We start from the raw sequence: 55,210 nt of genomic DNA on the forward strand, positions 1-55,210 counted from the left end.
ACACAAATTTGAGCTTTTCATCCATCTTCGTACTTTCATTCCACGGCATAGAGTGGTCCCTCCTATGCCAAAAACTGTAAAGTATGTGTCCGGTATAAAGTGTTAACTATGTGTCGAGTCGTACAACCAAAACCACCTTCGGGTGGTTTTTTCATTGGACCTCAGTTACATTGTTGCTATGAAAGCGCTCAAGAAAAGAATCCTGGGGTCTTGTTGTGGTGCCCATATTCTTCATGATGGATACACCGACCTTCTGTATGTCATGTTTCCTATTTGGCAAATGGCATTTGGTTTATCGCTTGCTGAGGTTGGCTCTTTAAAGACTTTATATTCAGGGGCAATGGCTTCGTTACAAGTTCCATCAAGTATGTTGTCAGAAAAGGTCGGTGAAAAACGCCTATTGCTATTCGGCACTCTGATTGCGGCAATTGGGTTTTTATTGTCTGGTTGGACTACCAGTTTTTTAGGTTTGGCGGCCTGTTTAATTCTTAGTGGTATTGGCGCAAGTGTTCAACACCCCCTCTCCTCCTCATTAACTTCCCATGCTTTTGAAGGCTCGGAATTAAGGGGTGCTCTGAGCACATATAACTTTTCTGGCGATATAGGGAAGGTGTTGTTGCCATCACTCTGTGCGGCTTTATTGGCAGTCTGGGATTGGCATACCGTAACCAGCGTGATGGGGCTCTTGGGATTGTTGGCTGTAATGTTCTTAGCAGTTGTTCTGCCTAAAACAACGGTTACTAATCACTCTAAGACCCAGCTAGATGAGGCATCAGGTGATACAAGCCGAAAAGGCGCGAGTAGTAACTTTCTTAATCTAGGCTTTATTTCTTTATCGTCAATTGCTGCGATCGATAGCGCTACTCGTATGGGCTTTCTAACGCTACTACCTTTTTTATTAATGTCTAAAGGTGCCACAGTCACGCAGGTAGGCTTTGCGCTGAGCTTAACTTTTGCAGGTGGCGCCGCAGGTAAATTTGTTTGCGGGTTTATCGCAGCTCGATTTGGCGTAATCAAAACCACTTTGATAACAGAGATTGCCACGACTATTCTGATGGCTTTAACCCTGCCAATAAATCTTGATGTTGTTATGTTGATGTTGCCATTAGTTGGTGTTGCCTTAAATGGAACATCCTCTGGGCTTTATGGAACTGTCCCCGAGTTAGTTCCGCCGCATATGCGATCAAGAGCATTTGGAGTGTTTTATACGGTAACAATTGGTGCCGGTGCTATTTCACCCCTTGTTTATGGTTTTATCGGTGATAGGCTAGGGGTCCCTAATACTATTGCCCTAATTGCTGGCTCAGTATTAATGGTGCTGCCGCTGACTTTGGGTTTGAAAAAAGTCTTTAGAAGATTACAAGTCTAGAGCTAGGATTGGATATCTTTAGGCTTGGTCAATTCCGCCTCAGGCCACCAAGAAACACCAAAACCACCTTCGGGTGGTTTTTCACTTATGGGTTTGGTATTGATTTTTAATCAATAGATGTTTTAATTAGCAGATGTATATCCCTTCACATTTTCTTGAGACTGATCCAGAGAAGATCTCTCAATTTATTAAAACTCACCCACTTGGACTAATGGTTGCCAATGTTGATGGGGATCTGGTTGGAAACCACCTGCCTTTTATGGCCCTCAATGGAAACATAGCCGTTGGGAGCAAGTTAATTTCACACACAGCCAAGGCAAATCCAATATGGAAAATTGGCGAGAAAAAGCAAAAAGTATTACTGGTCTTTTCAGGGCATGAAACGTATATCAGCCCATCTTCGTACCCTACAAAGAAAGAAACTCATAAAGTTGTTCCTACCTATAACTATTTAAGCGTTCACATCAATGGAACGTTATCGGCTATCCAAGATGAGGAGGGCAAGCATTACATTGTGAAGATCCTGACGGAGAAAATGGAGTCAAGCAGAAAAGATCCGTGGGCCGTTACAGATGCTCCAAAAGATTACATTGAAACGATGCTGGCAAACATTGTAGGAGTCGAATTGCTGGTTGAAAAAATCGAAGCCAAATGGAAGGTTAGTCAAAATCGTCCTGCCAGGGACCGTCAAGGCGTTATTGACGATCTCAGGGGAAATGCAGGGGATTCAAATAGCCTAGAGATGGCAAAAGAGATTGAAGCGCTAGGTGGTTTGAGGCCGGATGATCAATCCTAGGCCTTGGTCGATTTCGCCCCGGGCCAACAAGAAACACCAAAACCACCTTCGGGTGGTTTTTTCATTTAGTCCTCAGACTATATGGGGCTAATGCAAGAAGTTCCAAAATTACCTAAGATGTTGATATGAGTAATTTCTTAGACCCAGCAATTCTCTTCTTTGTCTTTGGTGCTTTTGCTGGTGCCGTGAAATCCAATCTAGAAATTCCTCAGCCCATTGCTAGATTTTTATCTTTATATCTCTTGATGGCCTTAGGCTTAAAGGGCGGCTTTGCGCTTCATAAATCAGGCTTTACTCTTGAGATTGGTTTAGCGCTTGGCTTGGCAATATTTCTAGCAATCATCATTCCGTTGATGGGCTATCTAGTTCTTAGAACCAAACTCAATAACTATGATGCCGCGGCTATAGCCGCCACTTATGGTTCAGTGAGCGCGGTTACTTTTATCACCGCAACCCAAGCACTGGATCAATATGGCATTGCGTTTGGTGGACATATGGCAGCTGCGATGGCCTTGATGGAATCCCCAGCAATTATTCTGGCAATCTTATTGGCAAATAAGGCGAGAGCATCAGCTACAAACTCAAAGCAGTCTGTGGGCATATCAAAGATTCTTCACGAATCATTTACTGATGGCGCACAACTTCTTCTACTGGGTTCAATGATCGTTGGTTTAGTGAGTGGTGATGCTGGCCAAAAAATAATGGCCCCATTTTCAATCGATTTATTCAAAGGAATGCTCGCCTTCTTCCTGCTGGATATGGGCTTGATGGCCGCTAAGAACTTTGATGGATTAAAAGGTAAGCCGCCCATTACTTTGTTCTACGCAATTGGAGCGCCTTTGGTTCACGCCTCTATCGCACTGGGGCTATCTAAATTACTAGGTTTGCCATTGGGCGATACCGTTTTGTTAATGGTGCTTGCCGCCAGCGCTTCTTACATTGCTGTGCCAGCAGTATTAAGGCATGCACTTCCTGAAGTAAACCCCGCTTTATATATGGGGATGTCATTGGGCATTACTTTCCCCTTTAATATCATCTTGGGAATTCCGCTTTATGCCTATATTGCTGGACTAACTTACTAGATCGGATTGAGCATCCTCGGCCCTGGCGATTCCGCCCCGGGCCACCAAGAAACACAAAGACCACCTTCGGGTGGTTTTTCATTTGTGGGTATTATTAAAAGAGACTGACTTCTAGGAATAAAAAATGCTTAAGCTCTACTATCACCCATCACCCAATCCAGCGAAAGTAGCTCTGTATTTAGAAGAGACCAATACGCCTTACGAAATTATTGTGACTGATACCCGCAAGGGCGATCAACATAAACCAGAATTTAGAGCAATCAATCCTAATGGGAAGACCCCCGCCTTAGTCGATGGTGATATTAAGGTGTTTGATAGCAATGCCATCATGCTGTACTTAGGCGAAAAGATCGGCAAGTTCATGCCAGCAAATACCCCGCAAGCACATGCTGAACTGTATTCATGGCTTATGTTTGTTGCTACCGGCATTGGGCCGTATTGTGGGCAAGCTGTTCATTTCAAACACTTTGCTCCAGAGCCAAAAGAATATGCGGTCAATCGCTATGATTTTGAGGCATGGCGTCACTGGTTATTAATTGAAGAGCATCTAGCTAAACAGCCTTATATGCTCAGTGACTACAGCATTGTGGACATGTCTGTTTGGGGTTGGGCCAGAGTGATTCCGTTTGTATTGGGTGAAGGTGTCTGGGAAAAGTTGCCTAGTGTGAAGCGATTGTTAGATGAAATTAACGCTAAGCCAAGCGCTCAGGCTGTTGAAGCTATTAAGACCAAATTTACTTTCAAGACAGAAGTTGATGAAGAATCCAGAAAGAATCTTTTTCCAAGTAATGAGCGGCTCAAGAAATAAAAATCAAGGAGATATTTAGATGCCATTTGTCAGAATCGATTTGAGTAAAAAACATCCAGAAGGTTTTGCCCAACAAGTAGGCGAGATTGTTTATCAAGTGATGACGACGCATATTAATGTGCCTAAAGATGATAAGTTTCAAGTTATTACTAAGCACGAAAGTCAAGAGCTAATCGTACCTAAAAGTTATCTAGGCATTGAGTATTCTGAAGACATTATTTTTATTCAGGTGACTTTAAATGAGGGTAGAACTACTGAGCTGAAAAAAAAGTTCTACAAAGCCATATGTGAAGGCTTGGTTGAAAGACTTAAAGTTAGACCTCAAGACATTGTCATCAATTTGATTGAGGTGAATAAAGAAAACTGGTCATTTGGTAATGGTGAGATGCAATACGCCCCCAAAGATTAGCGATTCTAGGGCCTAGTAGTCTCATATATCCTCACATAGAATCGGTTTACGATACGATATTTACATCAATTTAATAGGGACCGAAAATGAAACTAGCAAAATGGCTTGGGCTGGGTTTGTCGATCAGTTTTTTTATGGCCCACTTTGCGTTCGCGCAGACGCAGACTGACGAGTTGCGACCAAAACGTACGGTACTTCAAAAATCGGATGTGGGTAGCACCGGAAGAGAGGCCACTTTGCAGATTGTTGAGTTTCCAGCTGGCGCCGCTGAAGTTCCTCATACCCATCCTGGCGAATTGGTAGGATATATATTAGAGGGTTCTGTAGATTTAATGGTTGAAGGAAAACCGATGGCCTCTTTGAAAGAAGGCGATGGTTTTATTATTGAAGGCGGTAAAGTACATGCTGCAAAGAATACGGCCAAAGGGATCACCAAATTATTGGCAACCGTGATCTTGGAAAAAGGTAAGCCAACTTCGGCCCCTGCCAAATAAGACTTAGTCAGAAATCTTAGGATATCTCCAGCATGAAGCGTTCTTAAAAAGGGCGCTACTCAATCAAGTTATCTCTGCCTAGCCTTCCTTTAACTAAGTCAATTCCATATTTAATAACGGCCACAAACAATATTGAGCCTACAGTATCTCCGCAGAACATGGCAATGAAATGATTCCAACTGCCAGAATCTAGACCCATTATCACAAACCAAAGTTGATGTAGGCCTGAACTCAGGAATGAATATGCAACGATTATCACCAAGAGCTGTCTTAATGAAATGTTACTAAGATCGGGCTGAACTTTGAGGTTGTGAATGACAAAGTGCCTACCTAGTAGTGGCGCTATCCCACAGATAAACGCAATGCCTAAGGTGGAGCTCAGATCATATTCGTAAAAGCCAATGTAGTTAATTAAGAGTGAAGCAATGGCTAGGCCAATTGCGCCAGAGTAATCTAATATTAGAGTGATAAAAATACGAATGCCTGCAGGGAGAAAAATCCAATTAACCCCCCTGGCATCTTCAAGTGGTGCCGTGATGGCTTGATTGAAATAAAAGAATGCCATATACAGAGCAGCGCTAAGGATGATTTCGAAGAGAAATTGGCTAGAAGCCTTGAAAATAGGCATTAAATGATTATGAATTTAATTGGTGCATAGCATAGTGGTGTTTACCCTTCGGGGGGGGTAGAATTGAGATTATGAAAGCTATTAACCCTTCAGCCTATATTCGTTTTTTAAATTGCTTAGATGGCCTTGATCATATGAATCCAGGCAAGAAGCTAGACGCAACCGAAGAGCAACTTCTGAACAAGATTACCTTGGCTGCCACTCAAGGCAAGGAGCTTTTGGTGGGCGATTTAATTTCCTTAAGTGAGCTAGGCTCACAAGCGACGCTCCACGGACGTATTAAGAATTTAGTCGCCATGGGTTATGTAAAGCTCAATGAAGATAAGACTGATGGGCGTAAAAAATTTGTGATTCCTACGACAAAAGCGATTAAGCATTATGAGCATTTATCTGCCTGTCTAGAAAAAGCTCTAAAGAGTGGTTAAGCTGGATTAGAGATCCTTGGCTCTTGCTGATTCCGATCCGGGTTACCAAGAACTCAATAATGCCCCGCTTTATGCGGGGCATTATCTTTTGGTCTGGCAGGATTGATGGTCCTCGATTAGGATGGTGTGGCTGACTTGCAAAATGACAAAATTTTTATGAATCGTATTAATCGAACCATTACTACATGTATTTTTTTACTGAGCAGTCTTTGTATTACTCAGCAAGTAATGGCTACTCTGGCAAATGATTTGCAGGATGGTCAGCATGTGCTGTTAATGAGGCACGCTGATGCTCCTGGCTATGGAGATCCTGCTGGGTATGTCATTAGCCAGTGTTCCACTCAGCGTAACTTAGATGATTACGGCAAAAGACAAGCTAAGGCAATAGGGGTGTGGTTAGCTAGCCAAGGTATTCAAAAGGCAGACGTGTTTAGTAGTCCATGGTGTAGATGTTTGGATACAGCAACTCTTCTTAATAAGGGCCCAATAAAAATTGAGCCATCACTCGGCTCATTTTTTGACAATATGAGCCTAGAAAAGAAGCAAACCAAAGAATTGGAGGGGCTAATTAAAAGTGAGCTGTCTAGGCAATCTAAGGCGCCACTCATTCTGGTAACACACCATGTCAATATTCAGGCCTTCACTGGCAAAGTAGTTGGGGTGGGCGATATGGTTTTGGTGAAGGTGAATAAAAACGGAGAACATCTTTCCCATGCACTTTATCCTAGTCCCAAGCCCTGAGGGCAGAGTTTGATACCGTCCGCCCTTAAATAAATTAATAAGACTACTTTGAAAGAGGTCTTTTTTGATTTAATGGTATTTTTGTGAGAATCAGGCAAGATCTAACTTGCAGCAATATAAACAAAAGGAGACAGGTAATGATTAAAGGGATTTCTTTAACAATGGGCGCGCTTGCAGTTATGTCTTTGGTGGCTTGCCAATCAATGGAGCATGGAACCGGCCAAAAAGCATCGGCCACCCTGGATTCACGTTCTGGATCAAATACAAAAGGTACGGTTAACTTTGTCTGGCAAGGACATGATGTTTTGGTAACCGGGAACTTTTCCGGATTAAAGCCAAATGCTGAGCAAGGATTTCATGTTCATGAAAAAGGAGATTGCTCTGCTCCAGATGCAACCAGTGCAGGCGGACACTTTAATCCAGACACAAAGTCACATGGTATGCCTGGAAGCGGCTCAAATCATGCTGGAGATATGCCAAATATTAAATCGGACGCCAATGGCAATGCAGTGTATTCGGCAAAGTTAAGTGGGTTTGCAGTTAATAGTGGCCCTACTGGAATATTGGGAAGATCAGTTGTTGTTCATCGCGACCCTGATGATTACAAATCACAGCCAGCTGGTAACTCAGGCCCCAGAATTGCCTGCGGTCTAATTAAGTAAGGTGGAGCATTCAAGGCTTCGATCGATTCTGCTTGGAGCCGCTAAGAAATACTAAAGCCACCTTTGGGTGGTTTTAGTGTTTTCATACGCATGCTATTCAAGTAGTAATTAAATAATCAGCAAAAAAGATTCTCTAACTTATAGGCTTTCAAATGAAAAAAATATTTCTAGCGGCACTATGGTTTATTTCCATGGTTGGACTATCTCAAGCTGCAGATACTGTACCTATTAAGTCAGACCCGGCTTGGCTAACAGAGTCAAGGGCAAGCATTAAAGCTGAAAAATATGATCAGGCAATAAAACAATTACAGGCTGCCAATGAAACAAGTTCTGCTGATTGGAATAATTTGTTGGGTTACAGTCTTCGCAAGAAACAGCCGCCGGACTTGGTTGGGGCTGAAAAGTATTATCAAGCCGCCTTGAAAATAGACCCAAATCATCGCGGTGCTCTTGAGTATTACGGCAAGCTAAAGTTAATTAACAATGACTTACCAGGCGCTGAGGCATTATTGGCAAGATTAGATAAAGTTTGTACATTTGGATGCGAGGAATATTCAGATTTAAAAGAGGCTACACAAAAATATAAGTCTAGAAAGTAGAGTGAGATATACCCTGCACATATTGGAGCGTATTTAAAATTGAATTCCAAATTAAAAAGGTCAGCATATGAACGTTAAAAATATCATTGGCTTTGTTGAAAAATTATTTTTAATTACTATTGCGATTTTTACTATTGCAGCAATGGGCCAAGAGGTTTTTTCCCTTATTAGTAGCCGTCGTGTTGAGCTACAAGATCTATTGCTGATGTTTATTTATGCCGAGGTACTTGGGATGCTGGCAGCCTTTTATTCTAGCCATCGTATTCCTATAACAATCCCTTTATTTATTGCAATGACTGCATTGAGTAGATTAATTATCCTTCAGGGCAAAGATGGAAACCCTTCAATCCTGCTCTATGAGAGCGGGGCTATTATCTTGATTGCTGGAGCTTGCTGGATTATTAGTCGTGTCAATATGCTTAAAGAAAATGATTAGTGCCTGATGCAACAGTTTGAATAACAGCGTTGCTGAAAATATTGCATTGACTATCCTAGATCTATGACAAACTTCAATGAGCTTCCTGCAGGTCTGCCAATTCCTCAAGACGATGGCTCGACCAATCATTTGAAGGGAATGAAATTACCCAAGATTTCCTTAAATGCCACCAATGGTAAGGCTATTCATTTTGGTGATATCAAAGGCAAATTAGTTATCTATTGTTATCCGATGACAGGGCGACCGAATGTTGCTTTACCTGATGGCTGGGATCAAATTCCTGGGGCAAGAGGCTGTACGCCGCAAAGTTGCTCGTTTAGAGATCACTATCAAGAGCTTCAAGCATTAGGTGCTGAGCTTGTAGGTTTGAGTGTTCAATCCACTGAATATCAAAAAGAAATGGCTGATAGACTGCATCTGCCATTTCCAGTTGTCAGTGATGCGAGCTATCAATTTCAAAAAGCATTGAATATGCCAACCTTTGTAACATCAGGGATGACTTTATTGAAGCGGGTTACATTAATTGCTAATCATGGCGTGATTGAAGCTGTTCACTATCCAATCTTCCCAAGCGATAGTGATCCGGCTTGGGTAATTGATTATTTGAAGAGCCACTAGGCTTAGATATCCTAGGCCCCCAAGCATCCTTCCTAGCAACTTCTAAATTTTATGAATATGGGTATTGGGTGAAAAATTATGTAACCTCTTTGTCATATATTTCCATTATTATAGAAACATGAAAAATATAGAAGCTGTTGAGGCATTTGTTGCGCTAGGACAAGAAAGCCGTCTTAATGTATTTCGCTTGATTGTTCAAAAAGGGGATGTTGGCTTAACGCCCAGTCAAATTATTGAGAAGTTAGGCATCCCCAATGCAACTTTGAGTTTTCACTTAAAAGAATTGGTGAATGCCAATCTTTTGGTAGTTGAGCGCCAAAGTAGAAATTTAATCTACCGACCTAATACGAACTTAGTAAATACCTTAAGCGACTTTTTGTTGGAAAACTGTTGTGGTGGCAAGTCTTGTGAGGTCCCCAAGAAAAAGAAGGTGAGCTGCAAATGAAAAGACTACGGTTTTATATCAAGGCTGCCGATATTCAGGCCCCCATGCCACTGGCTATAGTTTAAATTTTATCGATCACTAAAAAATCTTATTACTAATTAACTAAAGACAAGCAATGAAGCAATACAACATTCTCTTTCTCTGTACGCATAATTCTGCACGCTCAATTTTAGGCGAGGCGCTTGCCTCGACTCATCCCAGTGGCAAGCTTATTGGTTTTTCTGCTGGCTCGACCCCAGGCACATCTGTTAATCCTATTGCTAGGGAGTTGGCATTGGAGATGGGCATGGATCCAGCAAAATTAAAGTCTAAGAGCTGGGACGTCTTCGGAGAGCCTAATGCGCCGAAGATGGATTTCATTATTACTGTTTGTGACAATGCGGCTGGTGAGCAATGTCCATTCTGGCCTGGTAATCCTGCAACAGCGCATTGGGGCTTTCCTGACCCATCACAAGTGCAAGGTACTGACTTGGAGAAAAAGGCAGCTTTTGTTAATGTGATGAACGGACTTCAGAAGCGCATTGATATTCTTGCTGCGATGCCATTAGATAAATTGGATTCAATGAGCCTAAAAGAGATTCATACAAAAGCATGAGAAGCTATCTCAGTGAGTTTGTTGGCACAGCACTATTGTTGGCAATAGTGGCAGGGTCTGGCCTGATGGGCGAGTCTTTGGCCGCTGGCAATGCCGCAGTTGCTTTGCTTGGAAATAGTATTGCTACTGGAGCAGGACTTTACGCTTTGATTGTGTTACTGGGCCCCATCTCAGGTGCTCATTTCAATCCAGTCGTGAGCCTGATGTTTTGGAAGCTAGGACATCTCGATTTCAAAAAGATGTTGGCTTATTGGGGCTGTCAGTTCACTGGCGCTATTGCTGGAATATGGCTAACGCATTTGATGTTTAGTCTTCCTATCATTCAAGAATCAACCAAAGTCAGAACTGGCTTAGGTATTTGGATTAGTGAGTTTGTATCAACTCTCGTATTGCTTTCAGTAATTCATATTGGCGATCAAAAAGTAAAAGATCGAGTGCCCATGCTTGTTGCCTTAACTGTCACTGCAGGGTATTGGTTTACTTCCTCAACCTTCTTTGCGAATCCTGCAGTTGCTGTGGCAAGAAGTCTCACAAATACTTTTGTAGGCATTGCTCCAAATGATGTCTTCGGATTTGTACTTGCTGAAATATTGGCGGCATTGGTGATGGTTGGATTATTTTGTCGTTCAAAACGATAAACTTCTATAAACTTGGAAAATAGAGTTACTCAATAGGTGATCGATTGAACCTGTATAAGCTTTTCCTTATCTATTTTATATTTTTGTTAAGTGCATGCGTCAGTCACCCTCCTGCACAACTCTCAGAATCTACGAATACGGGCATTAAGGGCGATCAGTATTGGACTTTAGATTTTTTCTACTTTTATAAAGGCAAGCAAACGCATACAAAAGCTTTTGAGTTCGTGAATCGAAGAGATTGTTTTGAGGCGATGTATCAAATGCAGGTAGACGCAAGAAAAGAAGCTAGTCATAGTGGGTCGGGGATATGTAGTAAACGATTCGTAGAGGGCCAAAAAAGAACTCATGACGACGTGCTGGGCTACAGATAGCCGACATAGTCAAAGAATTCATATCTTTGGCTTTAGTCGATGCCATTCCTTAGTACCGAGCGATAATAAAAAATAATCAATTCAAGGGGTGACATGTATAAGCTAATTGCATTCGATGCCTACGGAACGTTGTTTGACGTTTACTCCATGGGAGAATTGGCAGAAGCATTGTTTCCTGGACATGGTCAAACGCTGTCATTGATGTGGCGCGATCGGCAAATTGATTACACCCGTCTTGTCACTATGAGCGACCCTAGTGCCGTTGGTAGTAAACACTATTTGCCATTTTGGGATCTAACCATTCGCTCACTGCGCTATGTCTGTAAGCGATTAGGATTAGGGCTGACTGCATTAATAGAAAAGCAGTTAATGGATCAATATGCCAAGCTCAGTAGTTTTGAAGATAGCTTGATGGTTCTTCAAGAAATAAAAAAACGTGGCGCCTCTACTGCAATTCTGTCTAATGGCAGTAGAGAGATGCTCGCTACAGTAGTAGAAAGCAATGGCCTTAAGCCGTATTTAGATAAAGTGGTCACGATTGAAGAGGTGCGTTTATTTAAGACCGCCCCCCAGGCATATGAGTTGCTACTCAAATCATTTCCTGTAAAAAAAGAGGAAGTCTTATTTGTATCAAGCAATGCTTGGGATGCACTAGCAGCTAAATGGTATGGGTATGACGTATTTTGGGTAAATCGTCTTGGGCATCCATTCGAGGAAATTGGCGAGCGACCAAATTTTGAGGGTAACTCTTTAAGCAAGGTTTTGGAAGTCATTTGAAGAAACTAAGCTGTTACTATATTTCTTATCTTGCTCTGATCTAACATTCACTAAAAATGAAAATTATTCACTCACTTAGAGTCACGACCTTCATTTTTCTTGCAGCTGTATTTTTTGTAAGTCCCTCATTTGCTGCAGAGATAAAGGTCATTACTTCGGGTGCCTTTGCAGAAGCCCTCAAAGATCTAGTGCCCGAGTATGAAAAACAATCTTCTAATAAAGTTATCATCTCTTATGGCTCTTCGATGGGAAGTGCGCCTGACTCTATTCCTTCAAGACTCTCCCGAGATGAAAAATTTGATGTTTTGATTTTGGCGGCGCCTGCATTAGAGCGCTTCATTCAGAGTGGCGCAGTACAGTCAGGAAGTAGGGTCGATTTGGTTGCGTCCGTGATTGGCGCTGCAGTTCGGGCGGGTTCGCCAAGGCCCGATATCAGTACTGTCCCCGGACTGAAGCAAGCCTTACTGAATGCAAAGTCTGTGGCATATTCTGCTAGCGCTAGCGGAACCTATTTATCTGCAGAATTATTTCCAAAGCTAGGCATTGCAGAGCAGATGAGTAAAACGGCAAAGAAGATTTACAGCGAGCGTGTAGGGACAGTGATTGCTAGAGGAGACGCTGAGTTAGGCTTTCAGCAGGTTAGCGAATTGATTCCCATACAAGGGATTGATTTCATTGGTGAGATTCCACAAGAAGTGCAGCAGACAGTTTTGTTTTCAGCGGGCATTACTAGTAATGTGAATAGTCAGGTTGCATCGAGAGATTTAATTGCATATTTAGCTTCGCCAAAGGCTGCACCAACAATACAAAAAGCTGGTCTTAAGCCTCTCCTTCCTGCTTTACCTTGGTAGACTATTTAAAGCGATACGCTAGAGCTGCAAAAATATTATCTTGAAATGAGCGGTTCATCACTGGGCTGTTATTAATTCCGCCACCCATCCACTTCCGTTTGCCATAAATATTGACATACCAGTTATCGACCACGGGGATTTCCACCAGCAAGCCTGCTAATACATTATTAGTTGCTGGGGCGCTGTAAGCGTTGTAGCCTGTAAGTGAAGACTCTCCAGGATTGATGCCATAGTAATAGTTGGCATATTGACTTGATTGGCGTTCCACCCCAATTTGTGGATACACAACCACTTTTTTATATGTTTCAATTTCAGCGAAGTAGAGAAGCTCATAAAGTGCCCCCTTAGATTTTCCAAAGTCGTGATAGGCGTTCACAAAAAAACCACCAATGGGTGTTTCTTGAAAAGTGCCTAATCCTAAGGGAATTGGATCGCTACGATTAATAGAGTTGCCATTGATTGGTGACTTCACTTTATAGGAATCTAAATTAATTTTTCCGATGACCTCAAAATAGCCATAACCCATTTTAAAAGTCTTGATACCCACTTCATCGATGCGAACAAAGAATCGTTGGTAATCAAAAAAAGCATAAGGCATCACAATGGATTGGGTACCTTCGGTTCCGATGTGTAGGTTAGAGGTGTAGACTGCAGCCCCAATGTCTCCGACGATGCGATCGGGGATGCCATCAGGTACATTTTCAGCGGCATAAATTGGCATTGAGAATGCTGCCAATAGAAAAGAGAGCTGTATTGTTTTAATGAATCTCATGAGCTCATCATAGGCGATTTCAGTTGCAAGACCTAAAGATCTACATTATCGAGCGCTAAGCTTCCTAAATGACTGGTATCTGCCCAGCGATCTACTTTCCACGAAGATCCATCATGGCTAATCCAGTTGAGCGAGGCATTCGGCACAGATACAGTCCTTTCTGCTTCTAAGGCTTGATTGCTTGCTAGTCGATACATCATCTCTATGGCGCCACCGTGACTGACCAGCAAAATCGTTTTACCCAAGTGTTGCATGCGAATTGTTTCAAGTCCTCTGTGAATGCGCTCTGCAAAGCGTTTGATGCTTTCGCCACCACGTAAGTCATGCTCTATATTTCTACTCAGATGGATATTCCATAGTTCGGGCTCAAGATATGGCGCATCGATTATGGTGAGCCCTTGAAGTGCTCCCAAATGACGTTCTCTTAGTGCTTCAGCAGTAATTGCATTCACCCCAAATATTTCTTCGATGGCCTTAGCAGTTTTGACTGCTCGTAGAAGGTCACTTGTATAGAGGACGTCAAACTGCAGATTGATTTTCTTGAGGGCTTTCGCCATCTGTAGGGCTTGTTTTACCCCATGAGTATTCAGATCAATATCGGTATGGCCTTGAAGTCGACGTGCGACATTCCAGTCGGTTTCACCATGGCGCACTAAGCAGAATCGAGTGGTAGTCATGAGGCAATGATAAAGGTGGGCGCCTTCTTCAGCAGAATTTGTATATTAGATCCCGTCAAGCCCGCTTTATTAATACAATAGATTGACTAATTTATAAAGGGCGACGGTGAACAAAGAAAGCAAAGGAATGTTGATTGGGTTTATCGGCATCCTGATCTTTAGCCTAACCTTGCCTGTCAGCAAGATTGCCATTCTCAGTTTTAATCCTTACTTCATTGCCTTTGGTAGGGCATGTTTAGCAGGTCTAGTGGCGTTAGCCTATCTTGTATATAAGCAGGCTCCGTTTCCTAGTAAAACGGATTTAGTTAAGTTTATTGTGATTGCATTAGGTGTCGTATTTGGCTTTCCAATTTTTACAACGGTTGCTATGAAGGAAGGATCTTCTTCTCATGGCGCCGTTATTCTAGGCATGATGCCATTAGCTACAACGGTGATCGGAGTTCTGCGCTTTAAGGAGCGCCCTTCCCTAGGTTTTTGGTTTGTTTCCTTACTGGGTGCTGCCTTGGTAGTTATTTATGCGCTACTCAAAAGTGCTGGTAGCTTTACTTACATAGATGGCTTATTGGTGCTCGGGGGTATTTGTGCTTGTATAGGGTATGTTGAGGGCGGCGAGTTATCTCGAAAGATGAATCCCCGCGCAGTTATTTCTTGGGCATTAGTCATTTCACTGCCAATCAATATAGTGATGTCTTATTTAACATTCCATTCGGAATATTGGAGCGCTGATGCGATCGCGTGGACCAGCTTCGTTTACTTAAGTCTGTTTCCAATGTTCTTAGGATTTTTCTTTTGGTACGAGGGTCTCGCTATTGGCGGCATTGCCAGAGTGAGTCAGGTGCAGCTGATTCAACCATTCTGCACCTTAATAGCTGCAAGTATTTTCTTGGGCGATCATCTTACTTTGATGAATATGGTCTTTGCTTTTTTAGTCGTATCGACTGTCATCTTGAGCAAAAAAATGCTGGTCAAGCGCAGGTAACTGCCGACAGAAAGAAAAAGCCCCGTTAATCGGGGCTTGGTATTTATGCTGTAATCATTTGGATCTTATTTAGTGCTCGCAAAATTTTGCTTTTTTCTTTTGGTTTGGTGCTGGTTTCCATAAGCTTAGTGAGCTGAGCTGGGTTAAGTGGCCCTAGGCGTGTTTTGCCTGTTTTTGTGAGCATGGGATCGTTTTTTCTGTTTTTTTGGTTTTGGCCTACAGCCATTCGTATTCCTAAAGTAAAGGAGTGATGAATCTAGGGCAATGCTCTAAAGATTCCCCTATTTAGGGCGCGAGATAGTGATCACCACTCAGAATAACAGTTAAAAAAATCAAGCGCTATGATTAGGTGATGATAAATCTTCCGGCCCTTATCTTTTCCTTGGTAATGGGTTTTTTAATGTCATTGAGTATCACTTTGGTGGCAACCTTTGTTCGCATTGGTGCTGCAGAGAGCTTCTTCTCGGTATGGCTTGAGGTGTGGGCTATAGCCTATCCTGTAGCTATTATTTGTATCTTGATATATCGACCATTTGCCACTAAGGTAAGCGCTGTAATCATTGAGAAATTAACAGGACCAAAGTGAAGAGATCTTTTTTATTAGCGTTATGCAGTTTTGCATTCATGGGGTGCGCAGCCGTCTTCACGGATGCATCCGATGCAAATCACGTAACCTTTTTAAATAGCAGTGGCGAATCAATCGAACAGCTTACTCAAAAAGCGAATGCTTACTGCGCGCAATACGGCAAGAAGGCTTCTTTTAAAAGCGCTGATTCATCTTTGCTTGTTGTGTTCAACTGCAATGCCGCTCGCCAATAAAGGTTGCTATTAGCCAGCTAGGTCTGATTGATAAATCAGACCTGCATGCTCCCTCAGTGCATGGAACTGAATTGATTCCCAGCGTTGTTGAGCAACATCCAATTCTGATTTATGAGAGGCAAGAAATACCGATGCGCCGACCACATCTTCTGCCATGCGATGAATATTTTCCTGGGTAAATTTTTTCAGTGCAACAGGATCATCTGAGCTAACCCAGCGAGCTAAGCTATAGCGTGCTGGAAGAAGTCGTACCTCAGCACCATATTCAGTTTGCAGTCGATGACTAACTACTTCAAATTGCAGTTGGCCAAAAGCACCGAGTAACATTGTGCCCCCAGCCATTGGACGAAATACTTGAATGGCTCCTTCTTCGCCTAGCTGCATCAAGCCAGTTCTTAATTGCTTTGACCGCAATGGATCGGCAGACTCAACCATACGAAAAATTTCAGGGGCAAAAAATGGTAGTCCAGTAAATTGCAGCTGCTCACCTTCAGTAAGAGTGTCACCGAGCCGCAGTAAACCATGGTTTGGTAAGCCGATGATGTCACCTGGAAAAGCTTCATCCAAAATGTCACGTCGTTGCGACAAGAATGATAGGGCATTATTGGTGCGAACTTCTTTGCTATTGCGACAAATCTTGAGCTTCATGCCGCGCTGAAAGTGACCAGAGCAAATCCGCAAAAATGCCACGCGGTCTCGATGCGCGGGATCCATATTGGCTTGAATTTTGAAGACTACAGCTGAGAATTTATTTTCAGCCGGACTTACTTCGCGTTGCAATGCTTTACGTGAGCCAGGGGATGGCGCTAATTCAACCAAGGTATTCAGAATTTCTCGTACACCAAAGTTATTAATGGCTGAGCCAAAGAAAACAGGCGACTGGCGACCGGCTAAGAATGCCTCCCGATCAAACGCTGGCATGGCTTCTTTGATTAAGGCAACTTCCGCCAAGGCATTTTCTAAATCTATGCCCAAACGCTCTTTCAGGGCCGGGTCATTGACATCAACGACGGCATGAGAATCTTCGGTCACACGATCTTCACCAGCTTTAAACATGCGCATGCGCATATTGGCAATATCGATTACGCCAGCAAAAGATTTGCCCATACCCACAGGCCAAGTAAATGGAACAACTTCAATGCCGAGCGCAGATTCAATTTCATCCATCAGCTCCATCGGCGGCTTTACTTCTCTGTCCATCTTGTTGATGAAGGTAACAATCGGCGTGTTACGCGCGCGGCAGACTTCTAATAAGCGTAGGGTTTGTGATTCAACACCATTAGCCGCATCAATTACCATCAAGGCAGAATCAACTGCTGTTAATACGCGATAGGTATCTTCAGAAAAGTCTTGGTGCCCCGGAGTGTCGAGCAAATTAATAATGCAATCACGATATTCCATCTGCATGACAGAACTGGCTACCGAGATTCCACGTTGCTTTTCAATTTCCATCCAGTCAGAGGTTGCGTGCCTACTAGCTTTACGTGCCTTGACACTTCCTGCAATCTGAATTGCACCTGCATACAGTAATAGCTTTTCAGTCAGCGTTGTTTTACCCGCATCTGGGTGAGAGATGATGGCAAAGCTGCGACGTCTAAGTACTTCTGCGGCTGGGGTGCTGGAGGTGGAGGTATCGATGGTAATTCTGCGCTGGTTAATCTAGGTAAGGACGCAATTATAAGCGTCTAAGCCTTTTAGAATTGCTCTTCCGGCCTTACAAATCGCCATTGGCCTGGAGGTAGTGGCCCCAAAGAGATGCGACCCATTCTGACGCGTTTCAAGCCCAGCACTTTTAGCCCCACCATTTCGCACATGCGACGAATTTGACGCTTACGACCTTCGCGTAGAACAAACCGCAATTGATCTTCGTTCTGCCAGCTCACTTGTGCTGGCTTAAGCGCCACGCCATCTAGAGAGAGGCCATGTTTAAGACGATCTAAATCTTCAAAAGAGAGTGCTCCTTCAACCCGTACTAAATATTCTTTTTCAATCGGACTGTTCTCGCCAATCAGTAGTTTGGCAATGCGCCCATCTTGCGTTAAGACCAGCAAGCCTGTGGAGTCGATATCCAATCTACCAGCGGGAGCAAGTCCCTTGGTGTTGAAGCGCGGATTTCTACCTTTATCCAGCGGACTACCAAAGTAGTTTTCTGGAGTGATGAGAGATGCTGCCGGTTGATATTCTTGCTCATCATCATAATGTGAGATATATCCAACAGGCTTATTGAGGATGACGGTGATACGAGATGCTTGCTGCACTTTGGCGCCAGATTGCAATTCAATTTTTTGATGACGATAAGCACGAACACCTAGTTCATTTACCACTTCACCATCTACTGTGACTAAGCCTTGCTCAATATAAGAGTCGGCCTCGCGTCTAGAGCATAAGCCCAGTTCAGATAGTAATTTAGAGACGCGAACTTTTTCTTCCATATCTGCATTATCCGATAAAGCCTGAGCCTACTTGGTGCGCGGCACCACTTCACATTGACTACACTACGACATTGCAGAATATTCAATCAAGGAAGAAGTAATGACTGTTATCTTAAAAAAGCCACCGATTTATAAAATCCTTTATTTTCAGGTGCTTGTAGCCGTTGTCCTTGGTGTTTTACTGGGTCATTTATATCCATCTCTTGGAACAGAGATGAAGCCTTTCGGCGATGCCTTCATTAAAGGCATCAAGATGCTGATTGCCCCGATTATCTTTTGTACGGTTGTAGTAGGTATTGCTGGCATGGAAGATATGAAGAAAGTCGGTAAAACTGGCGGTATTGCACTTTTGTATTTTGAGATTGTGAGCACTATTGCCTTAATAGTAGGTCTTGTCGTTGTGAATGTCCTGCAGCCTGGTGCAGGTATGAATATTGATCCAGCGAGTTTAGATACCAAAGGTATCGCTGCCTATACCGGTCCTGGAAAAATGGGCACGACCACCGAGTTTTTACTCAACATTATTCCAAATACTGTAGTAGATGCATTTGCTAAAGGTGAAATTTTGCAAGTACTATTTATTGCCGTGTTGTTTGGATTTGCATTGCATCGCTTTGGTGGGCGCGGAACTTTGGTATTTGATTTAATCGAAAAGTTCTCGCACGTGTTGTTCGACATAATTGGCATCATCATGAAATTTGCACCAATCGGTGCTTTTGGTGCAATGGCTTTCACGATTGGAAAGTACGGCGTTGGCTCTTTGTTTTCTCTAGGTAAATTGATGGGAACCTTCTACATCACCTGCCTGCTTTTTGTGTTTGTAGTGCTTGGAATAATTGCGCGCCTAAATGGTTTTAGCATCTTTAAATTTGTGCGTTATATCAAAGAAGAACTCTTAATTGTTCTAGGTACATCTTCTTCAGAGTCTGTCTTGCCGCGCATGATGGAAAAAATGGAGCTCTTAGGCGCTAAGAAAAGTTGTGTGGGCTTAGTAATTCCAACGGGCTATTCATTTAATTTGGATGGCACATCTATCTACTTAACAATGGCTGCAGTATTTATTGCGCAAGCGACAGATACCCCGATGACCATCATGCAGCAAATTACGCTATTGCTAGTCTTATTATTGACCTCCAAGGGCGCTGCAGGTATTACGGGAAGCGGCTTCATTGTCTTGGCTGCAACGCTCTCAGCGGTTGGTAACGTTCCTGTTGCAGGCCTAGCAATCATCTTAGGTATTGATCGCTTCATGTCAGAAGCGCGGGCATTGACTAACTTAGTGGGTAATGGCGTGGCTACGATTGTGGTTGCTAAGTGGACGAGCGAATTAGATCAAAAGCAATTGACCGAAGTTCTGAATAAAGATAATTGGATCGAAGCACAAGAGCCAGAATTGATTCTAGACAAGAAGCAAGAAACAATGAAATAAATTTCTCATTAGAGGAGGCTAAAAATGAAGCACGGTAGCTTATTGTTGATTGCAGCACTAGTATGTAGTGAGGTGGCGTTTGCTCAAACGCGCCTCCCTGAAATTCCCCTTGATCAATACACGGCAGAGCAAAAGAAAGCTGCCCAAGAATTTGAAGTGGCGCGCAAGAAGGCACCATGGGGGCCTTTTGCGATGTTGATGTATAGCCCGCAATTGATGAATAATGCACGCGCTATGGGCGACTATCTGCGCTATAACTCTGCATTCGATAGTCTACTCAGTGAATTTGCAATTCTCATCACTGCGCGCGAGTGGACGCAAGATTATGAGTGGTATGTTCACTATCCAATTGCCATTAAGGCTGGGTTAAAACCAGAAATTGCTCAGGACGTAAAAGAGGGCAGAAGGCCAATAGGCATGACTGAAGATGAGTCGATTGTCTATGACTTCACTATTGAGTTACAAAGAAATAAACGTGTCTCTGATGCTACATTTGCTAAAACTGAAAAGCGTTTTGGCAAAAAAGGCGCAGTTGATTTGGCGGGGATAGCAGGCTACTACACCTTTTTGGCTATGGAGATGAATATGGCAAGGCATCAGATACCCGCCAGTGCTGAGCGCCTGCCGCGATTCCCGGAGTAGTCTCGTCCAGTCCCTCCGCTTTTTTCATGGCAAGCGAGAGTCCTCTACTTAGAAGGGCTGTAGGGGTTTGATTCGTGGTTAGGGCGATTTTTAAAGCGCTTATGAACCCAATAATATTCAGCGGGGCGAAGGCGAATTTCTTTTTCGAAAATTTGATTGAGTCGAGCGGTGTCAGACTTAACGCTATCCCCCGGGAAATTTTCTAAGGGCTTACTGATCTCGCAAAGATAACCAGACTCATCATCTTTGAGAGTGGTGACCATCATACAAACATCGGCGCCAGTAATTTTTGCTAGGCGAGAGATGGTTGTAATGGTATTAGTTTCAATGCCGAAGAAAGGTACAAACTCAGAGTCTTTCATTCCCAAATCAATGTCTGGTGCAATGATGATGAAGTCGCCATTACGAATTTCGCGGATGATTGCTTTGGCATTGCCTTGACGATCTATCGAGTTGCCTCCAAAACGGTTGCGCCAGTCAATAATTTTTCGATTAAAGAATGGATTTTTCATGCGCTGAAAAAATCCTGAAGTTCGCGGCCAATCCATCCGTTTTGCTAGCGCACTCAAAATAATACTACCCTCGATTCCTGTGAAATGCATGTTCACCAGAATGCGCGGCTTACGACTTTTGAGGTCAACAGCTGACTTCACTTCAATCATTTTGCTCAATTGTTTTTCACTGCCAAGCCAGATAATACTTTTCTCTACAAGACTGCGACCCAGAAGACGCCAGTGTTTTTTTCTGAGAATATCAATTTCATCTGCATTGAGATTAGGAAAACACAATTGAAGGTTGGTTTTAACTACCCGGTTTCTATCCCCTGGCAATCTGGCAGCAATAAAACCTAAGCCATATCCAATCGATACTAAAATCTTATAGGGGAGTAGAGATAGGAGTTTAAGAAAAACTAGCCCTACATAATTAGCAAAAGATTTCAACAAACGAATTTTATTCTGTTTCGTAACGTTTGATCGATTTGGCATAGCGATCAAGCATCTCTTCCGTTGAGCTACTCGACATTCCTAAATCATTTACCAAGCCAGTGTCTAAGCGATAGGCCCAGCCATGCACGGTGAGGTCTTGACCGCGTGCCCACGCATCTTGAACAATCGTTGTTTCACATACGTTGACAACTTGCTCAATGACGTTGAGTTCGCAGAGACGATCTTGTCGTTTTGGCGTTGGCAACATTTCCCCCAAATAGCGCTCATGTTTTTGATGGACATCTTTTACGTGGCGCAACCAATTGTCAGCAAGACCAACGCGTCTATCGCTCAGGGCAGCATGAACACCAGCACAACCATAGTGACCCACCACTAAAATATGCTTGACCTTCAAAAGGTCAATGGCAAACTGAATTACTGACAAGCAATTCAGATCAGTATGAACAACGACGTTTGCCACGTTACGATGAACAAAAAGTTCGCCTGGCAATAAGTCCACAATCTCATTTGCGGGTACTCGACTATCAGCACAGCCAATCCAAAGATACTGCGGAGCCTGCTGATTGACCAAGCGCTTGAAAAAATCAGGATCCTTGGCGACCATGTTTTCCGCCCAGTGGCGATTGCTTGCAAATAGATGGTCTAAAGCTTGGGAATTTTTATATGGCATGGTTTAAGTTTAAAGTACTTTAATGACGCCGATTTGGTTAAAACAAACCCCCACTGGAATTGCCCTTACTTTGCATTGCCAGCCTGGTGCAAAACAGACCAAAGTAGTTGGTTTGCATGATGGCTGTCTGAAAATTTCTTTACAAGCTCCAGCCTTAGAAAATAAGGCAAATGAGCTTTTGTTGGCTTGGCTCTCTAAGCAGTTAAAAATTCCGCAAAAGCAGATTCAATTCATTTCTGGTCAAAATAGCCGTAAGAAGCAAGTGGAAATCTGGGGATCCATTAGCGCTGAGCAAATCGCTCAAATACTAAAGCCCTAAGAGGCGCGCTTACCAAAAGATGGCCCATAAAATACCTAAGATCAGCACCCATTTGCTGATGTAATAAACGGAGCGATGTTTTGCTTTCAGTTTTTTTGCTTGTGCCCTAAGGTGATAAAAGTAGGTAAATAAGACATTCACAAAGCCCACTTTTTCGCCAGCAACGTTTTGTGAGGCTGCAGCACTCATCACATAGTGCCCAAACCAGCGATTGAGCAGCTGAACTACTTTTGTATAGACAGGGCGCTCAACGTCGCAAAACAAGACTATGCGTTGATGATCAGTTTCATTGGCTGCAAAATGAATATAGGTTTCATCAAACATGACCGCTTCACCATCTTTCCAGAAATAACGCTCTCCATCCACCTCAATAAAGCATTTGGGGTCATTGGGGGTCACTAATCCAATGTGATATCGCAGGGATCCAGCATAGGGGTCACGGTGCCGCACCAGTGTTGCTCCAGGTGGTAGGGAGGCAAACATGGCCGCCTTGATGGAGGGAATCGATTTGAGAAGGGCCACGGTTTTAGGGCAACTTGTTTGTGCTGATGGCAGATCTTTGCCGTACCAATAGAGGTGAAAACGTTTCCAGCCCGTCCTAAAGAAGGAATTAAAGCCAATATCGTTATAGCCAGTAGCAACCGCAATGGCACCATCTGCATTTAAAGAAAGCGCTTCTTGGCGAATAGTTTCCCAGTTATCTTTTAAAGGTTGCATTTCGGGAAACTGGTTTACAGGGATAAATGCGCTAGCTTTGACCTTGGAAAATAAATACAGTAAAGCATTGATCGGCGCCAACAAGACTTGATAGTCGGTGAGCGATCTCACCACTCCAAAACGTACTCTCCCTCTGAAATAGACATAAATTGCTGAGATTACAAATATAAAAAAAATGATGTGACGAGCTTGCATGCGATTTGCCAATCCAAAGTAATGACTAACATTTTAATTTGTATGGAAGTGTTTAATTGACTATTTCTTGTCCCTATATCCTCATATACTCAAGGAGAATCAATATGGGCACCCAGTTAGGGTTAATGAGGATATAGAGCGGAGAAGATCGTATGAATGGCTTTATAAAGTGGCTCTTAAGCCTTGTTTTAATTGGCTTAGTGGGGATTGCGGGATATACATGGTTGATGCTCACATGGAGTTATGGCAGCGGAGAGCGGGCTGGTTATGTGCAAAAATTCTCTAATCGAGGATATCTTTGCAAAACCTGGGAAGGTGAATTGGCGATGGTTTCCATGCCTGGAACGATGTCAGAAAAATTCCTCTTTACGGTGCGTAATGATGCCGTGGCACAAAAAATAAATGCTAATCTAGGCAAAAAAGTAGCTCTAAAATATGATCAACACATCGGATTGCCAACAACATGTTTTGGGGATACTGAATATTTTGTGTCTGGTATAGAGGTTCTGGAAGATTAATTTGTAGTTGTTTTAAAAATTGTTGTTACGCAGCTTTATTTTTGTAATTTTTTGTGGTTAAAATCATGCAAGCGCAATGTGCGCCGATATCAATATCTATAAGGAGCTTCACTTGAACAAAGCCGAACTAATCGCAGCGATTGCTGACGACGCGGAGATCTCTAAAGCCAAAGCAGAATTCGCATTGAATTCTGCAATTGAGAACATTATTAAAGCTGTTACTAAAGGCGATTCAGTACAACTGATCGGCTTCGGTACTTTCGCATCTGGTAAGCGTGCTGCACGTATGGGCCGTAATCCAAAAACTGGCGAGCCACTCAAAATCGCTGCTGCTAAAACTGTTAAGTTTTCTGCTGGTAAGGCATTTAAAGATTCAGTGAACAAGCGTAAGAAGTAATTCTTCCTTTGTTAATAAAAAAGCCCGGTATGCCGGGCTTTTTTATTTCCTGAAGAATGCAATCTGAATGGATGCAACTTCTGCAATTTCTTGCTTAACTTTGCACTAAGCGGCGATGGCGATGAATGCTCATTAAGATGCCAGCACCAAACCCTAGCGTGACTAAAGCAGTGCCACCGTAACTAATAAAGGGTAATGGAACGCCCACCACTGGAAGTAGGCCGCTCACCATGCCAATATTCACAAAGGCGTAGGTAAAGAAAATCATAGTCACAGCAGCGCCTAGCAAACGAGTAAACAAATTGGGAGCGCTTGCAGAGATTGCTAAGCCTCGTTTAATGAGTGCAAAGAAAAGCCCAAGCAATACGAGGTTTCCAAGTAGGCCAAATTCTTCCGAGAAAACGGCAAAGACAAAGTCAGTGTGCTTTTCTGGAATGAATTCTAAGTGCGCTTGGGTTCCCTGGAACCAGCCTTTACCAAAGAATCCACCAGAGCCGATAGCAATCATCGATTGAATAGTGTGGAAGCCTTTACCAAGGGGATCGCTGCTGGGGTCAAGCAATGTACAGATACGATGCTTTTGATAATTGTGTACAAATGGCCACGCTACATCCTGCGCGCAGATGGCGCTGCCAAAAATAATAATCAGCAAGATGCCTACAACACCAATTCCTACAAAGGGCAGAATCCATTTCCATGGAAGGCCAGCAAGGATGATGACATAGAGTCCAGCGGCAGAAACTAACAAGGCAGTTCCAAGATCTGGTTGACGGGCAATTAAAAAAACGGGGATGGCTAAAATAATTCCAGCAACTCCATAATCCCAAGTCTTTTGAATCCCCTCGCGTTTTTGAAAGTACCAAGCAAGCATGAGTGGCATAGCGATCTTCATGATCTCGGAGGGTTGAATCACAATGCCAATATTGAGCCAGCGACGCGCACCCTTTTTAATTAATCCAAAGATGGCCACTGCAACTAAAAGCGTAACGCCAAGTCCATAAATCCAAACAGCCCCCATCTCTAACCACTTTGGGGGGATACGAGACACTATCCACATCACCACAAAAGACAGCGCTAGATTACGTAACTCATCCCCAATTTGTACGGGAGTATTTTGACTTGCGGATAAAAAAGTAAAAAAGCCTACAGCCGCTAAGCCAAGTAAAATAAAGCCCAGCTGGCGATCTAATCCTGCAAAAAAACTAAAAAATAGTAATTGGATTTTTTTTATGGGGCTCTTTTCCACTCAGGAACCTCCTTAGGCCATTTGCCATCAATGTAGTAATCCAGGGCTTTCCGTGCGATTGGTGCGGCATGCTGTGCACCAAAGCCTGCATTCTCAACTACCATCGCGATCACAATCGTCGGTTTGTCTGCAGGCGCAAAAGCAATATATAAAGCGTGGTCACGCAAGAACTCTGCAGTAGAGCCATGCTTATACTCTTTTGAGTTCAGACTAAACACCTGTGCCGTTCCAGTCTTGCCTCCGGCAACATATCCTGCGCCCTTAAATGCTGCTGCAGATGTTCCAGAAACATTCACCTCAACCATCGCTTTTTTGATGATCTCAATATTCTCAGCATTCAGGTCAATGCGATAACTTTCTTTTGGAGTAGTGAGCACCCTGTTACGTGTAAAGGGATCCTCAATCGCTTTCACGAGATGAGGTTTCATCACAACGCCATTGTTAGCTAGGTTAGCCATAGCGTGAGAAAGCTGCAAAATAGTAAACGAGTTATAACCCTGACCAATGCCTAAGGAGATCGTTTCACCCTCGTACCATTTCTGCTGCTCTGGTTTTTTGAAAGTATTTTTCTTCCAATCGGTAGACGGCAGTACACCCTTGGATTCACCTTGCAAATCAATCCCGGTGATTTGTCCAAAACCAAGTGGTTTCATAAAGTCGTGCATCATGTTCACGCCCATGTCGCGAGCAAGCAAGTAGTAATAGGTGTCGCAAGACTCAACAATGGATTTCTGCATATCTACTGTGCCATGACCACCCTTCTTATCGTCGCGGAAGGTGTGGTTACCAAAATCAAAATAGCCTGGATCAAAAATCGTTTGTGATGGCGTACGTTTTTTATTCTCTAGAGCAGCTAAAGCCATGAACGGTTTGTAGGTGGAGCCTGGAGGATAAATTCCCTTTAGAGGACGGTTATAGAGTGGCTTTTGTGGAGAGTCATTTAACTCTTTCCAGGTTACTGAATCAATACCCTCAACGAAATCGTTTGGGTTGAAGTTAGGTTTAGAAACGAATGCCAATACATCACCAGTTTCAGGTTCAATAGCTACAAACGCACCACGAAAATTTCCATATAGCTGCTCAACCAAGTATTGCAACTTAATGTCGACCGACAGCACAATGTTTTTACCGGGTACTGATGGCGAGTTAGAAAGTGTTCTTACCGGTTTGCCGCCTGCAGTAATCTCCACTTGATCGTAGCCAGGTACGCCCCGCAAAACAGTTTCATAGCTTTGCTCTAGGCCAATCTTTCCAACGTACTGAATACCGGGCAAAAAGGAGGTTTGAAGAGCATCAGGATCATCTCCCTTTGAGTTCTCAATTTCGGCTTGCATACGCTCTTTATCACGCTGGGAAACTCGACCGATATAGCCAATGAGATGAGAGGCTAGCTCGTTATAGGGATATTCGCGAAAGCTTCTGGCGCGGATATCTACTCCAGGGAAACGGTAGCGATTTGCCATAAATCGAGCGGTTTCTGCCTCATTCAACATGGATCGCAGCGGAAAGGTGCCCATATTGCGAGAATCCTCTAAAGAGCGCTTGAAGTTGCGTCTATCTCGAGGGGAGATATCGATGATTTCAGAGAGCTCGTTAATGAGCTCATCGACATTTCCTTTAAGCTCTTCTGCGTTCACATCTAAGGTGAGGGCGGAGTAGTTTCTGCCAATGACGATGCCATTGCGATCAATGATCAACCCACGATTAGCGGGCGCCGGCACTAATGCAATGCGATTACTTTCTGCAAGTAAGGCATATTTGCCGTGACTGATGAGTTGCAGCCATACCAAGCGAGTCATTAAGATTAAAAAGCAAAACGTAACAAATAAGGTCGCAATGTGGATGCGCTCTTGAAATGAATCGAGATCAGGCTTTTTAAAAGAAACCATACAGCTTCTTAAAGAGGGCGATTGAGATCGACATCAATCGGACGGCGTTGTGGGGCCAACAAAATATTTGTGGCAATTGGCCACAGCAACGCTTCAATCAGCGCTTGAATAGCGCCTGTTAGGGCCCACCAATAAAGCTCTCCGCTCAGCACCCAATGCACCAGTACAGGAAACAAAGAGACTATTAAGAAAATGGGAAGAAGATGCAGTGCTTGCGATAGAACGTTGAGCGAAATGATGCGCCTATGCCAAGAAATGGCAATGTAAGCAACTAGAGAATAACTAAAAGCATGTAAGCCCAATAAGTCTGAGTTATGGACATCCATCATCAGGCCCAAGCCAAACGCCCAGATAACGCTGACATAGCGATGTTGGTGAATATTCCAAAATACGATACTGATGATTAGGAAGTCGGGGACCCAGCCGAAGTTTCCAAACGGTAAAAAATTTAATAACAGCGCACAAAATAAACTGAAGTAAATAAATAGCGGACTGACTGGCCGCAGGATATAGCCACTTTGGTTATCAATCATTGCATGCCTCGCGCACGAGTCTGGCGACGACCTGGGTTATTGGTTAAAGGTGTGCCTGAGGCTGACTTATTATTGAGGACTGGCGCCTTGGCATCAAATTGTGGGTCGTATAAAAAGGCGAGTGCCTGACGATAACGATTGACTGCGGCTACTGGTATGCAAAACACGTTAGAAGAGTTTTTATCAGCGTTACGCTCTATTTTGCTAATGACCGCTACCGCAAAGCCTGGAGGATAAATGCCATCAATTCCAGACGTCAGGAGAATGTCGCCAACTTCCAAATCGCTGGCAACAGGCAAATAACGTAATTCGAGAGGGTTGCCGCGCCCAGCCCCAAAAACAGCTGCGCGCAGGCCATTGCGAGCTACTTGGACGGGAACCGCAAAGTCACGGTCCTCTAAGAGTGATACTTCAGCAGAGCGCTCATACAGACGGACCACCTGGCCAAGAATGCCAGCATCATTGGCAATCGGGTTGCCTAGCTTGATGCCGTCATTGCTGCCGCGATTAATCACAATACGTTGTGAAATGGGGTTGGGCGGATTGAATAGAATTTCTACTGGCAAGGTTTTGAATGCCACTTGTTTTTGCAGCGCCATCAACTCGCGTAAATTTTGATTCTCAACCATCAAGAACTCTGATTGATTGGCTAACAAAGACAGCTCTGCTTGGCGAGCTTTCATGACCTGATTTTCTTGATCAAGTGTAGAGCGAGTGGTGAAATATTCTGACGTTACTTCGATGACATTACGAGGCGCCATCATGATGTACTCAAGAGGACGTAAAACTAAATTTATATTGTTGCGAATTGGGTCGAGCGCTTTAAAGCGAAAATCGATCAGCATCAATGCAATGCTGATCGACAGACAGACAATCAGTTTAAGTAAGGCTGGTATGCCCTGTCTGAAAAGTGGAGGAGCGGTATGTTGCAATGCCCTGATCGACGTGTATGTCGCTTACTCGTGCGAGAACACTCCGCCTAACTTATCCATGCGCTCAAGTGCAATGCCACAACCACGAGCTACGCAAGTTAATGGATCTTCTGGCACGTGAATAGGTAAACCAGTTTCTTCCAACAGGAGACGGTCAAGGTCGCGCAATAAGGCGCCACCGCCTGTTAGCATCATCCCGCGCTCAGCAATATCTGATGCCAACTCAGGTGGAATCTGCTCGAGAGCAGCTTTTACTGCAGTCACGATTTGATTTAATGGGTCAGTCAATGCCTCAAGAATTTCATTACTTGTTACGGTGAAGCTACGTGGAACACCTTCAGAAAGATTGCGCCCCTTGACTTCCATTTCGCGCACTTCAGCGCCAGGGAAAGCAGAGCCAATGGTTTTCTTAATTAACTCAGCAGTTTGTTCGCCAATCAACATGCCGTAGTTACGTCGAATGTAATTGGTAATCGCTTCGTCAAACTTATCTCCACCAACACGAACAGAGCCTTTGTAAACCATGCCACCTAATGACATCACGCCAACTTCGGTGGTGCCTCCGCCGATATCAACCACCATGGAACCAGCAGCTTCAGAAACTGGCAGACCAGATCCAATGGCGGCTGCCATCGGTTCTTCAATCAGAAATACTTGCGATGCACCAGCGCCCAATGCAGATTCGCGAATCGCGCGACGCTCAACTTGAGTAGATCCGCAAGGAACGCAAATGATGATGCGTGGACTTGGCCTTAAAAGTTTGCTTTCATGCACAAGCTTGATAAATTGCTTGAGCATTTGTTCGGTAATGGTGAAGTCGGCAATCACACCATCTTTCATTGGACGAATTGCTTCAATATTGCCTGGTACGCGACCCAACATCGCTTTCGCCTCTTTTCCGACTGCCAAAATGGTTTTTTTGCCATTTGGTCCGCCTTCTTGACGAATCGCCACAACCGATGGCTCATCGAGGACAATACCCCGGTCACGCATATAAATTAAGGTATTTGCGGTTCCTAGATCGATGGCTAGGTCATTGGAAAAGTAGCTACGGAAAAAACTAAACATGATGTAGTGGGAAAATAGAAGGTGTTAATAAAAATATATAGGAATGATACTCTAGCCCCCCATGAAACTTGATGATGTCCAGCGCATTGCGCACCTTTCCAGGCTTGAGTTAAGCCAGGCAGAAGCTGAGGCAGTTTTGCCTCAATTGCAGGCTATTTTTTCCCTCGTTGAGGAAATGCAGGCTGTCGACACTAGTGGCTTAGAGCCGCTTGCGCACCCTATCTTATTTCTGAGGGAATTGGCACAGCCATTACGTGCTGACCAAGTTACAGAATCAGATCATCGTGCCGAAAACATGCAATCAGCCCCTGCTCAGCATGATGGTTACTTTTTGGTTCCAAAGGTGATTGAATGAGTTGGCACAACACACCTATTGCTTTGATGGCAAAAGCACTTGCGACTAAAGAGGTTTCTAGCATGGAGCTGACCCAGTATTTTTTAGACCGCATTGAGGCTGGAAAACAGTGGAATGCCTATATTGATGTGAATGCTCACTTAAGTTTAGAGCAAGCTAATAAAGCAGACTTACTGATTTCTTCTGGAAAATTTGGTAAGTTGACCGGTATCCCTGTTGCGCACAAAGATGTGTTCGTTACTCGTGGCTGGAAGTCGACCGCAGCATCCAAAATCTTGTCTGGATATCAAAGCCCTTTTGATGCCACCGTAGTGGCGAACTTGGGAATTCCGGATGAAAGTAACCCTCATGGCGCAGGCATGGTTTGCTTAGGCAAGACCAATATGGACGAGTTCGCCATGGGCTCTTCCAATGAAAACTCAGCTTATGGCCCAGTACTCAATCCTTGGAACTCTGCGCACGTTGCTGGCGGTTCTTCTGGTGGATCGGCTGCCGCAGTAGCGGCTGGCTTAGCTCCGATTGCTACGGGGACCGATACTGGGGGCTCGATTCGTCAGCCAGCTGCATTTTGTGGCTTAACTGGAATTAAGCCCACTTATGGACGCGTTTCTCGTTACGGCATGATTGCCTATGCATCATCTTTGGATCAAGCAGGTCCGATGGGTAAAACTGCTGAAGATTGCGCGCTACTACTTTCTGCCATGTCTTCGCACGATCCACGCGACTCGACTTCGCTCACAGATTCTGGGGAGGACTACGGTCGCTTTCTGAATCAAGCTTGGCAAGAAGGCAATGCCAATCCTGCAAAACCATTAGAGGGTTTGCGTATTGGTTTGCCAAAAGAATTTTTTGCAGAAGGTTTAGCTGTTGATGTAGCGAAATCTGTGAATGAAGCTGCCAAAACTTTAGCAAGTTTAGGCGCGAAGTTGGTTGAAGTTAGCTTACCTAAAACCAAACTCTCAATACCGGTTTATTACGTTTTAGCTCCAGCAGAGGCCTCTAGTAATTTGAGTCGCTTTGATGGTGTGCGCTATGGTAATCGCGCTAGCGATTACAAAGATCTTGGTGATATGTATCAGAAGTCTCGCACCGAGGGTTTCGGGCCAGAAGTTAGACGTCGCATCTTGATTGGCACTTACGTTCTTTGTCACGGTTATTACGATGCCTACTACTTACAGGCACAAAAGATTCGTCGCATTATTGCCTCAGATTTTCAGGCGGCATTTAAAGAATGTGATGTCATCCTTGGGCCCGTAGCACCTGATGTAGCCTGGCGTTTAGGTGAAAAATCAAAAGATCCAGTGCAAATGTATTTAGAAGATATTTATACACTTTCCACTAACTTAGCAGGCTTGCCCGCCATGAGTGCGCCCTGCGGATTTAATGCAAACAATTTACCAATTGGCATGCAGTTGATTGGCAACTATTTTTCTGAGGCACGTTTACTTCAGGTTGCCCATCAATATCAGCAAGCCAGTGATTGGCATTTGCGTCAAGCAAGCGAGGTAGCATGATGCAATGGGAAGTCGTTATCGGTCTTGAGACCCACGCACAGCTACAAACCCAATCTAAGATTTTTAGTGGGGCAAGTACGCGCTTTGGTGCACAACCAAACACCCAAGCATGTGCAGTAGATTTGGCGTTACCAGGAGTGTTACCGGTATTAAATCGCCAAGCAGTTGAGCATGCAATCCGTTTTGGATTGGCTGTTGGTGCAAAAATTTCACCGGCCAGTATTTTTGCGCGGAAGAATTATTTCTATCCTGATTTGCCTAAGGGCTATCAAATTAGTCAGATGGAAATTCCAGTAGTTGTTGGCGGAAAAGTAGAAATTCTTGTAGGTGATGAAGTTAAGGTAGTTGAACTAACACGCGCCCACATGGAAGAAGATGCTGGCAAATCCGTGCATGAAGAGGGCTTTATTGGTCCCCATGGCGAGCCATCGAGTGGCATCGATTTAAATCGCGCAGGCACTCCACTACTAGAAATTGTGACTGAGCCTGTCATGCGCAGCGCTGCCGAAGCAGTGGCTTACGCAAAAGCGCTCCACACTTTGGTGGTTTGGTTGGGTGTCTGTGATGGCAATATGCAGGAAGGCTCATTCCGCTGTGATGCCAACGTATCAGTTCGTCCTAAAGGACAAGTAGAGTTTGGTACGCGTTGCGAGATTAAGAACTTAAACTCTTTCCGCTTCCTCGAAGAGGCGATTCAATATGAAGTGCGTCGTCAAATTGAATTGATTGAGGATGGTGGTACGGTTGTTCAAGAAACGCGCTTGTATGATCCTGATCGTCAAGAGACGCGCAGTATGCGAAGCAAAGAAGATGCGAACGACTATCGCTACTTCCCGGATCCAGATTTATTACCAGTGGTGATTGATGATGCCTGGATCGCTCAGGTGCGAAGCGGTATGCCAGCTTTACCTACGCAGTTACGCGAGCAATGGCAAAGCGAGTATGGCTTGAGTGCTTACGATACCCAATTGCTGACCCAGGATCGCGATACTGCAAAAGTATTCGAAGACTTATTGGCGATCGTTGGTAAGCCTCTCGCAAAAGCAGCAGCCAATTTAATTGCCGGTGAATTTGCTTCGGCTGTAAATCGTGCAGGCATTGCGACTGCAGACGCGCCACTAAAGGCAGAGCACTTAGCGCCATTGCTGACTCGGGTTGCAGATGGCACCATCTCTAATAAGATTGCCAAAGATATTTTTGCAATTCTGTGGGAAGAGGCTGTTGCAGGTAAAGCCATGAGTACCGTTGACCACATTATTGATGCTAAGGGCCTTAAACAAATTAGTGACAGTGGCGCACTAGAGGCCATCATTGATCAAGTGTTGGCTGCTAATCAGAAGTCGGTTGAAGAGTTCCACTCGGGTAAGGAGAAGGCTTTCAATGCGCTAGTAGGCCAAATTATGAAAGCCTCTCAGGGTAAAGCAAACCCTGGACAGGTCAACGATTTGTTGCGAAAAAAATTAAGTGAAGTAAGTTAATAAAGAGTAAGCCAAGAAAGAGATAGATGAGCGCGATTGATCCTAAGCAAATTGAGCAAGAAGAATTGGTTGCCGAGTGGTTGCGTGCAACACCCGGTTTCTTTGAGCGCTATGCCAATCTCTTTAATGAGATTCGGATTAAACATCCTCATGAGGACCGTACGATCTCTTTACAAGAGCGTCAGATGACCGTATTGCGCACCCAAAATCAAGAGCTCAATCGTCGTCTAAGCGAAATGTTGCACTTTGGTAGTCGTAACGATAAGACGCAACAAAGTTTAGTGGCTTGGTTGTTGCGTTTGATGAAGGCCAATAACAAGGCCGATATTGAAGGCGCTATTACGACGGGCTTGGCTGAAGTCTTTGAGGTGGAATCCGCACAATTGCTTTCGCCTAATTCAGCATTTGGTCCTTGGGTTGATACCCCCTTGTGCGGCTCAGCAAAAGAGTTGGCAGCGGCCAGCGTAGATTTGCTGGCATCGCAAACTACGATAAGTTCAGAGTGGCAAAGTATGGTGGCAATCGGCTTACCGCTGGGCAGGAGCATTGGGGTAATCCAATCTCCCGCAGTACTGCTGCTAGCCAGCAATGATGAAACACGATTTACTGCAGACATGGGCGCTTTCTATTTGCGTCAAATTGCAGAACTCACTGCTGCAGCTTTGGATCGCATCCAGGCTTATGAAGCTAAAGCTGACTGAACTCCACCCCCTCATGCAAGAGTATTTGCATGAGTTACATGTGTTGCGGCAACTTTCTCAACATACCTTAAAAGCGTATGGCATGGATCTCAGCGATCTGCAAAATTTTGCCCTTGAAGATTCTGTTGATTTATTAAAAGTGAGTAATGCTCATATTCGTCGCTGGGCTGGTCGTTTACATTCCAAAGAAAAGTCTTCTAGAAGTATTGCTCGAGCTCTGTCAGCATGGCGTGGTTGGTATGACTGGTTGACTGAAAAAGATGCGCGGCGTGATGCACGTGCGGGCAAAGTGGCTAGCAATTTAATCGCAAATCCCGTTGATGATGTAAAGGCGCCTAAGCGTTTGAAGTCTTTACCCAAGGCCTTATCAGTTGAGCAAGCGCTTGCACTGGTAAATCAAGCCGTCAAAGAAGCAGACGAGAAAAAAGATCTGGAGTCTGTCAGAGATGCCGCCATCATTGATTTGCTGTATTCCTCTGGCTTGCGACTATCAGAATTATTGGGTATCGATGTGATGCCAAGCAAAGATCGTCAGCATGAGTCTGCCGGCTGGCTAGATTGGGATGCTGCTGAAGTCACAGTTTTAGGTAAAGGTGGAAAAAGGCGTTCTGTGCCAGTGGGTTCGCCTGCAATGAGGTCTCTACTTGCTTGGCGAGAGCTGCGTGATGCCGGTTCTTATCCCGAGCAATCGATTGCCTTATTTTTATCTGCGACTGGTAAGCGTTTATCGCCACGCACGGTGCAAGCGCGCCTGCGTATGCTAGCGATGCGGGCTGGGCTGCCAACTCATGTGCATCCTCACATGATGCGCCACAGTTTTGCAAGTCATGTTTTGCAATCCTCACAGGATTTGCGTGCTGTACAAGAAATGCTTGGGCATGCCAGTATCGCTAGCACTCAGATTTATACCTCTTTAGATTTCCAACACCTAGCTCAGGCATACGATAAAGCGCATCCTCGCGCAAAGGCTGGTAAAGGCTGAGGAACTCGGTAATATAGTGGGTTTCCCGCTTTGGGAAAGCATTACATCTCGATTTTGATTGGATCATTCATGGCATTAATTCCAGTAACCATATTGACGGGCTTTTTGGGAAGCGGCAAAACCACTTTGTTGAAACACATCCTCACTGAAGATCACGGCAAAAAAATTGCAGTGATTGAGAATGAATTCGGCGAAGAGAATATTGACAATGACATCTTGGTTCAGGATCACGAAGAGAATATTGTGCAAATGAGCAACGGTTGTATTTGCTGCACGATTCGTGGCGATCTTGTTGAGGCCCTCAATGAGCTATGGGAGCAGCGCAAAGATAAGAAGATTAGTTTTGACCGGGTTGTGATTGAAACTACGGGCGTTGCTAATCCAGGCCCTGTCGCGCAAACCTTCTTTATGGATGACGATGTTGCTGACCACTATGTACTCGACGCAGTCGTTACTTTGGTAGACGCTAAGCATGGCCAGCAGCAGCTGACCGAACATGAAGAGGCTCAGCGCCAGGTAGGCTTTGCAGATCAGATCTTTATTACCAAGACAGACTTGGTTTCTCCTGCTGAAGTAGAGGCCCTGCGCGGTCGCTTAATGCATATGAATCCTAGAGCCCCAATCAGTGCTATTTCCAAGGGCGTAGTGCCTTTGAATGCCGTCTTAGATCTCAAGGGCTTCAATCTCAATGCCAAGCTGGATATTGACCCCCATTTCTTAGAGCAGGATGATCACGACCATGCCGATTGCGGACATGACCACGATCACAGTACCTGTGGCCACGACCATAGTCATGACCATCACCACCATGGCCATGCCGGCCACACAGATCGCATCCAATCCTTTGTTTTTCGTAGTGATAAACCCTTTGATCACCAAAAGCTAGAAGACTTCCTTGGAGGCATTTTGGAGGTGTTTGGTGAAAAGATGCTGCGTTATAAAGGTGTGCTTTATGTAAAGGGCAGCAATCGAAAAGTAGTGTTCCAGGGCGTTCATCAGATGATGGGCAGCGATTTGGCTGGTCCTTGGGGTGCTGAGCCTAAACAAACCCGGATGGTCTTCATAGGCATTGATTTACCTAAGGACGTTCTATTGGCTGGGCTTGAGGGATGTTTGGTCTAGAAAGATTCGGGTACAATCCGCCGCCATGGTCAAGATTGGTAAATATTCAAGAATATTGATTGAAGGACTGTAAAAGTTTGGCAGAATGAGGCAATAATGCTTCAAATCTAGGAAAGAATGAGATGACGGTAAAAACAGCAACAAAACCTGCAAGCGCTACAAAAGCGAGCAGCAAGGCTACTAGCGCTAAAGCAGTCAAAGGCGCACCTTTAACAGAAGCAGAATTGCTCAAGATGTCCGACAAGGACTACATGAGCGCTGCCCAGTTAGATTTTTTCCGTCAAAAATTGCTTACGCTCAAAGAAGATATTTTAAAAAATGCATCTGAAACCACCGAGCATCTGCGTGAGAATATTCTGGTTCCTGATCCAGCTGATCGCGCGACTATCGAAGAAGAGCATGCCTTGGAATTGCGCACCCGTGATCGTGAGCGCAAATTGTTGAAAAAAGTAGAACAAGCGCTTGGACGCATTGAGTCTGGCGACTATGGTTGGTGCGAAGAAACGGGGGAGCCAATCGGCTTAAACCGTTTAATTGCAAGGCCTACAGCCAATTTATCTCTTGAGGCTCAAGAGCGTCGCGAACTCCGTCAAAAATTATTTGGCGAATAAATCCTATTTGTAATGACTAAGCATTTACCTGCTCTGAGCGATATCCCGCCTTTATTAAAGGCGGAGATTCTTGCCGAAGCACTGCCATACATTCGTCAGTATCACGGCAAGACGATCGTAATTAAGTATGGTGGCAATGCTATGGTTGAAGAGCGTCTCAAAGAAAGTTTTGCCCGCGACGTTATTTTGTTGAAGTTAGTCGGCATGAATCCTGTGGTGGTACATGGTGGCGGGCCACAAATTGATGAAGCATTGAAGAAAATTGGTAAAGCAGGAACCTTTATCCAAGGTATGCGCGTCACCGACGAAGAAACGATGGAAGTCGTGGAATGGGTTCTTGGTGGCGAGGTACAGCAAGATATCGTGATGCTGATTAATCACTTTGGTGGACAAGCGGTTGGCTTGACTGGCAAAGATGGTGGACTCATCCATGCCAAGAAAATGATGATTCCAAGTGAAACAGAGCCAGGTAAAAAAGTGGACATCGGTTTTGTGGGTGAGATTGAGGCGATTAATCCAGCAGTAGTGAAGGCTTTGCAGGACGATGCTTTCATTCCGGTGATTTCGCCGATTGGCTTTAGTGCAGAAGGTCAAGCTTTCAACATTAATGCGGATTTAGTGGCTGGCAAGATGGCTGAAATCCTTCATGCAGAGAAGTTGGTCATGATGACTAATATTCCTGGTGTCATGGACAAGAGTGGCAAGTTATTAACCGATTTAACCGCACGAGAAATTGATGCCTTATTTGCTGATGGCACGATCTCTGGGGGTATGTTGCCAAAGATTTCTTCCGCTTTAGATGCTGCTAAAAGTGGAGTGAACTCAGTACACATCATTGATGGCCGAATAGAGCATTCTTTGTTATTAGAAATTCTGACTGAACAAGCGTTCGGTACGATGATTCGTTCTAGATAAGTACATAGCCATGCGTGAATCTCTAGAGCCAGCCGATATCGACAGCAATCATGCTGACGCTGGTAAAACACGCAAGCGACCACGTCCTGGCGAGCGTCGTCTACAGATTCTTCAAGTCCTTGCAGAAATGTTGCAAAACCCGCGGGGTGAGCGCGTAACGACTGCTGCTTTAGCTGCCAAGATAGAGGTTTCTGAGGCGGCTCTGTACCGCCATTTTGCGAGTAAAGCGCAGATGTTTGAAGGCTTGATTTCTTTCATTGAGCAGACTGTTTTTGGTTTGATCAATCAGATCAATCAAAAAGAAGAATCTGGACTTGCTCAAGCGCGCGGTATTTTGCAAATGCTCTTATTCTTTGCTGAAAAAAATCCTGGCATGACCCGTGTTTTATTGGGCGATGCTTTATTGCAAGAAGATGATCGACTGCAAGAGCGCATTACTCAAGTGCTAGATCGCGTAGAAGCATCGCTAAAGCAATCCTTGCGTATTGCCCAAACTCAGGGTGGTACATGGTCTCAACTAGGCCAGGAAGAAGTGAGCATTCGTGCTGCGATGTTGATGAGTTTTGTTTTAGGTCGTTGGCATCGATTTGCCCGTAGCGGCTTTAAGAAATTGCCAACGGATGCGTCTGATGTTAGTTTGCGTCTGCTCTTGTCAGAATGAGCGAGCTATACCTCTCTAGAAACACCATCCATTTTGCCGAGCCCCTGCCTTTGCAGAGTGGCGCCTTATTGTCTGGCTATGACTTAGTCATTGAAACCTACGGCAAGCTTAATGCTGATAAAACTAATGCCGTATTAATTTGCCATGCGCTCAATGCATCCCATCATGTAGCGGGACCAAGCCCCGACGATCCTAAGGATATTGGTTGGTGGGATAACATGATTGGACCCGGCAAGCCGGTTGATACGAATCATTTTTTTGTGATTGGTGTCAATAATTTAGGCTCCTGCTTTGGCTCTACCGGTCCGATGAGTATTAATTCGGCCACTAGTAAACCTTATGGTGCAGATTTTCCAGTAGTCACTGTTGAGGATTGGGTAAACACCCAGGCGCGCTTAGCAGACAAGTTAGGCATTCGAAAGTTTGCCGCGGTCATGGGCGGAAGTTTGGGCGGGATGCAGGCGATGGCTTGGGCCATTCAATTTCCTAAGCGTCTTGAGCACTGCGTTGTGATTGCTTCGACTCCAAAGTTAAGCGCTCAGAACATTGCGTTTAATGAGGTGGCACGAAATGCGATTCTGTCTGACCCCGATTTTCATGGTGGCAATTATTACGAGCGCGGTGTCGTGCCCAAGCGGGGCTTGCGTTTAGCGCGGATGGTTGGTCACATCACTTATTTATCTGATGATGACATGGCCGAGAAATTTGGGCGTGAGCTACAGCGCCCTTATGGGGAATCAAACGACTATCGCTTTAGTTTTGATGTTGAGTTTGAGGTTGAAAGTTATTTGCGTCATCAGGGTGATAAGTTTTCTACCTACTTTGATGCCAATACCTATTTGTTGATCACGCGTGCTTTAGATTATTTTGATCCTTCGCGTCGTTACGATGGTAGTTTGAATCGCGCCTTAGCCGAAGTGCAAGCCAAATTTTTGGTAGTGAGTTTCTCTACCGATTGGCGCTTCCCGCCTAATCGCAGTCGCGAGATTGTTCAATCTCTCTTGAGCAATAAGAGCGAAGTGACCTATGCTGAGATTGATGCACCTCATGGCCATGATGCCTTCCTGTTAGATGATCAGCGTTATCACAATTTGGTGAGAGCTTATTTCAAGAAAATGCGTGAGGTTCAATCATGACCATGAATCAGCGTACCGATTTTGCTGCTATAGCCAATTGGATTGCGCCTAATAGCCAGGTGCTTGACTTAGGTTGTGGTGACGGTAGTTTCTTAGAGTTTTTGCAGAAGCAAAAACCGGTTCATGCTTATGGTGTAGAGATTGATGATGCACGCGTATTATCTTGCGTGCAAAAAGGTTTAAACGTTATTCAACAAGACTTAGAGGGCGGTTTGGCGCTCTTTGAAGATAACAGCTTTGATACGGTCGTGTTGTCACAGACAGTGCAAACCATTCATCAAACGGAAAAGATTTTGCGTGAAGTGGTACGTGTCGGTAAAGAATCAATTGTGTCATTTCCGAATTTTGCCCATTGGTCGCATCGCTTGGCAGTTGGCTTAGGCCGTATGCCTGTTTCTAAGAGCTTGCCTTACCAGTGGTACAACACTCCGAACGTACGGGTGTTGACTGTAGCCGACTTTGAAAAGTTAGCCTCTAGTATTGGTCTCAAAGTGATTGATCAGTGCATTTTGCATGACGGTCGACAAGTGACTCTAATGCCAAATTTATTCGGCAGCTTGGCTTTATTTCGTGTCAGCCGTGCATAGGGCAATAATCTCAAGGTGTTAAGTGCAGTTCAATCTTGGCTAAAAGATTTTCGGGTATATCTCGAATGGCCATGCTTGCGAATGCTGTTTCTGGGCTTCTCCGCTGGCTTGCCTCTTTTACTGATTCTAGGGACTTTAAGTTTTTGGTTGCGTGAAGCAGGCATTGATCGCAGCACGATTGGCTATCTCACTTGGGTTGGCTTGATCTACGCATTCAAATGGGTTTGGGCGCCATTAGTGGATCGTGTGCAAATTCCTTTTTTGACTCAGTTGCTGGGGCGCAGAAGAAGTTGGTTGCTTTTTGCGCAAGCGCTCATTATTTTGGGTCTTGTAGGAATGTCTTCTTTAGATCCCAGGCTGGCTCTGAACTCCATTGTTTGGTGCGCACTGCTGGTGGCATTTGGTTCGGCGACTCAAGATATTGCTTTAGATGCTTTCCGCATTGAATCAGCTAATAGTGATCATCAAGCCGCCTTGGCGGCTACTTACCAAACAGGCTATCGACTGGCGTTGATTTGGGCGGGTGCGGGCGTATTGTGGCTTGCTGCAAGAGCTGAAACAGGCAGCGGTTATGACGCTAGTGCCTGGCAATTCGCTTATCTTTGTATGGCCGCCTCCATTGGTGTTGGCGTATTCACTACGCTATTAAGTACTGAGCCAGCACGCTATGAATTAGCCAAAGCGCGTAATGCTAAAGCATGGCTTTATCAAACCTTGATAGAACCTTTTGCAGAATTCATCACCCGCTATCGTTGGCATGCGATTTTGATTTTGTCACTCATCGCAATCTATCGTATTAGCGATGTCGTAATGGGCATTATGGCTAATCCATTTTATGTCGATATGGGCTATACCAAAGATGAAGTAGCGGCAGTCAGTAAAGTATTTGGTGTCGTGATGACTTTAGTTGGTGCATTTGTAGGTGGCGTCCTCACTCTGCGATTTGGCGTCTTACGAATTTTGTTTTTAGGGGCAGTACTGTCTGCTGTAAGCAATTTACTGTTTGCTTGGCTTGCCACCCAAGGCCATGATTTACATGGTTTGATTTGGGTAATCTCAGCTGATAACTTAAGCTCGGGTATTGCTAGCGCTGCCTTTATTGCTTTCTTATCATCGCTGACAAATATTCGTTATTCAGCTACTCAATACGCACTCTTTAGTTCGATGATGTTGTTGCTGCCTAAATGGCTTGCAGGCTTCTCGGGTGTATTTGTTGACAGCTTCGGGTACCAGGCTTTTTTCTATGGCACTGCGATCATTGGTGCCCCTGTCCTCATTCTGATTTGGGCAACGATTCACTTTAAGGTTGTGCAGATTAAAAAAGACGGGGAGTAATTTCCTTCTTTTTAATACTTAAAGCTTCCAGTCATAGTCGACCGTCAGCGGGGCGTGATCTGAAAAGCGCTCATCTTTATAGACTGCTGTTTTCTTGGCAGTAGTAGCAATGCCTGGTGTGCTGATCTGATAGTCAATGCGCCACCCCACATTCTTGGCATAGGCTTGACCGCGGTTACTCCACCAGGTGTAGCAAGACTCTCCGGTTTTGGGTTCTAGTTTGCGATACACATCTACATAGCCGTTCTTGTCAAAGAGATTGGTGAGCCACGCTCGCTCCTCTGGAAGGAAGCCAGAATTTTTAACATTACCTTTCCAGTTTTTTAAATCAATCTCGTGATGTGCAATATTGACGTCGCCGCAGAGTACGATTTCTCTCCCGGATTTTTTGAGTTTAATAAGGTGAGGTAAGAAGCTATCGAGGTAACGATATTTGGCTTCTTGACGCTCAGGGGAGCTTGAGCCTGAGGGCATATAAACTGAGATTATTGATAACCCCTTATATCTAGCTTCTACGTAACGCCCTTCAGCATCAAACTCATCATTACCATAGCCGTAGAGAACCTCGTCAGGCTTATGAGGCGTATAGATGCCGCAGCCACTATAGCCTTTCTTCTCGGCATGATGAAAGAAGCCATGCATGCCGTCAGGATTGAGGATGGCATCTTCTAGATCATCTTTCTGAGCCTTGAGCTCTTGCATGCAAATGAAGTCTGCTTTTTGCTTCATAGCCCATGGCAGAAAGCCTTTTTTGACTGCAGAACGGATACCGTTGAGGTTCGCTGAAATGATGCGTAACATGTAGTCCTATGAGCTCAAATAATTCAAATCAAGATAACTTTATTCGTTTTGCCTTGGAGGCAAAGGTTTTGTCCTTCGGAGAGTTTAAAACTAAAGCCGGTAGACTCTCGCCTTATTTCTTTAACGCGGGCGGATTTGATGACGGTACTCGCTTAGGTGCCTTAGGTCGTTATTACGCTAAGGCCCTGCAAGAATCCAAACTTCCATTTGACATGCTCTATGGCCCTGCCTACAAAGGCATTACTTTGGCAGCCGCTACTGCAATTGCTTTGGCTGACGACGGGATTAATGTGCCTTATGCCTACAACCGCAAAGAAGCCAAAGATCATGGTGAGGGTGGGGTGTTGGTGGGTGCGCCAGTGAAAGGCAGGGTAGTGATTGTTGATGATGTTATTTCTGCAGGCACCTCTGTCAGAGAGTCCGTAGAGCTTATTCGCAAAGCAGGAGCGGAACCTGCGGCCGTCTTGATTGCCTTAGACCGCATGGAAAGATCCGGAACTGCAACCGAGATTGGTGATCAGTCAGCGGTGCAAGCGGTTCAGCAAGAATTTAACTTGCCAGTCATTTCAATTGCGAACTTAACTGGCTTAATGTCTTTCTTAACTGCTTCAAGCGATGCTCAGTTAACAAATTATTTGCCGGCAGTAAAAGCCTATCGCGAAAAATACGGCATCTAAGAAAACAGAAAGCTTTGCTTAGATTTCTGTTTCACCTTCAAATACGGTAACAGCTGGTCCAGTCATGATGACGGGCTGAGTAACGTTATTGACGATCCCGCCCCAAGCAATTTGAAGATCCCCGCCGCGGGTATGAACCTTCACTGGCGAATCTAACAAACCCCTGCGAATGCCCGAAACTACGGCCGCGCAAGCACCAGTACCGCAGGCCAAAGTTTCTCCTGCACCACGTTCATATACGCGTAATTTAATTTCATTGCGATTAACAGCCTGCATGTAGCCTACATTTACCTTTTTTGGAAACGCAGGGTGTTTTTCAATTTCATGCCCTTCTTCAAGAACAGGTGCGCTACCAATATCACTTACGACTTGTACGGCATGAGGATTGCCCATAGATACAACACCAACAAAACTATCGTGTGTCGCAGGGTGATCTAGGGGAAGGGCGTAAAGCGTTTCATGAAGCTCTTGCATGCTTGCCAAGCCATTGTCATTAAATGGGATTTGGCTAGGCTCAAAAATTGGTGCACCCATATCTACCTCAACCTGTCCATCTGGATTAGATTTAAGCGAGAGAATAGTGTGTGCAACTTCGACACGTAAAGGATTTTTAGTGGATAAGCCTTGATCCAATACGAAGCGCACAAAACAACGCGAGCCATTGCCGCATTGCTCTACTTCGCCACCGTCTGCATTAAAAATCCGATATTTAAAATCCGCATCGGGTCTGGTAGCTTTTTCCACCAAGAGAATTTGATCAGCACCAATGCCAAATTGACGATGAGCTAATGATTGCCACTGCTCGCGTGTGATGCCGCTGAGGTCTTGATCGATGCCATTGAGCACGATAAAGTCATTGCCAGCACCATGCATTTTGGTGAAGCGAAGTTTGCGTCCAGTGTTGGCTTGATGAGCGCTCAAAATATCTCTTTAATCGTAAAGGCTAGCCTCACCAGGAGGGCGATGCTTAAAGCGTTTATGAACCCAATAGTACTCTGCTGGTCTTTCTCGAACAAGTTCTTCTATATATAGATTAAGACGAGCTGTATCTTTTTCTACATCATCGCTTGGAAAATTGGGCAAAGGTTCACTGATATTGCAGGTATAGCCTTTGCGATCTTGATTTAGCGTAGTGGTCATTAAACACACCTCAGCTCCGCTCAATCTGGCAAGGCGTGATACGGAAGTGATAGTGTTGGTTTGAATACCGAAGAAAGGGACAAAGACTGAGTCTCTTGGCCCCAAATCAATATCAGGAGCAATAAAAATAAAATTACCTGTCTGAATTTCACGAATGAGATCGCGCAGCCGACTTTGTCTTTCAATCGATTTACCCCCAAAGCGATTTCTCCATTCAATCATTTTTTGATTAAAGAAGGGGTTCTTCATATTTTGGTAGAGACCTGCACCCCTTGGCCAATCATGCTGGTTAGCCAGTACAGAGAGCGCCATAAAACCGCCTTCAAGGCCGACAAAGTGGGGGTTGATGAGTAGGCGCGGCTTGCGATCACCTAAGGTAATGGCAGAATTTATCGTGACGATATCGGTGATTTGATTGCCACTGCCAAGCCAAATTCGGCTTCTCTCCAATACGCTGCGACCAAATAATTTCCAGTGCTCCAGCGCAAGTTGATCAATTTCCACTTCGCTCAGATTGGGAAAACACAGTCGCAAATTTGTTTTAACAACCTGAGCGCGACTATTGGGTGTATGGGCTGCCAACCAACCAAGTCCATAGCCCACATAAATCGTGATGGTGTATGGCAGAAAGGCGAATAAGCGCAATAAGCTAAGCGCTAAGAAATTGAAGAGGTTGGATAACCAGGCCATCTCAAAAATAATAAATTGATTAAGCGCTCGGCGGCAATTCTGCACCGGCTGGATGCTTATAGCGGTTGTAAGACCAAATAAATTGTTCTGGTGCAACCAAAATCGCGTTTTCAATCGAAGTGTTTAATTCTTTGACCGCAATATTGGCATCGTCTGAAAACGCATCTAAACGTTTGGCGTCAATCGTCCATCCTTTGCCCAGCGAGTTTCTTCTGGCTGTAAACATGACTGCAGGAGTGTTGTGGCGATTCGCAAGACGAATTGGCAAGGTGGTTGTGTAGGCAGGACGTTCAAAAAAATGAGCCCAAATGCCATCACCGCCGCTTGGTACCTGATCGGGAAGGATGGCGATTGCCTCTCCTTTGGAAAGCGCCCGCGTCATTTGGCGGACGCCGTTGAGATTAGTCGGGACAAAATGCATGTTAGGGTAGGCGCGACCTGCCTCAACAACTTCATTAAGCCATTCTTGGCGAGATGGGCGGTACATGATGGTTGCTGGGTAATGGTTTGCAAGATAGCGAGGAATGATTTCAAAGCCACCTAGATGTGGACAGAGAATGATCATGCCCTTACCTTCAGACATGGCATCCTGTACGACATTCCAGTTGTGCACGGTGGTGATTGCTAATGCTTTTTTGGGATTGCGCCAGATCCACAGGCTATCTGAAAACAGCATGCCCGATGCGCGCACTGCTTCCCAGAGTTTGAAAGGGAGTTTGCGGGCGTTCACTACAGCTTCGTATTGAGGCCTAAATAATGAGCGATATTGTTTTGAGCCCAAATAGGCCAAAAGTCCCAAAAGCGCGCCAAATACCTGCACTACTGCAAGGGGCAGCACAGAGATGATGTTGAGACCGAAATTCAAAAGGATTTTTCGCACCCTCCAATGATATTCAATGCGGCTGTAGAGACCAAATTTAAGCGCCTCTTGATGGATTACACCCTTTTCAGATAGAATTACAGCATCGCCGAGTTAAGACAACTTGCAGGGCGATTCAAAAATTCTGCTAAAGCGTCGCCGTTGTAGTTCCTGGCACGTCGAGTTGTCCTACAGATCGTGTTAATTTTTAAAGGAATATGCAATGGCAAATGATTACTTCTTCACCTCAGAATCTGTTTCTGAAGGCCACCCCGATAAAGTAGCAGACCAAATTTCTGATTCGATTCTGGATGCCATTTTGGCACAAGATCCAACAGCACGCGTCGCAGCTGAAACTTTGTGTAATACCGGCTTAGTAGTACTTGCTGGTGAAATTACTACTAACGCTAACGTTGACTACATTCAAGTGGCTCGCAATACTTTGCGTGAAATTGGCTACGACAATACCGCCTACGGCATTGATTACAAAGGATGCGCTGTATTAGTTGCTTATGACAAGCAAAGTCCAGATATTGCGCAAGGCGTTGATAAGGCACATGATGATGGTTTAGATCAAGGCGCTGGCGACCAAGGCTTAATGTTTGGTTATGCTTGTGATGAGACGGCTGAGCTTATGCCTTTGCCAATTCACTTGTCACACCGTTTGGTTGAGCGTCAATCTCAATTGCGTTGTGATGGCCGTTTGACATGGTTGCGCCCAGATGCCAAGTCACAAGTGACATTACGTTATGTGGACGGTAAGCCTGACTCAATTGATACCGTTGTACTGTCTACTCAGCATGATGAAGATATTTCTCTTGAAAAATTGCGTGAAGCAGTCATCGAAGAAATCATCAAACCAGTATTGCCAAAGCATTTGATCAAAGGCGCAATTAATTTCTTGGTCAATCCTACTGGCCGTTTCGTTATTGGTGGCCCACAAGGCGATTGCGGCTTAACTGGTCGCAAAATTATTGTGGATACCTACGGCGGTGCAGCCCCTCACGGTGGTGGCGCATTCTCTGGTAAAGATCCATCTAAGGTTGATCGCTCTGCGGCCTATGCCGGTCGTTATGTGGCTAAGAACGTTGTTGCTGCCGGTTTAGCAAGCAAGTGTTTGATCCAGATCTCTTACGCTATTGGCGTTGCAAAACCAACTTCAGTGATGGTGAGTACTTATGGCACTGGCAAGATCTCTGATGAGAAGATTGCGCAATTAGTATCTGAGCACTTTGATTTGCGTCCAAAAGGGATTGTGAAAATGCTGAACCTCTTGCGCCCAATCTATCGCAAGACCGCTGCTTACGGCCACTTTGGTCGTGAAGAGCCGGAATTTACTTGGGAACAGACTGATAAGGCCGCTGCATTACGTGCTGCTGCAGGTCTATAAGTACTAAAGCTACTTAGAAAGCCTTCAAAAGCAGTTTATAGATGGATTGAGGCGAAATATGGAGAAATTGATTACAATTTCTCCATACCTTCAAGGAGCGTTGCAAGGAATGTTGAGGCCCAGCATTTCCCCAGGCTTGGAGGGAGTAAGTTCTGGGGCAACCTCCAGAATTTGCTTATTGCAACTGCGCTCGCTAACCCATGATTCAACGGCTAGCGAGTTTGCACTCCAGCATTGGATCGTCTTTAGCTGGAGCATTAATGAATACCGTTTCTGATTTAAATAATTTTGTTGCCACCCGTTGCGCAATTGCTGATATTTCTTTAGCTGACTTTGGCCGTAAAGAAATTGCGATTGCTGAAACTGAAATGCCTGGCTTGATCGCTATTCGTGATGAGTTTTCAGCGCAACAGCCATTACGCGGTGCCCGTATCACTGGTTCATTGCACATGACCATTCAAACCGCAGTATTGATTGAGACCCTAGAGGCTCTCGGAGCCCAAGTTCAATGGGCTTCTTGCAATATTTTCTCAACACAAGATCATGCTGCAGCTGCAATTGCTGCCAATGGCACGCCAGTCTATGCCATTAAGGGTGAGACCCTTGAGCAATATTGGGATTTCACCCATCGTATTTTTGAATGGGCTGACGGCGGTTATACCAATATGATTTTGGATGACGGTGGCGATGCGACTTTGTTACTGCACCTCGGCGCACGTGCTGAAAAAGATCAAGCTTGCTTGAATCACCCCACTAGCGAAGAAGAAACCATTTTGTTCTCTGCCATTAAGAAAAAATTGGCACAAGATCCAACTTGGTATTCCACACGCTTGGAAAAAGTAAAGGGCGTTACAGAAGAGACGACTACTGGTGTACATCGCCTGTATCAAATGTTTGCTAAAGGCGATTTGAAATTCCCTGCAATCAACGTGAACGACTCAGTTACTAAGAGCAAGTTCGACAACCTCTATGGTTGCCGCGAGTCTTTAGTTGATGCGATCAAGCGTGCTACCGACGTCATGGTTGCCGGCAAGGTTGCAGTAGTTTGTGGTTATGGCGATGTCGGCAAAGGTTCGGCCCAAGCATTGCGCGCTTTGTCTGCTCAAGTTTGGGTTACCGAAGTGGATCCGATTTGTGCATTACAAGCAGCTATGGAAGGCTATCGTGTTGTGACTATGGATTATGCTGCTGACAAAGCAGATATCTTTGTTTCTGCAACAGGCAACTACCATGTGATTACACATGACCATATGGTGAAGATGAAGAATCAAGCGATCGTTTGTAACATTGGCCACTTTGATAACGAGATCGACGTCGCCGGCATCGAAAAATACAAATGGGAAGAGATCAAGCCACAAGTTGACCATGTGATTTTCCCGGCTGCCAATGGCCAACCTGAAAAGCGCATCATCATTTTGGCCAAGGGCCGTTTGGTAAACCTAGGTTGCGGTACGGGACACCCCTCTTATGTCATGAGCTCATCATTTGCAAACCAAGTGATCGCGCAAATCGAATTATGGAATGCGGTAGGTACAGATAAATACCCAATCGGTGTATATACATTGCCTAAGCATTTGGATGAGAAGGTTGCACGTTTACAGCTCAAGACTCTCAATGCAGAGTTAACGGTGTTGTCTGATCAGCAGGCTTCCTACATTGGTGTAACGAAGGAAGGCCCATATAAGGCTGACCACTATCGTTATTAATCCATTCATTTAATAGATACCTAGGCCCAAGATCATGGAATTAAGCGTCGAGTTCTTTCCTCCAAAAACACCTGAAGGTGAGAATAAGTTGCGCCTTGTGCGTGAGCGCTTCAGCGAAACACTCAAGCCAGCGTTTTATTCTGTGACTTTTGGTGCCGGTGGTTCTACTCAGTCTGGCACATTAAAAGTAGTGGGCGATATTCATGCTGCAGGCGCTGCAGTGGCTCCCCACTTATCTTGTGTTGGCAGCTCACGTGATAGTGTGAGAGAAATGTTGAAGCAGTATCAAGCTTTAGGGATTAAACGAATTGTTGCTTTACGTGGTGACTTACCATCTGGCATGGGCCAGTATGGTGAGTTTCATCATGCCAATGAATTAGTTGAATTTATTCGTGCGGAAACAGGTGATTGGTTTCATATTGATGTGGCAGCCTATCCAGAGACTCATCCACAGGCAAAGTCGCCTGCAAGCGATGTAGATTTCTTTGTGCAAAAAATGAAGGCAGGGGCTAATTCTGCCGTAACGCAGTATTTTTATAACAGTGATGCCTACTTCCGTTTTGTCGATGAGGCTTATGACTTAGGTGTTACGCAGCCCATTATTGCCGGCATCATGCCGATTACGAATAGTACGCAGTTGCTACGTTTTTCAGACGCCTGTGGTGCTGAGATTCCACGTTGGATTCGCTTGCGCCTCCAGTCATATGGCGATGACATTGCATCTATACGTGCGTTTGGTGAACAGGTAGTGACGGATCTGTGTGACCAGCTTCTGACCGCTGGCGCACCAGGCTTACATTTCTATTCTTTGAATCAAGCAGATGCAGTTTTAGCAATCGCCGACAACCTCGATCTAACGAAGTAAGCCTGACTCAGTCAGTAGCATGTCCAAAGGCTCATCGTGTGTTTGAGCCGCCCACTGGGTATCATCCAGTTTTTGCCAATCAAATCCAATCCCAATACAAATGAGCTTGGGATTGTTTTCTCTCAAGTTCGCAAGGGTTCGATCAAAATAGCCGCCGCCATAACCTAGACGCCAGTAATGCGTTTTACCGTTTGCTGTTGAGCTTGACCAGCCAACACAAGGAATCAGGATGCAGTCCGGACTGCTAGTAGGCCTATCTGAGTTATTCGGGTCTGGTTCTGGCACACCATGTTTGCTTGGGATTAGGATGTCACCATCTCTCCATTCATAAAAATCGAGATGCTTATCAGGGCGAGCAAAAGGCAGTAAGAGTAAACGTCCGAATGCGCTTTTAGACCAAGCAATTAAGGTAGGGCGCAAATCCAATTCATCCTGAATGGGCCAATAGAGCGCAATCGAGCGCAGGGATGCGCCATCCGATTCTAAAAATGCGTTTAGCTTACTCAGTAGGGGTTCTGTGGCATGGGTATAGTTTGCCCCCGCCGCAAATTCTTTGCGTTGCTTTAACAATTCTTGGCGAAGAGTTTTTGGTGAATTACCGTGCATATCGACCATTATCAGGCGAAAATCAATAGATGTAGTAATCAAGTTAGCGTAACAAAATGCCTCATCCATCAATATAGGGTTAGATGTTGAAAAAGAAGTTAAAAATTCGCATATGCCAACAATGGGCCAAGATTCTGATTTTGGGCCTAGTCTTCAATGCGCCCCAAGCATTTGCAGAAAAATTGAAAAAGCCAGTTCTACCTAAATCCTATGAGAGTAAGGCCGCCCCAGCTGAAATTACTGACGCCGATAGGATGTTTATCGACTTACGTGAGGCAGCCAGAAAAAATGATGTGTTTCGTACGCAGCAGTTGTCAGCCAATTTAGCCAACTATCCTTTTGATGACTATGTAGCTTATTTCCGTATCAAGCCTCAGTTGTTTGATAGCGCTGGAGGGCCGCGAAATGATTACAGTGCCGATACTCAGGTAGTTGCATTCTTAAATCAATATCAAGGCACTGCTTTAGCAGATCGTATGCGCAATGATTGGCTACTGGTGCTGGGTAAGCGCAAAGACTGGGCGCGATTTGATGCTGAGTACGCCAAGTTTGTTTTAGATGACGATACTCAAGTGAAATGCTATTTCTTGTTATCCAAGCTTTCGCAAGGTGAGAACCCAACAAAATTAGCAATTGATTCACGGGCAATCTTGTTGGACCCCAGTTACTTCGGTCAAGCCTGCCAAGAGTTAGTGCCTTCACTAGTAGCGGCAGGCGGTATGACGCCAAATGAGGCAAAGGCGATTGGTCGTGCTGCCAGCGAAAGAGGTTTTGACACCATGGCGAAACGTCTTGGTGGTGATGATCCTATTGGCGAGATTGTCAAGGCGGCTAAAGCCGATCCATCAAAAGCCTATCGAGATTTCTTGCAAACATCATCGCGCTATAGCAAAGAGAATCAAGCGGTGGCATGGGGTGTTATTGGACAATTTTTGGCGAAGAAATTAGACCCAAATGCAGATGATGCTTATCGATTACAACAAGCTCTGGGCTATAACGAACTCCTCTCGGTGGAGTCGCAAGAATGGAAAGTGCGTGCTGCATTACGTGCTAAAGACTGGGTCTTGGTGAAGAATGCTATCGATGGTATGAACCCTGTGATACGCAGCAAAGATCCTGCTTGGACCTATTGGTACGGTCGTGCATCAAAGGCTGAGGGTCAGGACGCCAAGGCTAAAGATAGCTTTGAAATGATTGCCGATCAATACAACTTTTATGGTCAGCTCGCTCGTGAAGAGTTGGGCAAATCGAATCATGCTCCAGGTCGCACCAAGGTAACTGAGTCTGAAATTGATGTCATGGCTAGTCATAAGGGATTTATTCGTGGTGAGCGCCTTTATGCGATGAACTTACGTTTTGAAGGTAATCGTGAGTGGAATTGGGAATTACGGAACATGACAGATAAGCAGCTATTGGCTGCCGCAGAGTATGCCAAACGAGTCAATCTCTATGATCGCGTGGTCAATACTGCAGATCGAACCAAGCAAGAGCATGATTTTAGTTTACGTTACCCGACGCCATACCGTGATGAGCTTTCTCCAATTGCAAGGCAGATTGATTTGAATCTTGCTTGGGCTTATGGACTCATTCGTCAGGAGTCACGCTTCATCATGAATGCCTCTTCTTCAGTTGGCGCTTCTGGCTTGATGCAAGTCATGCCTAACACCGCAAAGTATGTCGCCAAGAAAATTGGAATGACGAATTACACCAACGATAAGTTGACCGATACCAATACCAATCTGACCTTGGGCAGCAATTACCTCAATATGGTGTTGATTGATTTGGACGGCTCTTGGGTGCTGGCTTCAGCTGCGTATAACGCAGGCCCTTCGCGATCTAAGGCTTGGCGTGAAAAGCTCACAGGGCCTACTGAAGGCGCCATCTTTGCTGAAACGATTCCATTTAATGAAACACGTACTTATGTAAAGAATGTATTGTCCAATGCGAATTACTATTCATCGGTAATGAACGGACAAGCACAATCATTAAAGCAACGTTTAGGTGTGATTACGCCTAAAGCTGCGACACAATCTGAGTTACCTTAACGATACGTTTATAAAAGAAGGCTCTATGCAATACGATATTTTACTCATTGGTGGTAATGGATTTGTGGGCCGTGTGTTAGCTGCACAGCTTCAAGTTGCGGGCTATTCAGTATTAATTCCGTCTAGTCATACTGCGGCTGGGCGTGAGTTACGTATGCTACCGAAGATACATATTGAGGATGCTGACATTCATGAGTTTGATGAATTGCAGTCATTGTGTGCTCGTATAAAACCCAATGGCGCAGTCATCAACTTAGTTGGCGTATTGCACGACAAACCGGCTCAGCCTTATGGGAAAGTATTTAAAGCTGCACACGTAGATTTACCAAAAAATATTATTACTGCGATGCAACTCCATGGGCTAAAGCGCTATCTGCACATGAGTGCGCTTGGTGCCGACTCCAATGGACCCTCTATGTATCAACGGAGTAAGGGTGATGGAGAGGCGGCGGTTAAGGCCAGTAATGTAGATTGGACTATTTTTAGACCCTCAGTTATTTTCGGCGCGCAAGATCAATTCATTAATTTATTTGCTAAGCTTGCCAAATTGTTTCCAGCAATGCCTTTGGCAAACCATCAAGCAAAGTTTCAGCCAGTGAGCGTGGATGATGTCGCAATCGCATTTGTAAAATCTTTAGCGATGCCACAAACCATTCATCAGTCTTATGATTTAGTAGGCCCTACGGTTTATACGATGAAAGAGATTGTGGAGTTTGCTGCACGCAAAGCCAAGACTTCTTGTGCCATTATTCCCGTGCCGGCTTTTGTGGGATATCTCCAGGCTTTAGCCTTTGAGTTTTTGCCTGTTCCAACCTTGATGTCACGCGACAACATTGCTTCTATGCAGTTGCCCAATACTTTGCCTGTGAACGGTAGAGATGCTTTGACTGAAGTGTTCAAAATGAGCCGCCGCACCCTAGAGGGTATGCAGTAATGAAGATTTACGCCGTTGGCGGTGCCATTCGAGATACCCTCATGGGTTTACCAGTCCATGATATTGACTACGTAGTAGTGGGCTCCAGCGTTGAGGAAATGATTGCGAATGGCTTTCGACCAGTTGGAAAAGATTTCCCTGTTTTTTTACATCCCAAGACTCAAGCTGAATATGCTTTAGCGCGCACTGAACGTAAGACGGGCATAGGCTATAAAGGCTTCCATTTTTATGCAGACCCTTCAGTCACTTTAGAGCAAGATCTGCAGCGTCGTGATTTAACGATTAATGCCATGGCCCAAGAAGTCGATGTTGATGGAAGGCTATGCGGACCTATTTTGGATCCTTATGGCGGACAAAAAGATTTAGCAGCAAAAGTCTTTCGGCATGTATCAGATGCTTTTGCAGAAGATCCATTGCGTTTATTGCGTATCGCTCGTTTTGCAGCACGCTTTCCAGAATTTAGTGTGGCAGATGAAACGATGCTCTCATTAAAAGCCATCGTTCAGGCCGGCGAATTAAATGCTTTATCCGCAGAGCGTATCTGGCAAGAACTCGCTAGAGGTTTGGTTGCGAGCAAGCCAATGCATATGTTCCAAGTATTGTTAAACACGGGCGCTGCTAAAACGATTCTTTCACCAACATTAAGCGTGCAACTGGCTCAAGAAAAATCTCGTGAACAGTTGATTGCCCATTTTGATTCGATTGGAGATGCACTAGATGATCGTTGTGCAATTGTCTTAATGAATGTGCCTGCCAGCGAGATTCGTTCGTGGGCAGAATGTGTTCGTATGCCTATTGAGGTTCGTGATTTTAGTGAAATCTTTAGTGATCTCATTACATGTATTGATAAATGTCATGGCCATTTTCAGGCGGTGGATGTCTTAGCTTGGTTGAATCGTGCCGATGTTTGGCGCAAGCCTGATCGCGGACAACAATTATTAAATCTTGCTGCAAAGATAGGGTTGAATGTTGCCGCCTTGATCAAGGCAATGCGGAACGCTCAAGCGCTTAATACTGCCGAAATTATTGCTGGTGTCGCAGCAGAAGATCGATCTAATGGTGAGCGAATCGGTGGCGCATTTGAGCTTGCAAGATTAGCGGCAATTACTTCAGCACTCCAGACTTAAGTTTTAGAGTCTATTTCTGCCGCGTAATCCAGGCAGATCCTCTAGCGTGTAGCCTGGCAATAACTGCTCTAAGTTTTTAGTGAAAGCAAAGACTTTAAATAGCTCACCCATTTCTGCTTCGGATAACAATTTTTGTAATGAGTTAGAAATTGGTAAAAACGTTGCTGGATTATTAGGGTCGCCAATCGCCAAAGCAATGTCACCAATGCCTGCATCTAAGAGATAAGCAGCTTGGTTTGTGAGGAATACATCGTCGGCATTTTCTGCGAGAGCGCTGCGAGCAATTTGTGACCACTCCACGTGTGTTGTGAGATCACATAGACCTGGAAGATGAAAAGGGTTTTGAATAGCATGATGACGATGGTGGGCCATTAAAGTGCCCTCCAGTCTTTGTGGATGGTAATACTCACCTTCTGGAAAGCCGTAATCAAAAGTTAGGAACAAACCGCTGTGAAGTTGCTGTGTAACTTGATGCATCCATGCATTTGCGGGGGCATGCAATTCAGTGACGTAGCCCTCTGAAAAATTCCCACTTAATAAAGTTTCTGGGAGCAAATCCTGCTCAACAGGTGAGCCTCTTTTCCAAGTGAAATTATTATTTTCAACAGTAACGCCATGCCAATACCAAAACCCATTTTGATAAATGATGGCATCGCACGGAATGGCATCGATCACCTCGTTTGCCAAAATGATGCCCTTGAAATCTTGAGGTAGTTCGCTAAGCCAATCGCATTGAGTTTGGCTATGGAGTTGTTTAATAGTTTTGCCGATGAAATCTTGTTGACGTTGCGCTAAGTCGGGAGAGATCTCTACGATGTCATAACGGTCTAATGCGAAATCAAGATCTTGTAAGCGAGTCAGAATGGAAGCAGCTAATTTACCGGTGCCAGCCCCGAATTCCAAAATTTGGGTTTGTAGACCTTGGGCTTTAAGTCCTTCGAGAACTGGAATGAGCGTAGTGCAAATGGCTGCACCAAATAGCGGGCTCAGTTCTGGTGCCGTGGTGAAGTCCCCACCAGAACCCAACTTGTGCGCGCCAGCGCTGTAA

The 55,210-nt window shown here is 44.7% G+C and carries 62 protein-coding genes and 1 riboswitch (1 of these 63 cut by a window edge); of the genes, 43 read left to right on the forward strand and 19 right to left on the reverse strand.

Features of this window, described 5'->3' with window-relative positions; all coding sequences use genetic code 11:
• Positions 1–178: 178 nt before the first annotated feature.
• The 6 genes from VC178_RS08530 (at position 179) to VC178_RS08555 (ending at position 4,958) form a co-directional block, all read left to right on the forward strand.
• Entirely contained in the window at positions 179–1,369 is a 1,191-nt protein-coding gene (locus VC178_RS08530; RefSeq protein ID WP_323482227.1) for an MFS transporter, read from the forward strand.
• A 133-nt stretch (positions 1,370–1,502) separates the two neighbouring features.
• Entirely contained in the window at positions 1,503–2,165 is a 663-nt protein-coding gene (locus VC178_RS08535) for an FMN-binding negative transcriptional regulator (RefSeq protein WP_323482228.1), read from the forward strand.
• Between the two features lie 125 nt (positions 2,166–2,290).
• Entirely contained in the window at positions 2,291–3,247 is a 957-nt protein-coding gene (locus VC178_RS08540) for a sodium-dependent bicarbonate transport family permease (RefSeq protein ID WP_323482229.1), read from the forward strand.
• A gap of 124 nt (positions 3,248–3,371) precedes the next feature.
• A complete protein-coding gene (locus tag VC178_RS08545) occupies positions 3,372–4,055 on the forward strand; it encodes a glutathione S-transferase family protein (RefSeq protein WP_323482230.1) in 684 nt (227 codons plus the stop codon).
• A gap of 19 nt (positions 4,056–4,074) precedes the next feature.
• Positions 4,075–4,464 (forward strand): tautomerase family protein, encoded by a 390-nt coding sequence (locus VC178_RS08550; protein WP_323482231.1) that lies wholly within the window; start codon positions 4,075–4,077, stop codon positions 4,462–4,464.
• 86 nt (positions 4,465–4,550) lie between these two features.
• On the forward strand, positions 4,551–4,958 hold the full coding sequence (locus tag VC178_RS08555) for a cupin domain-containing protein (RefSeq protein ID WP_216123325.1): 408 nt from the start codon (positions 4,551–4,553) through the stop codon (positions 4,956–4,958).
• 55 nt (positions 4,959–5,013) lie between these two features.
• Here the strand turns inward: VC178_RS08555 and VC178_RS08560 are convergent, their stop codons facing one another.
• Positions 5,014–5,586, reverse strand: coding sequence for a hypothetical protein (locus VC178_RS08560; RefSeq protein ID WP_323482232.1), 573 nt, complete (start codon positions 5,584–5,586; stop codon positions 5,014–5,016).
• Positions 5,587–5,657: 71 nt separating this feature from the next.
• Between VC178_RS08560 and VC178_RS08565 the strand changes: the two genes are divergently transcribed.
• The 11 genes from VC178_RS08565 (at position 5,658) to VC178_RS08615 (ending at position 12,744) form a co-directional block, all read left to right on the forward strand.
• Complete coding sequence (locus tag VC178_RS08565; RefSeq protein ID WP_215296020.1) at positions 5,658–6,011, forward strand: winged helix DNA-binding protein; 354 nt, start codon at positions 5,658–5,660, stop codon at positions 6,009–6,011.
• Positions 6,012–6,167: 156 nt separating this feature from the next.
• On the forward strand, positions 6,168–6,752 hold the full coding sequence (locus VC178_RS08570) for a histidine phosphatase family protein (protein ID WP_323482233.1): 585 nt from the start codon (positions 6,168–6,170) through the stop codon (positions 6,750–6,752).
• A 137-nt stretch (positions 6,753–6,889) separates the two neighbouring features.
• Entirely contained in the window at positions 6,890–7,414 is a 525-nt protein-coding gene (locus tag VC178_RS08575) for a superoxide dismutase family protein (RefSeq protein WP_251372063.1), read from the forward strand.
• Positions 7,415–7,566: 152 nt separating this feature from the next.
• Entirely contained in the window at positions 7,567–8,013 is a 447-nt protein-coding gene (locus VC178_RS08580) for a tetratricopeptide repeat protein (RefSeq protein WP_323482234.1), read from the forward strand.
• Between the two features lie 67 nt (positions 8,014–8,080).
• A complete protein-coding gene (locus VC178_RS08585; protein ID WP_215296019.1) occupies positions 8,081–8,449 on the forward strand; it encodes a phosphate-starvation-inducible protein PsiE in 369 nt (122 codons plus the stop codon).
• Between the two features lie 63 nt (positions 8,450–8,512).
• On the forward strand, positions 8,513–9,067 hold the full coding sequence (locus tag VC178_RS08590; RefSeq protein ID WP_216178002.1) for a peroxiredoxin: 555 nt from the start codon (positions 8,513–8,515) through the stop codon (positions 9,065–9,067).
• Between the two features lie 118 nt (positions 9,068–9,185).
• Positions 9,186–9,512, forward strand: coding sequence for an ArsR/SmtB family transcription factor (locus tag VC178_RS08595; RefSeq protein WP_216127222.1), 327 nt, complete (start codon positions 9,186–9,188; stop codon positions 9,510–9,512).
• 115 nt (positions 9,513–9,627) lie between these two features.
• Positions 9,628–10,107 (forward strand): arsenate reductase ArsC, encoded by a 480-nt coding sequence (locus VC178_RS08600; RefSeq protein WP_215319304.1) that lies wholly within the window; start codon positions 9,628–9,630, stop codon positions 10,105–10,107.
• Complete coding sequence (locus tag VC178_RS08605; protein WP_323482235.1) at positions 10,104–10,745, forward strand: MIP/aquaporin family protein; 642 nt, start codon at positions 10,104–10,106, stop codon at positions 10,743–10,745. Before VC178_RS08600 ends, VC178_RS08605 begins: the two co-directional genes overlap by 4 nt.
• Before the next feature lie 464 nt (positions 10,746–11,209).
• Positions 11,210–11,893 (forward strand): haloacid dehalogenase type II, encoded by a 684-nt coding sequence (locus VC178_RS08610; RefSeq protein ID WP_323482236.1) that lies wholly within the window; start codon positions 11,210–11,212, stop codon positions 11,891–11,893.
• A gap of 56 nt (positions 11,894–11,949) precedes the next feature.
• Complete coding sequence (locus VC178_RS08615; protein ID WP_216127213.1) at positions 11,950–12,744, forward strand: substrate-binding domain-containing protein; 795 nt, start codon at positions 11,950–11,952, stop codon at positions 12,742–12,744.
• Position 12,745: 1 nt separating this feature from the next.
• On the opposite strand, the gene VC178_RS08620 is transcribed toward VC178_RS08615, so the two are convergent.
• Positions 12,746–13,516, reverse strand: a complete 771-nt coding sequence (locus tag VC178_RS08620) for a MipA/OmpV family protein (protein ID WP_323482237.1) — start codon at positions 13,514–13,516, stop codon at positions 12,746–12,748.
• 32 nt (positions 13,517–13,548) lie between these two features.
• On the reverse strand, positions 13,549–14,193 hold the full coding sequence (locus VC178_RS08625; protein ID WP_323482238.1) for a histidine phosphatase family protein: 645 nt from the start codon (positions 14,191–14,193) through the stop codon (positions 13,549–13,551).
• Positions 14,194–14,299: 106 nt separating this feature from the next.
• On the opposite strand from VC178_RS08625, the gene VC178_RS08630 reads away from it, so the two are divergent.
• Positions 14,300–15,172, forward strand: a complete 873-nt coding sequence (locus VC178_RS08630; protein ID WP_323482239.1) for a DMT family transporter — start codon at positions 14,300–14,302, stop codon at positions 15,170–15,172.
• 388 nt (positions 15,173–15,560) lie between these two features.
• Positions 15,561–15,758, forward strand: a complete 198-nt coding sequence (locus VC178_RS08635) for a DUF2798 domain-containing protein (protein WP_323482383.1) — start codon at positions 15,561–15,563, stop codon at positions 15,756–15,758.
• Between the two features lie 242 nt (positions 15,759–16,000).
• Here VC178_RS08635 and VC178_RS08640 read toward each other — a convergent pair whose 3' ends face one another.
• Together VC178_RS08640 and VC178_RS08645 are read right to left on the reverse strand one after the other, a co-directional pair.
• On the reverse strand, positions 16,001–17,629 hold the full coding sequence (locus tag VC178_RS08640; protein ID WP_323482384.1) for a peptide chain release factor 3: 1,629 nt from the start codon (positions 17,627–17,629) through the stop codon (positions 16,001–16,003).
• Between the two features lie 56 nt (positions 17,630–17,685).
• Positions 17,686–18,423, reverse strand: a complete 738-nt coding sequence (locus tag VC178_RS08645; RefSeq protein WP_215320988.1) for a pseudouridine synthase — start codon at positions 18,421–18,423, stop codon at positions 17,686–17,688.
• Between the two features lie 100 nt (positions 18,424–18,523).
• Between VC178_RS08645 and VC178_RS08650 the strand changes: the two genes are divergently transcribed.
• Complete coding sequence (locus tag VC178_RS08650) at positions 18,524–19,852, forward strand: dicarboxylate/amino acid:cation symporter (RefSeq protein WP_323482240.1); 1,329 nt, start codon at positions 18,524–18,526, stop codon at positions 19,850–19,852.
• A gap of 24 nt (positions 19,853–19,876) precedes the next feature.
• Positions 19,877–20,494, forward strand: a complete 618-nt coding sequence (locus tag VC178_RS08655) for a carboxymuconolactone decarboxylase family protein (RefSeq protein ID WP_323482241.1) — start codon at positions 19,877–19,879, stop codon at positions 20,492–20,494.
• A gap of 44 nt (positions 20,495–20,538) precedes the next feature.
• On the opposite strand, the gene VC178_RS08660 is transcribed toward VC178_RS08655, so the two are convergent.
• Positions 20,539–21,480: a lipid A biosynthesis acyltransferase gene (locus VC178_RS08660; RefSeq protein ID WP_323482242.1), complete on the reverse strand. Its 942-nt coding sequence runs from the start codon at positions 21,478–21,480 to the stop codon at positions 20,539–20,541.
• Positions 21,446–22,111 carry a carbonate dehydratase gene (can, locus tag VC178_RS08665; protein ID WP_323482243.1) on the reverse strand — a complete coding sequence of 222 codons (666 nt, stop codon included), beginning with the start codon at positions 22,109–22,111 and terminating at the stop codon, positions 21,446–21,448. The genes VC178_RS08660 and can overlap by 35 nt, the downstream gene beginning before the upstream one ends.
• A 22-nt stretch (positions 22,112–22,133) precedes the next feature.
• Here can and VC178_RS08670 point away from each other — a divergent pair, with 22 nt between their 5' ends.
• Positions 22,134–22,430, forward strand: a complete 297-nt coding sequence (locus VC178_RS08670; RefSeq protein ID WP_216178012.1) for a DUF167 domain-containing protein — start codon at positions 22,134–22,136, stop codon at positions 22,428–22,430.
• 9 nt (positions 22,431–22,439) lie between these two features.
• Here VC178_RS08670 and VC178_RS08675 read toward each other — a convergent pair whose 3' ends face one another.
• Positions 22,440–23,342 carry an aspartyl/asparaginyl beta-hydroxylase domain-containing protein gene (locus tag VC178_RS08675; RefSeq protein ID WP_323482244.1) on the reverse strand — a complete coding sequence of 301 codons (903 nt, stop codon included), beginning with the start codon at positions 23,340–23,342 and terminating at the stop codon, positions 22,440–22,442.
• Between the two features lie 152 nt (positions 23,343–23,494).
• Between VC178_RS08675 and VC178_RS08680 the strand changes: the two genes are divergently transcribed.
• Positions 23,495–23,860 carry a hypothetical protein gene (locus tag VC178_RS08680; RefSeq protein ID WP_323482245.1) on the forward strand — a complete coding sequence of 122 codons (366 nt, stop codon included), beginning with the start codon at positions 23,495–23,497 and terminating at the stop codon, positions 23,858–23,860.
• A 112-nt stretch (positions 23,861–23,972) separates the two neighbouring features.
• Positions 23,973–24,257 carry an HU family DNA-binding protein gene (locus tag VC178_RS08685; RefSeq protein WP_087908896.1) on the forward strand — a complete coding sequence of 95 codons (285 nt, stop codon included), beginning with the start codon at positions 23,973–23,975 and terminating at the stop codon, positions 24,255–24,257.
• A gap of 94 nt (positions 24,258–24,351) precedes the next feature.
• On the opposite strand, the gene rodA is transcribed toward VC178_RS08685, so the two are convergent.
• The 5 genes from rodA to VC178_RS08710 are packed head-to-tail and all read right to left on the reverse strand — an operon-like array spanning position 24,352 to position 29,925.
• The gene (gene rodA / locus VC178_RS08690; RefSeq protein WP_323482246.1) at positions 24,352–25,503 is read right to left on the reverse strand and encodes a rod shape-determining protein RodA; all 1,152 of its coding nucleotides are present in this window, start codon (positions 25,501–25,503) and stop codon (positions 24,352–24,354) included.
• Entirely contained in the window at positions 25,485–27,392 is a 1,908-nt protein-coding gene (mrdA, locus tag VC178_RS08695) for a penicillin-binding protein 2 (protein ID WP_216127192.1), read from the reverse strand. Before mrdA ends, rodA begins: the two co-directional genes overlap by 19 nt.
• 8 nt (positions 27,393–27,400) lie before the next feature.
• A complete protein-coding gene (gene mreD / locus VC178_RS08700; protein WP_323482247.1) occupies positions 27,401–27,925 on the reverse strand; it encodes a rod shape-determining protein MreD in 525 nt (174 codons plus the stop codon).
• Positions 27,922–28,857, reverse strand: a complete 936-nt coding sequence (gene mreC / locus VC178_RS08705; protein WP_215295999.1) for a rod shape-determining protein MreC — start codon at positions 28,855–28,857, stop codon at positions 27,922–27,924. The genes mreD and mreC overlap by 4 nt, the downstream gene beginning before the upstream one ends.
• A 24-nt stretch (positions 28,858–28,881) precedes the next feature.
• Complete coding sequence (locus tag VC178_RS08710; RefSeq protein WP_215295998.1) at positions 28,882–29,925, reverse strand: rod shape-determining protein; 1,044 nt, start codon at positions 29,923–29,925, stop codon at positions 28,882–28,884.
• 61 nt (positions 29,926–29,986) lie between these two features.
• Here VC178_RS08710 and gatC point away from each other — a divergent pair, with 61 nt between their 5' ends.
• The 12 genes from gatC to VC178_RS08770 all read left to right on the forward strand — a co-directional run bounded on the left by gatC (position 29,987) and on the right by VC178_RS08770 (position 41,322).
• Positions 29,987–30,280 (forward strand): Asp-tRNA(Asn)/Glu-tRNA(Gln) amidotransferase subunit GatC, encoded by a 294-nt coding sequence (gene gatC, locus VC178_RS08715; RefSeq protein ID WP_215295997.1) that lies wholly within the window; start codon positions 29,987–29,989, stop codon positions 30,278–30,280.
• Complete coding sequence (gene gatA / locus VC178_RS08720) at positions 30,277–31,794, forward strand: Asp-tRNA(Asn)/Glu-tRNA(Gln) amidotransferase subunit GatA (RefSeq protein ID WP_323482248.1); 1,518 nt, start codon at positions 30,277–30,279, stop codon at positions 31,792–31,794. Before gatC ends, gatA begins: the two co-directional genes overlap by 4 nt.
• Positions 31,794–33,272, forward strand: coding sequence for an Asp-tRNA(Asn)/Glu-tRNA(Gln) amidotransferase subunit GatB (gene gatB / locus VC178_RS08725; protein ID WP_323482385.1), 1,479 nt, complete (start codon positions 31,794–31,796; stop codon positions 33,270–33,272). The genes gatA and gatB overlap by 1 nt, the downstream gene beginning before the upstream one ends.
• Positions 33,273–33,298: 26 nt before the next feature.
• Positions 33,299–33,973 (forward strand): DUF484 family protein, encoded by a 675-nt coding sequence (locus tag VC178_RS08730; RefSeq protein WP_215295994.1) that lies wholly within the window; start codon positions 33,299–33,301, stop codon positions 33,971–33,973.
• A complete protein-coding gene (locus VC178_RS08735) occupies positions 33,954–34,955 on the forward strand; it encodes a tyrosine recombinase XerC (protein ID WP_323482249.1) in 1,002 nt (333 codons plus the stop codon). Before VC178_RS08730 ends, VC178_RS08735 begins: the two co-directional genes overlap by 20 nt.
• A gap of 69 nt (positions 34,956–35,024) precedes the next feature.
• A complete protein-coding gene (locus VC178_RS08740) occupies positions 35,025–36,077 on the forward strand; it encodes a GTP-binding protein (RefSeq protein WP_323482250.1) in 1,053 nt (350 codons plus the stop codon).
• 233 nt (positions 36,078–36,310) lie between these two features.
• Positions 36,311–36,688, forward strand: coding sequence for an RNA polymerase-binding protein DksA (dksA, locus tag VC178_RS08745; RefSeq protein ID WP_215297529.1), 378 nt, complete (start codon positions 36,311–36,313; stop codon positions 36,686–36,688).
• Positions 36,689–36,700: 12 nt separating this feature from the next.
• On the forward strand, positions 36,701–37,603 hold the full coding sequence (gene argB, locus VC178_RS08750; RefSeq protein WP_215295991.1) for an acetylglutamate kinase: 903 nt from the start codon (positions 36,701–36,703) through the stop codon (positions 37,601–37,603).
• Between the two features lie 10 nt (positions 37,604–37,613).
• Positions 37,614–38,264 (forward strand): nucleoid occlusion factor SlmA, encoded by a 651-nt coding sequence (slmA, locus tag VC178_RS08755; RefSeq protein ID WP_323482251.1) that lies wholly within the window; start codon positions 37,614–37,616, stop codon positions 38,262–38,264.
• On the forward strand, positions 38,261–39,400 hold the full coding sequence (gene metX / locus VC178_RS08760) for a homoserine O-succinyltransferase MetX (protein WP_323482252.1): 1,140 nt from the start codon (positions 38,261–38,263) through the stop codon (positions 39,398–39,400). Before slmA ends, metX begins: the two co-directional genes overlap by 4 nt.
• Entirely contained in the window at positions 39,397–39,987 is a 591-nt protein-coding gene (gene metW / locus VC178_RS08765) for a methionine biosynthesis protein MetW (RefSeq protein WP_215319270.1), read from the forward strand. Before metX ends, metW begins: the two co-directional genes overlap by 4 nt.
• A gap of 15 nt (positions 39,988–40,002) precedes the next feature.
• A complete protein-coding gene (locus tag VC178_RS08770) occupies positions 40,003–41,322 on the forward strand; it encodes an AmpG family muropeptide MFS transporter (protein ID WP_323482253.1) in 1,320 nt (439 codons plus the stop codon).
• Between the two features lie 18 nt (positions 41,323–41,340).
• Here the strand turns inward: VC178_RS08770 and VC178_RS08775 are convergent, their stop codons facing one another.
• Complete coding sequence (locus VC178_RS08775) at positions 41,341–42,123, reverse strand: exodeoxyribonuclease III (RefSeq protein ID WP_323482254.1); 783 nt, start codon at positions 42,121–42,123, stop codon at positions 41,341–41,343.
• Between the two features lie 8 nt (positions 42,124–42,131).
• Between VC178_RS08775 and pyrE the strand changes: the two genes are divergently transcribed.
• Positions 42,132–42,800, forward strand: a complete 669-nt coding sequence (gene pyrE / locus VC178_RS08780; protein ID WP_323482255.1) for an orotate phosphoribosyltransferase — start codon at positions 42,132–42,134, stop codon at positions 42,798–42,800.
• 18 nt (positions 42,801–42,818) lie between these two features.
• Here the strand turns inward: pyrE and dapF are convergent, their stop codons facing one another.
• From dapF to VC178_RS08795, 3 genes are read right to left on the reverse strand one after another with little or no spacing between them, the layout of a single operon-like run.
• On the reverse strand, positions 42,819–43,673 hold the full coding sequence (gene dapF / locus VC178_RS08785) for a diaminopimelate epimerase (protein WP_323482386.1): 855 nt from the start codon (positions 43,671–43,673) through the stop codon (positions 42,819–42,821).
• 57 nt (positions 43,674–43,730) lie between these two features.
• Positions 43,731–44,630, reverse strand: a complete 900-nt coding sequence (locus VC178_RS08790; protein ID WP_323482256.1) for a lipid A biosynthesis acyltransferase — start codon at positions 44,628–44,630, stop codon at positions 43,731–43,733.
• A 19-nt stretch (positions 44,631–44,649) separates the two neighbouring features.
• Complete coding sequence (locus VC178_RS08795) at positions 44,650–45,495, reverse strand: lipid A biosynthesis acyltransferase (RefSeq protein ID WP_323482257.1); 846 nt, start codon at positions 45,493–45,495, stop codon at positions 44,650–44,652.
• 217 nt (positions 45,496–45,712) lie between these two features.
• On the opposite strand from VC178_RS08795, the gene metK reads away from it, so the two are divergent.
• The 3 genes from metK to metF all read left to right on the forward strand — a co-directional run bounded on the left by metK (position 45,713) and on the right by metF (position 49,450).
• Positions 45,713–46,879 carry a methionine adenosyltransferase gene (metK, locus tag VC178_RS08800; RefSeq protein WP_323482258.1) on the forward strand — a complete coding sequence of 389 codons (1,167 nt, stop codon included), beginning with the start codon at positions 45,713–45,715 and terminating at the stop codon, positions 46,877–46,879.
• An 86-nt stretch (positions 46,880–46,965) separates the two neighbouring features.
• A riboswitch (S-adenosyl-L-homocysteine riboswitch) is annotated at positions 46,966–47,078 on the forward strand.
• Between the two features lie 61 nt (positions 47,079–47,139).
• Positions 47,140–48,585, forward strand: a complete 1,446-nt coding sequence (ahcY, locus tag VC178_RS08805) for an adenosylhomocysteinase (protein WP_215295982.1) — start codon at positions 47,140–47,142, stop codon at positions 48,583–48,585.
• Positions 48,586–48,619: 34 nt separating this feature from the next.
• Positions 48,620–49,450 carry a methylenetetrahydrofolate reductase [NAD(P)H] gene (gene metF, locus VC178_RS08810; protein WP_323482259.1) on the forward strand — a complete coding sequence of 277 codons (831 nt, stop codon included), beginning with the start codon at positions 48,620–48,622 and terminating at the stop codon, positions 49,448–49,450.
• Here metF and VC178_RS08815 read toward each other — a convergent pair.
• On the reverse strand, positions 49,439–50,056 hold the full coding sequence (locus VC178_RS08815; RefSeq protein ID WP_323482260.1) for a 5-formyltetrahydrofolate cyclo-ligase: 618 nt from the start codon (positions 50,054–50,056) through the stop codon (positions 49,439–49,441). The genes metF and VC178_RS08815 overlap by 12 nt on opposite strands.
• An 83-nt stretch (positions 50,057–50,139) precedes the next feature.
• On the opposite strand from VC178_RS08815, the gene VC178_RS08820 reads away from it, so the two are divergent.
• The 3 genes from VC178_RS08820 to VC178_RS08830 are packed head-to-tail and all read left to right on the forward strand — an operon-like array spanning position 50,140 to position 54,162.
• A complete protein-coding gene (locus tag VC178_RS08820; protein WP_323482261.1) occupies positions 50,140–52,101 on the forward strand; it encodes a lytic transglycosylase domain-containing protein in 1,962 nt (653 codons plus the stop codon).
• A gap of 25 nt (positions 52,102–52,126) precedes the next feature.
• Positions 52,127–53,035 carry a complex I NDUFA9 subunit family protein gene (locus VC178_RS08825; RefSeq protein ID WP_323482262.1) on the forward strand — a complete coding sequence of 303 codons (909 nt, stop codon included), beginning with the start codon at positions 52,127–52,129 and terminating at the stop codon, positions 53,033–53,035.
• Entirely contained in the window at positions 53,035–54,162 is a 1,128-nt protein-coding gene (locus VC178_RS08830) for a polynucleotide adenylyltransferase (protein WP_323482263.1), read from the forward strand. The genes VC178_RS08825 and VC178_RS08830 overlap by 1 nt, the downstream gene beginning before the upstream one ends.
• Before the next feature lie 3 nt (positions 54,163–54,165).
• Here the strand turns inward: VC178_RS08830 and VC178_RS08835 are convergent, their stop codons facing one another.
• Positions 54,166–55,210, reverse strand: partial view of a class I SAM-dependent methyltransferase gene (locus VC178_RS08835; protein WP_323482264.1) — the 3' portion only. It continues 143 nt past the right edge of the window; only the last 1,045 of its 1,188 coding nucleotides appear in the window; its start codon lies off the right edge, out of view; it ends in the stop codon at positions 54,166–54,168.

The sequence above is a fragment of the Polynucleobacter sp. AP-Sanab-80-C2 genome (genome assembly GCF_035012965.1).
In the GTDB taxonomy this organism is placed as follows: Bacteria; Pseudomonadota; Gammaproteobacteria; order Burkholderiales; family Burkholderiaceae; genus Polynucleobacter.

Excerpts from the sequence above, each read along its gene's own strand:
- VC178_RS08530 (WP_323482227.1), top strand. The coding sequence starts at position 179 with ATGAAAGCGCTCAAGAAAAGAATCCTGGGGTCTTGTTGTGGTGCCCAT.
- VC178_RS08535 (WP_323482228.1), top strand. The coding sequence starts at position 1,503 with ATGTATATCCCTTCACATTTTCTTGAGACTGATCCAGAGAAGATCTCT.
- VC178_RS08540 (WP_323482229.1), top strand. The coding sequence starts at position 2,291 with ATGAGTAATTTCTTAGACCCAGCAATTCTCTTCTTTGTCTTTGGTGCT.
- VC178_RS08545 (WP_323482230.1), top strand. The coding sequence starts at position 3,372 with ATGCTTAAGCTCTACTATCACCCATCACCCAATCCAGCGAAAGTAGCT.
- VC178_RS08550 (WP_323482231.1), top strand. The coding sequence starts at position 4,075 with ATGCCATTTGTCAGAATCGATTTGAGTAAAAAACATCCAGAAGGTTTT.
- VC178_RS08555 (WP_216123325.1), top strand. The coding sequence starts at position 4,551 with ATGAAACTAGCAAAATGGCTTGGGCTGGGTTTGTCGATCAGTTTTTTT.
- VC178_RS08560 (WP_323482232.1), bottom strand. The coding sequence starts at position 5,586 with ATGCCTATTTTCAAGGCTTCTAGCCAATTTCTCTTCGAAATCATCCTT.
- VC178_RS08565 (WP_215296020.1), top strand. The coding sequence starts at position 5,658 with ATGAAAGCTATTAACCCTTCAGCCTATATTCGTTTTTTAAATTGCTTA.
- VC178_RS08570 (WP_323482233.1), top strand. The coding sequence starts at position 6,168 with ATGAATCGTATTAATCGAACCATTACTACATGTATTTTTTTACTGAGC.
- VC178_RS08575 (WP_251372063.1), top strand. The coding sequence starts at position 6,890 with ATGATTAAAGGGATTTCTTTAACAATGGGCGCGCTTGCAGTTATGTCT.
- VC178_RS08580 (WP_323482234.1), top strand. The coding sequence starts at position 7,567 with ATGAAAAAAATATTTCTAGCGGCACTATGGTTTATTTCCATGGTTGGA.
- VC178_RS08585 (WP_215296019.1), top strand. The coding sequence starts at position 8,081 with ATGAACGTTAAAAATATCATTGGCTTTGTTGAAAAATTATTTTTAATT.
- VC178_RS08590 (WP_216178002.1), top strand. The coding sequence starts at position 8,513 with ATGACAAACTTCAATGAGCTTCCTGCAGGTCTGCCAATTCCTCAAGAC.
- VC178_RS08595 (WP_216127222.1), top strand. The coding sequence starts at position 9,186 with ATGAAAAATATAGAAGCTGTTGAGGCATTTGTTGCGCTAGGACAAGAA.
- VC178_RS08600 (WP_215319304.1), top strand. The coding sequence starts at position 9,628 with ATGAAGCAATACAACATTCTCTTTCTCTGTACGCATAATTCTGCACGC.
- VC178_RS08605 (WP_323482235.1), top strand. The coding sequence starts at position 10,104 with ATGAGAAGCTATCTCAGTGAGTTTGTTGGCACAGCACTATTGTTGGCA.
- VC178_RS08610 (WP_323482236.1), top strand. The coding sequence starts at position 11,210 with ATGTATAAGCTAATTGCATTCGATGCCTACGGAACGTTGTTTGACGTT.
- VC178_RS08615 (WP_216127213.1), top strand. The coding sequence starts at position 11,950 with ATGAAAATTATTCACTCACTTAGAGTCACGACCTTCATTTTTCTTGCA.
- VC178_RS08620 (WP_323482237.1), bottom strand. The coding sequence starts at position 13,516 with ATGAGATTCATTAAAACAATACAGCTCTCTTTTCTATTGGCAGCATTC.
- VC178_RS08625 (WP_323482238.1), bottom strand. The coding sequence starts at position 14,193 with ATGACTACCACTCGATTCTGCTTAGTGCGCCATGGTGAAACCGACTGG.
- VC178_RS08635 (WP_323482383.1), top strand. The coding sequence starts at position 15,561 with ATGGGTTTTTTAATGTCATTGAGTATCACTTTGGTGGCAACCTTTGTT.
- VC178_RS08645 (WP_215320988.1), bottom strand. The coding sequence starts at position 18,423 with ATGGAAGAAAAAGTTCGCGTCTCTAAATTACTATCTGAACTGGGCTTA.
- VC178_RS08650 (WP_323482240.1), top strand. The coding sequence starts at position 18,524 with ATGACTGTTATCTTAAAAAAGCCACCGATTTATAAAATCCTTTATTTT.
- VC178_RS08655 (WP_323482241.1), top strand. The coding sequence starts at position 19,877 with ATGAAGCACGGTAGCTTATTGTTGATTGCAGCACTAGTATGTAGTGAG.
- VC178_RS08660 (WP_323482242.1), bottom strand. The coding sequence starts at position 21,480 with ATGCCAAATCGATCAAACGTTACGAAACAGAATAAAATTCGTTTGTTG.
- can (WP_323482243.1), bottom strand. The coding sequence starts at position 22,111 with ATGCCATATAAAAATTCCCAAGCTTTAGACCATCTATTTGCAAGCAAT.
- VC178_RS08670 (WP_216178012.1), top strand. The coding sequence starts at position 22,134 with ATGACGCCGATTTGGTTAAAACAAACCCCCACTGGAATTGCCCTTACT.
- VC178_RS08675 (WP_323482244.1), bottom strand. The coding sequence starts at position 23,342 with ATGCAAGCTCGTCACATCATTTTTTTTATATTTGTAATCTCAGCAATT.
- VC178_RS08680 (WP_323482245.1), top strand. The coding sequence starts at position 23,495 with ATGAATGGCTTTATAAAGTGGCTCTTAAGCCTTGTTTTAATTGGCTTA.
- mrdA (WP_216127192.1), bottom strand. The coding sequence starts at position 27,392 with ATGGTTTCTTTTAAAAAGCCTGATCTCGATTCATTTCAAGAGCGCATC.
- mreD (WP_323482247.1), bottom strand. The coding sequence starts at position 27,925 with ATGATTGATAACCAAAGTGGCTATATCCTGCGGCCAGTCAGTCCGCTA.
- VC178_RS08710 (WP_215295998.1), bottom strand. The coding sequence starts at position 29,925 with ATGTTTAGTTTTTTCCGTAGCTACTTTTCCAATGACCTAGCCATCGAT.
- gatC (WP_215295997.1), top strand. The coding sequence starts at position 29,987 with ATGAAACTTGATGATGTCCAGCGCATTGCGCACCTTTCCAGGCTTGAG.
- gatA (WP_323482248.1), top strand. The coding sequence starts at position 30,277 with ATGAGTTGGCACAACACACCTATTGCTTTGATGGCAAAAGCACTTGCG.
- gatB (WP_323482385.1), top strand. The coding sequence starts at position 31,794 with ATGCAATGGGAAGTCGTTATCGGTCTTGAGACCCACGCACAGCTACAA.
- VC178_RS08730 (WP_215295994.1), top strand. The coding sequence starts at position 33,299 with ATGAGCGCGATTGATCCTAAGCAAATTGAGCAAGAAGAATTGGTTGCC.
- VC178_RS08735 (WP_323482249.1), top strand. The coding sequence starts at position 33,954 with ATGAAGCTAAAGCTGACTGAACTCCACCCCCTCATGCAAGAGTATTTG.
- VC178_RS08740 (WP_323482250.1), top strand. The coding sequence starts at position 35,025 with ATGGCATTAATTCCAGTAACCATATTGACGGGCTTTTTGGGAAGCGGC.
- dksA (WP_215297529.1), top strand. The coding sequence starts at position 36,311 with ATGTCCGACAAGGACTACATGAGCGCTGCCCAGTTAGATTTTTTCCGT.
- argB (WP_215295991.1), top strand. The coding sequence starts at position 36,701 with ATGACTAAGCATTTACCTGCTCTGAGCGATATCCCGCCTTTATTAAAG.
- slmA (WP_323482251.1), top strand. The coding sequence starts at position 37,614 with ATGCGTGAATCTCTAGAGCCAGCCGATATCGACAGCAATCATGCTGAC.
- metX (WP_323482252.1), top strand. The coding sequence starts at position 38,261 with ATGAGCGAGCTATACCTCTCTAGAAACACCATCCATTTTGCCGAGCCC.
- metW (WP_215319270.1), top strand. The coding sequence starts at position 39,397 with ATGACCATGAATCAGCGTACCGATTTTGCTGCTATAGCCAATTGGATT.
- VC178_RS08775 (WP_323482254.1), bottom strand. The coding sequence starts at position 42,123 with ATGTTACGCATCATTTCAGCGAACCTCAACGGTATCCGTTCTGCAGTC.
- pyrE (WP_323482255.1), top strand. The coding sequence starts at position 42,132 with ATGAGCTCAAATAATTCAAATCAAGATAACTTTATTCGTTTTGCCTTG.
- dapF (WP_323482386.1), bottom strand. The coding sequence starts at position 43,673 with ATGCATGGTGCTGGCAATGACTTTATCGTGCTCAATGGCATCGATCAA.
- VC178_RS08790 (WP_323482256.1), bottom strand. The coding sequence starts at position 44,630 with ATGGCCTGGTTATCCAACCTCTTCAATTTCTTAGCGCTTAGCTTATTG.
- metK (WP_323482258.1), top strand. The coding sequence starts at position 45,713 with ATGGCAAATGATTACTTCTTCACCTCAGAATCTGTTTCTGAAGGCCAC.
- ahcY (WP_215295982.1), top strand. The coding sequence starts at position 47,140 with ATGAATACCGTTTCTGATTTAAATAATTTTGTTGCCACCCGTTGCGCA.
- metF (WP_323482259.1), top strand. The coding sequence starts at position 48,620 with ATGGAATTAAGCGTCGAGTTCTTTCCTCCAAAAACACCTGAAGGTGAG.
- VC178_RS08815 (WP_323482260.1), bottom strand. The coding sequence starts at position 50,056 with ATGCACGGTAATTCACCAAAAACTCTTCGCCAAGAATTGTTAAAGCAA.
- VC178_RS08820 (WP_323482261.1), top strand. The coding sequence starts at position 50,140 with ATGTTGAAAAAGAAGTTAAAAATTCGCATATGCCAACAATGGGCCAAG.
- VC178_RS08825 (WP_323482262.1), top strand. The coding sequence starts at position 52,127 with ATGCAATACGATATTTTACTCATTGGTGGTAATGGATTTGTGGGCCGT.
- VC178_RS08830 (WP_323482263.1), top strand. The coding sequence starts at position 53,035 with ATGAAGATTTACGCCGTTGGCGGTGCCATTCGAGATACCCTCATGGGT.